The sequence below is a fragment of the Streptomyces sp. NPDC085460 genome (genome assembly GCF_044541975.1).
Lineage (GTDB): Bacteria > Actinomycetota > Actinomycetes > Streptomycetales > Streptomycetaceae > Streptomyces.
Genome location: NZ_JBITTO010000010.1, coordinates 114,658 through 169,495 on the forward strand (window position 1 = coordinate 114,658; position 54,838 = coordinate 169,495).

The 54,838-nt window shown below is 73.6% G+C and carries 50 protein-coding genes, 3 tRNA genes and 1 riboswitch (2 of these 54 running past the window's edge); of the genes, 17 read left to right on the top strand and 36 right to left on the bottom strand.

Annotated elements, in window-relative coordinates; translation table 11 throughout:
• Positions 1-973 carry the 5' portion of an LLM class flavin-dependent oxidoreductase gene (locus ACIGHB_RS26055; protein ID WP_399916266.1) on the bottom strand. It extends 143 nt beyond the left edge of the window, so 973 of the gene's 1,116 nt are visible here — the first part of the coding sequence; it begins with the start codon at positions 971-973; the stop codon falls past the left edge of the window.
• Between the two features lie 375 nt (positions 974-1,348).
• Between ACIGHB_RS26055 and ACIGHB_RS26060 the strand changes: the two genes are divergently transcribed.
• A complete protein-coding gene (locus tag ACIGHB_RS26060) occupies positions 1,349-2,107 on the top strand; it encodes an IclR family transcriptional regulator C-terminal domain-containing protein (RefSeq protein ID WP_360319734.1) in 759 nt (252 codons plus the stop codon).
• 75 nt (positions 2,108-2,182) lie between these two features.
• Positions 2,183-2,256, top strand: a tRNA-Lys gene (locus ACIGHB_RS26065).
• Between the two features lie 75 nt (positions 2,257-2,331).
• On the opposite strand, the gene ACIGHB_RS26070 is transcribed toward ACIGHB_RS26065, so the two are convergent.
• The 6 genes from ACIGHB_RS26070 to ACIGHB_RS26095 form a co-directional block, all read right to left on the bottom strand.
• On the bottom strand, positions 2,332-2,985 hold the full coding sequence (locus tag ACIGHB_RS26070) for a response regulator (RefSeq protein WP_399916269.1): 654 nt from the start codon (positions 2,983-2,985) through the stop codon (positions 2,332-2,334).
• Complete coding sequence (locus ACIGHB_RS26075) at positions 2,925-4,220, bottom strand: sensor domain-containing protein (protein WP_360319730.1); 1,296 nt, start codon at positions 4,218-4,220, stop codon at positions 2,925-2,927. Before ACIGHB_RS26075 ends, ACIGHB_RS26070 begins: the two co-directional genes overlap by 61 nt.
• Before the next feature lie 86 nt (positions 4,221-4,306).
• Complete coding sequence (locus ACIGHB_RS26080; RefSeq protein ID WP_399916272.1) at positions 4,307-5,986, bottom strand: AMP-binding protein; 1,680 nt, start codon at positions 5,984-5,986, stop codon at positions 4,307-4,309.
• A gap of 26 nt (positions 5,987-6,012) precedes the next feature.
• Positions 6,013-6,603, bottom strand: coding sequence for a lytic polysaccharide monooxygenase (locus tag ACIGHB_RS26085; protein ID WP_399916274.1), 591 nt, complete (start codon positions 6,601-6,603; stop codon positions 6,013-6,015).
• Positions 6,604-6,802: 199 nt separating this feature from the next.
• Positions 6,803-9,187: an SPFH domain-containing protein gene (locus tag ACIGHB_RS26090; RefSeq protein WP_399916276.1), complete on the bottom strand. Its 2,385-nt coding sequence runs from the start codon at positions 9,185-9,187 to the stop codon at positions 6,803-6,805.
• Between the two features lie 25 nt (positions 9,188-9,212).
• Complete coding sequence (locus ACIGHB_RS26095) at positions 9,213-10,643, bottom strand: peptidoglycan-binding protein (protein ID WP_399916278.1); 1,431 nt, start codon at positions 10,641-10,643, stop codon at positions 9,213-9,215.
• 181 nt (positions 10,644-10,824) lie between these two features.
• On the opposite strand from ACIGHB_RS26095, the gene ACIGHB_RS26100 reads away from it, so the two are divergent.
• Positions 10,825-10,898: transfer RNA gene (locus ACIGHB_RS26100), tRNA-Lys, on the top strand.
• 54 nt (positions 10,899-10,952) lie between these two features.
• Here ACIGHB_RS26100 and ACIGHB_RS26105 read toward each other — a convergent pair.
• From ACIGHB_RS26105 to ACIGHB_RS26165, 13 genes are all read right to left on the bottom strand, one after another.
• Positions 10,953-11,948, bottom strand: a complete 996-nt coding sequence (locus tag ACIGHB_RS26105; RefSeq protein WP_399916280.1) for a glycoside hydrolase family 6 protein — start codon at positions 11,946-11,948, stop codon at positions 10,953-10,955.
• Between the two features lie 401 nt (positions 11,949-12,349).
• Complete coding sequence (locus tag ACIGHB_RS26110; RefSeq protein WP_360312150.1) at positions 12,350-13,018, bottom strand: class F sortase; 669 nt, start codon at positions 13,016-13,018, stop codon at positions 12,350-12,352.
• Positions 13,019-13,068: 50 nt separating this feature from the next.
• The gene (locus tag ACIGHB_RS26115; protein ID WP_399916283.1) at positions 13,069-13,632 is read right to left on the bottom strand and encodes a hypothetical protein; all 564 of its coding nucleotides are present in this window, start codon (positions 13,630-13,632) and stop codon (positions 13,069-13,071) included.
• A gap of 74 nt (positions 13,633-13,706) precedes the next feature.
• Entirely contained in the window at positions 13,707-14,486 is a 780-nt protein-coding gene (locus ACIGHB_RS26120) for an HAD-IIA family hydrolase (RefSeq protein WP_360312147.1), read from the bottom strand.
• Between the two features lie 145 nt (positions 14,487-14,631).
• On the bottom strand, positions 14,632-15,690 hold the full coding sequence (locus ACIGHB_RS26125) for a 2-aminoethylphosphonate ABC transporter substrate-binding protein (RefSeq protein ID WP_360312145.1): 1,059 nt from the start codon (positions 15,688-15,690) through the stop codon (positions 14,632-14,634).
• A gap of 28 nt (positions 15,691-15,718) precedes the next feature.
• Positions 15,719-16,516, bottom strand: a complete 798-nt coding sequence (locus ACIGHB_RS26130) for an ABC transporter permease (RefSeq protein WP_399916285.1) — start codon at positions 16,514-16,516, stop codon at positions 15,719-15,721.
• A complete protein-coding gene (locus ACIGHB_RS26135) occupies positions 16,503-17,363 on the bottom strand; it encodes a 2-aminoethylphosphonate ABC transporter permease subunit (protein ID WP_360312141.1) in 861 nt (286 codons plus the stop codon). The genes ACIGHB_RS26130 and ACIGHB_RS26135 overlap by 14 nt, the downstream gene beginning before the upstream one ends.
• The gene (locus tag ACIGHB_RS26140; protein WP_399916287.1) at positions 17,356-18,408 is read right to left on the bottom strand and encodes an ABC transporter ATP-binding protein; all 1,053 of its coding nucleotides are present in this window, start codon (positions 18,406-18,408) and stop codon (positions 17,356-17,358) included. Before ACIGHB_RS26140 ends, ACIGHB_RS26135 begins: the two co-directional genes overlap by 8 nt.
• The gene (locus tag ACIGHB_RS26145; protein WP_399916289.1) at positions 18,405-19,091 is read right to left on the bottom strand and encodes a phosphonatase-like hydrolase; all 687 of its coding nucleotides are present in this window, start codon (positions 19,089-19,091) and stop codon (positions 18,405-18,407) included. Before ACIGHB_RS26145 ends, ACIGHB_RS26140 begins: the two co-directional genes overlap by 4 nt.
• A gap of 5 nt (positions 19,092-19,096) precedes the next feature.
• Positions 19,097-20,218 carry a TIGR03364 family FAD-dependent oxidoreductase gene (locus ACIGHB_RS26150; protein ID WP_399916291.1) on the bottom strand — a complete coding sequence of 374 codons (1,122 nt, stop codon included), beginning with the start codon at positions 20,216-20,218 and terminating at the stop codon, positions 19,097-19,099.
• Between the two features lie 134 nt (positions 20,219-20,352).
• On the bottom strand, positions 20,353-21,150 hold the full coding sequence (locus ACIGHB_RS26155; protein WP_399916293.1) for a GntR family transcriptional regulator: 798 nt from the start codon (positions 21,148-21,150) through the stop codon (positions 20,353-20,355).
• Between the two features lie 106 nt (positions 21,151-21,256).
• The gene (locus ACIGHB_RS26160; RefSeq protein WP_399916295.1) at positions 21,257-22,207 is read right to left on the bottom strand and encodes a hypothetical protein; all 951 of its coding nucleotides are present in this window, start codon (positions 22,205-22,207) and stop codon (positions 21,257-21,259) included.
• 165 nt (positions 22,208-22,372) lie between these two features.
• Positions 22,373-23,725 carry an ROK family transcriptional regulator gene (locus ACIGHB_RS26165; RefSeq protein WP_399916453.1) on the bottom strand — a complete coding sequence of 451 codons (1,353 nt, stop codon included), beginning with the start codon at positions 23,723-23,725 and terminating at the stop codon, positions 22,373-22,375.
• Positions 23,726-23,790: 65 nt separating this feature from the next.
• Between ACIGHB_RS26165 and ACIGHB_RS26170 the strand changes: the two genes are divergently transcribed.
• Positions 23,791-24,906, top strand: coding sequence for a Gfo/Idh/MocA family oxidoreductase (locus ACIGHB_RS26170; protein WP_360312162.1), 1,116 nt, complete (start codon positions 23,791-23,793; stop codon positions 24,904-24,906).
• Here ACIGHB_RS26170 and ACIGHB_RS26175 read toward each other — a convergent pair.
• The 3 genes from ACIGHB_RS26175 to ACIGHB_RS26185 all read right to left on the bottom strand — a co-directional run bounded on the left by ACIGHB_RS26175 (position 24,869) and on the right by ACIGHB_RS26185 (position 28,215).
• Complete coding sequence (locus ACIGHB_RS26175) at positions 24,869-26,479, bottom strand: choice-of-anchor A family protein (protein WP_399916297.1); 1,611 nt, start codon at positions 26,477-26,479, stop codon at positions 24,869-24,871. The genes ACIGHB_RS26170 and ACIGHB_RS26175 overlap by 38 nt on opposite strands.
• A 93-nt stretch (positions 26,480-26,572) precedes the next feature.
• Positions 26,573-27,442: a fumarylacetoacetate hydrolase family protein gene (locus ACIGHB_RS26180; protein WP_360312128.1), complete on the bottom strand. Its 870-nt coding sequence runs from the start codon at positions 27,440-27,442 to the stop codon at positions 26,573-26,575.
• 242 nt (positions 27,443-27,684) lie between these two features.
• Complete coding sequence (locus ACIGHB_RS26185) at positions 27,685-28,215, bottom strand: winged helix-turn-helix transcriptional regulator (protein WP_399916299.1); 531 nt, start codon at positions 28,213-28,215, stop codon at positions 27,685-27,687.
• Between the two features lie 109 nt (positions 28,216-28,324).
• Here ACIGHB_RS26185 and ACIGHB_RS26190 point away from each other — a divergent pair, with 109 nt between their 5' ends.
• Positions 28,325-29,752 carry an MFS transporter gene (locus ACIGHB_RS26190; RefSeq protein WP_399916301.1) on the top strand — a complete coding sequence of 476 codons (1,428 nt, stop codon included), beginning with the start codon at positions 28,325-28,327 and terminating at the stop codon, positions 29,750-29,752.
• Here the strand turns inward: ACIGHB_RS26190 and ACIGHB_RS26195 are convergent.
• Positions 29,724-30,563 carry a class E sortase gene (locus ACIGHB_RS26195; RefSeq protein WP_399916303.1) on the bottom strand — a complete coding sequence of 280 codons (840 nt, stop codon included), beginning with the start codon at positions 30,561-30,563 and terminating at the stop codon, positions 29,724-29,726. The two genes, ACIGHB_RS26190 and ACIGHB_RS26195, sit on opposite strands and share 29 nt — an antisense overlap.
• Before the next feature lie 63 nt (positions 30,564-30,626).
• On the opposite strand from ACIGHB_RS26195, the gene ACIGHB_RS26200 reads away from it, so the two are divergent.
• The 6 genes from ACIGHB_RS26200 (at position 30,627) to ACIGHB_RS26225 (ending at position 39,474) form a co-directional block, all read left to right on the top strand.
• Positions 30,627-31,625, top strand: a complete 999-nt coding sequence (locus ACIGHB_RS26200; protein ID WP_399916305.1) for an SEC-C metal-binding domain-containing protein — start codon at positions 30,627-30,629, stop codon at positions 31,623-31,625.
• 152 nt (positions 31,626-31,777) lie between these two features.
• The gene (locus tag ACIGHB_RS26205; protein ID WP_399916307.1) at positions 31,778-33,325 is read left to right on the top strand and encodes an ATP-binding protein; all 1,548 of its coding nucleotides are present in this window, start codon (positions 31,778-31,780) and stop codon (positions 33,323-33,325) included.
• A complete protein-coding gene (locus tag ACIGHB_RS26210; RefSeq protein WP_399916309.1) occupies positions 33,318-34,301 on the top strand; it encodes a PD-(D/E)XK motif protein in 984 nt (327 codons plus the stop codon). Before ACIGHB_RS26205 ends, ACIGHB_RS26210 begins: the two co-directional genes overlap by 8 nt.
• Positions 34,302-34,351: 50 nt before the next feature.
• Positions 34,352-37,333: a Z1 domain-containing protein gene (locus ACIGHB_RS26215; protein ID WP_399916311.1), complete on the top strand. Its 2,982-nt coding sequence runs from the start codon at positions 34,352-34,354 to the stop codon at positions 37,331-37,333.
• Positions 37,330-38,328, top strand: a complete 999-nt coding sequence (locus tag ACIGHB_RS26220) for a DNA cytosine methyltransferase (protein WP_399916313.1) — start codon at positions 37,330-37,332, stop codon at positions 38,326-38,328. Before ACIGHB_RS26215 ends, ACIGHB_RS26220 begins: the two co-directional genes overlap by 4 nt.
• Positions 38,329-38,496: 168 nt before the next feature.
• The gene (locus ACIGHB_RS26225) at positions 38,497-39,474 is read left to right on the top strand and encodes a DNA cytosine methyltransferase (protein WP_399916315.1); all 978 of its coding nucleotides are present in this window, start codon (positions 38,497-38,499) and stop codon (positions 39,472-39,474) included.
• Between the two features lie 9 nt (positions 39,475-39,483).
• Here ACIGHB_RS26225 and ACIGHB_RS26230 read toward each other — a convergent pair whose 3' ends face one another.
• From ACIGHB_RS26230 to ACIGHB_RS26245, 4 genes are all read right to left on the bottom strand, one after another.
• Positions 39,484-40,452: a DUF6339 family protein gene (locus ACIGHB_RS26230; protein ID WP_399916317.1), complete on the bottom strand. Its 969-nt coding sequence runs from the start codon at positions 40,450-40,452 to the stop codon at positions 39,484-39,486.
• Positions 40,449-41,429: a hypothetical protein gene (locus ACIGHB_RS26235; RefSeq protein WP_399916319.1), complete on the bottom strand. Its 981-nt coding sequence runs from the start codon at positions 41,427-41,429 to the stop codon at positions 40,449-40,451. Before ACIGHB_RS26235 ends, ACIGHB_RS26230 begins: the two co-directional genes overlap by 4 nt.
• Entirely contained in the window at positions 41,426-43,468 is a 2,043-nt protein-coding gene (locus ACIGHB_RS26240) for a helix-turn-helix transcriptional regulator (protein WP_399916455.1), read from the bottom strand. Before ACIGHB_RS26240 ends, ACIGHB_RS26235 begins: the two co-directional genes overlap by 4 nt.
• 199 nt (positions 43,469-43,667) lie before the next feature.
• Positions 43,668-44,153 carry a very short patch repair endonuclease gene (locus ACIGHB_RS26245; protein WP_399916321.1) on the bottom strand — a complete coding sequence of 162 codons (486 nt, stop codon included), beginning with the start codon at positions 44,151-44,153 and terminating at the stop codon, positions 43,668-43,670.
• 68 nt (positions 44,154-44,221) lie between these two features.
• Here ACIGHB_RS26245 and ACIGHB_RS26250 point away from each other — a divergent pair, with 68 nt between their 5' ends.
• Positions 44,222-44,524, top strand: a complete 303-nt coding sequence (locus ACIGHB_RS26250; RefSeq protein WP_360312105.1) for a hypothetical protein — start codon at positions 44,222-44,224, stop codon at positions 44,522-44,524.
• A 172-nt stretch (positions 44,525-44,696) separates the two neighbouring features.
• Here the strand turns inward: ACIGHB_RS26250 and ACIGHB_RS26255 are convergent, their stop codons facing one another.
• Genes ACIGHB_RS26255 through ACIGHB_RS26270 form a run of 4 tightly spaced genes read right to left on the bottom strand, consistent with a single transcriptional unit; the run spans position 44,697 to position 48,745 of the window.
• Positions 44,697-45,965, bottom strand: coding sequence for a DUF445 domain-containing protein (locus tag ACIGHB_RS26255; protein ID WP_360312103.1), 1,269 nt, complete (start codon positions 45,963-45,965; stop codon positions 44,697-44,699).
• Positions 45,966-45,978: 13 nt separating this feature from the next.
• On the bottom strand, positions 45,979-47,025 hold the full coding sequence (locus tag ACIGHB_RS26260) for an ATP-binding cassette domain-containing protein (RefSeq protein ID WP_399916324.1): 1,047 nt from the start codon (positions 47,023-47,025) through the stop codon (positions 45,979-45,981).
• Between the two features lie 6 nt (positions 47,026-47,031).
• On the bottom strand, positions 47,032-47,949 hold the full coding sequence (locus tag ACIGHB_RS26265) for an ABC transporter permease (protein WP_399916326.1): 918 nt from the start codon (positions 47,947-47,949) through the stop codon (positions 47,032-47,034).
• Positions 47,942-48,745: an ABC transporter permease gene (locus tag ACIGHB_RS26270; protein WP_399916457.1), complete on the bottom strand. Its 804-nt coding sequence runs from the start codon at positions 48,743-48,745 to the stop codon at positions 47,942-47,944. Before ACIGHB_RS26270 ends, ACIGHB_RS26265 begins: the two co-directional genes overlap by 8 nt.
• A 282-nt stretch (positions 48,746-49,027) precedes the next feature.
• Here ACIGHB_RS26270 and ACIGHB_RS26275 point away from each other — a divergent pair, with 282 nt between their 5' ends.
• The gene (locus tag ACIGHB_RS26275; RefSeq protein ID WP_399916328.1) at positions 49,028-51,271 is read left to right on the top strand and encodes a transglycosylase domain-containing protein; all 2,244 of its coding nucleotides are present in this window, start codon (positions 49,028-49,030) and stop codon (positions 51,269-51,271) included.
• A 13-nt stretch (positions 51,272-51,284) separates the two neighbouring features.
• On the opposite strand, the gene ACIGHB_RS26280 is transcribed toward ACIGHB_RS26275, so the two are convergent.
• The 3 genes from ACIGHB_RS26280 to ACIGHB_RS26290 all read right to left on the bottom strand — a co-directional run bounded on the left by ACIGHB_RS26280 (position 51,285) and on the right by ACIGHB_RS26290 (position 52,448).
• Entirely contained in the window at positions 51,285-51,605 is a 321-nt protein-coding gene (locus tag ACIGHB_RS26280; protein WP_360312097.1) for a multidrug efflux SMR transporter, read from the bottom strand.
• Positions 51,606-51,637: 32 nt separating this feature from the next.
• Positions 51,638-51,700, bottom strand: a riboswitch (guanidine-III (ykkC-III) riboswitch).
• 69 nt (positions 51,701-51,769) lie between these two features.
• Positions 51,770-52,105, bottom strand: a complete 336-nt coding sequence (locus ACIGHB_RS26285) for a co-chaperone GroES (protein WP_360312095.1) — start codon at positions 52,103-52,105, stop codon at positions 51,770-51,772.
• A gap of 22 nt (positions 52,106-52,127) precedes the next feature.
• Positions 52,128-52,448, bottom strand: coding sequence for a DUF3618 domain-containing protein (locus ACIGHB_RS26290; RefSeq protein ID WP_360312093.1), 321 nt, complete (start codon positions 52,446-52,448; stop codon positions 52,128-52,130).
• A 123-nt stretch (positions 52,449-52,571) separates the two neighbouring features.
• Between ACIGHB_RS26290 and bcp the strand changes: the two genes are divergently transcribed.
• The 4 genes from bcp to ACIGHB_RS26310 all read left to right on the top strand — a co-directional run bounded on the left by bcp (position 52,572) and on the right by ACIGHB_RS26310 (position 54,610).
• The gene (bcp, locus tag ACIGHB_RS26295; RefSeq protein WP_360312091.1) at positions 52,572-53,039 is read left to right on the top strand and encodes a thioredoxin-dependent thiol peroxidase; all 468 of its coding nucleotides are present in this window, start codon (positions 52,572-52,574) and stop codon (positions 53,037-53,039) included.
• A 138-nt stretch (positions 53,040-53,177) separates the two neighbouring features.
• A complete protein-coding gene (locus ACIGHB_RS26300) occupies positions 53,178-53,825 on the top strand; it encodes an HNH endonuclease signature motif containing protein (protein ID WP_360312089.1) in 648 nt (215 codons plus the stop codon).
• 107 nt (positions 53,826-53,932) lie between these two features.
• On the top strand, positions 53,933-54,478 hold the full coding sequence (locus ACIGHB_RS26305; RefSeq protein ID WP_399916331.1) for an HNH endonuclease signature motif containing protein: 546 nt from the start codon (positions 53,933-53,935) through the stop codon (positions 54,476-54,478).
• 49 nt (positions 54,479-54,527) lie between these two features.
• A tRNA-Leu gene (locus ACIGHB_RS26310) sits at positions 54,528-54,610 on the top strand.
• 61 nt (positions 54,611-54,671) lie between these two features.
• Here ACIGHB_RS26310 and rdgB read toward each other — a convergent pair.
• Positions 54,672-54,838, bottom strand: the end of a protein-coding gene (rdgB, locus tag ACIGHB_RS26315; RefSeq protein ID WP_399916333.1) for an RdgB/HAM1 family non-canonical purine NTP pyrophosphatase. It continues 442 nt past the right edge of the window; the window shows 167 of its 609 coding nt (coding positions 443-609); the start codon falls outside the window, past its right edge; it ends in the stop codon at positions 54,672-54,674.

Below are 54,838 nucleotides of genomic sequence, written 5' to 3' on the forward strand. Positions count from 1 at the left end.
CGTCCGGGGTGCCGTACACGACGTTCGCGAGCCAGCCGTCGGCGAACTCCCGCTCCGCCGGGGAGAAGCCGTACGCCTCCGCCTCCTCGGGCGTCGGGATGAGCCCCGGCCGGCCGGTGCGCAGCCGCAGCATCGACAGCGCGCCGGTGAGCACCTGCCGGTACGCCTCCTTCTCGTCCTCGGCGGCGAGCGCGCCGACGCCGATCAGGGCGTAGGGGGCGTCGAGCACCGCGGAGGGTCGGAAGGACTCCCGGTAGAGGTCGAGCGCGGGGAGGGTGTTGCGGGCCGAGAAGTGGTGGGCGAAGGCGAAGGGCAGCCCGAGCAGTCCGGCGAGCCGGGCGCTGAAGCCGGAGGAACCGAGCAGCCAGACCGGCGGCCGGCCCTTCGGGCCCTGCACCGGGCCCGGCACGGCGTGGATCCGGGAGTAGGGGTGGGCGTCCGGGAAGTCGTCGTCCAGGAAGCGGGTCAGCTCGGAGAGCTGCTCGGGAAAGTCGTCGGCCCCCTCGTTCAGCGTGTCCGTGCGCCGCAGGGCGGCGGCGGTCGCGCCGTCGGTGCCGGGGGCCCGGCCGAGGCCGAGGTCGATCCGGCCCGGGGCGAGGGCCTCCAGGGTCCCGAACTGCTCGGCGATCACCAGCGGGGCGTGGTTGGGGAGCATCACGCCGCCGGAGCCGAGCCGGATGCGGCGGGTGTGGGCGGCGAGGTGGGCGAGGATCACGGCCGGGGAGGAGGAGGCGACGCCGGGCATGGAGTGGTGCTCGGCCACCCAGTGGCGGTGGTAGCCGCGCCGCTCGGCGAGCCGGCTGAGCTCCACGCTGGTGGCGAGCGCCCGGCTCGCGGTGGAGCCGCTGCCGACGGTCACCAGGTCGAGCACGGAGAGCGGCACGGGGGCGCTGCCCCGGGCCGCTCCTCGTACGGCGTCGGTGCCGGCGCCGTCCGCCGTGCCTGCGTCTGCCTGGGTGCCGGTCTCGCTCACCGTCCGGTCCTCTCTCCGCGCGGGTATGTCCACCGGAGCGGCAACAGGGGTGCGGTGGCGCTTATTCCGGGGCGAACGGGGCGGGTCGGGTGACCGGAGTCACATTCCGGCCACCGGAACGGCGGGATCCGCGCCCGCCGGGCGCCGGTGAATCCGTGATTCCCCGGGAGCCGAACGCGCGCGCGAGAACGGGCCCGCACCTCTCTGACCTGAGACTCTTCCGGCCATTCATGCCCATGTCATATGCCAGAGTGGCGCACCGCAGGACAGGGCCGGGATCCTCCGTATGTTTCTCGCCAACAGCCGCCCCGTAAACGGCCCTTGGCGGCTATCGTGGTACGGAAGCTTGCGGTCACAACCTGGTAGGGGGAAACCGTGGCGCTGAAGCCCGAGCCCACCGCGCCGTTCCACTCGGTGCAATACGCGCTGCGCGTCCTGGAGACCGTCTCGCGCCACGGCGGCGGGGTGTCGGACGTCCAGATCGCGCGGGAGGCCGGACTGCCCGTCGCCCATCTGTCGCCGCTCCTCCTCATGCTCCGCCGCGAGGGGTACGTCGAGCAGGTCTCCGACGGCGCGTACGTCATCGGGGACTCGCTGGTCCTCCTCGGCTCCGGCTCCACCCGCCGGGAGGCGCTGGAGGCGAAGCTCCAGGAGACCCTCACCGAACTGCGCGACTCCGTCGGCGCGGCGGTCTACATCAGCCGGTACATCGACGGCGAGGTGAAGATCACCCAGTTCGCGGACGGCCCGCGCACCCCCAAGGTCCACGAGTGGGTCGACTTCCGCTCCGCGGCCCACGCCAGCGCGGTCGGCAAGTGCCTGCTCACCCAGCTCGACCTCAACGGGCGGCGCGACCACCTCTCCCGGCACAAGATCGCCCGGCTCACCTCCCGGACCATCACCAACGAGAAGGTGCTCTTCTCCAAGCTGGACAGCCAGCCGCCGACCGTCCCGGTCCTCGACCTCCAGGAGTACGCCGTCGGCACGGTCTGCGCGGCGGTCCCGCTGACGGCCGGCTCCGCCGTGGGCTGCCTGGCACTCTCGCTCCCCATCGAGCACGCGCACCGGCTGCGCTCGGCCGCCGACACGCTGAACCGGCGGGCGGCGCCGGTCGTGCTGTCCCTGGCCATCTGAGGCGTCCCGCGCGGGGCGGCGGCGGGGTGGTCACGAGCACCCGCGGGGACCAGGTAGTATTTTCTCTGTCAGCAGGCGCCGCTAGCTCAGTTGGTTAGAGCAGCTGACTCTTAATCAGCGGGTCCGGGGTTCGAGTCCCTGGCGGCGCACAGACGGGAAGAGGCCCCTCGCGGAAGCGAGGGGCCTCTTTCGTCGTGCCGGAACGCGCCTCCGGCCGCCCGGGCTCACGCCTGGAGGTAGGCGAGGACCGCGAGGACCCGGCGGTGGGTGTCCTCGGCCGGCGGCAGGTCCAGCTTGGCCAGGATGTTGCCGATGTGCTTGCCGACGGCGGCCTCGGTGACGACGAGCCGGCGGGCCACCTCCCCGTTGGAGTGCCCCTCCGCGACCAGCGCCAGGACCTCCCGCTCGCGCGGGGTCAGCGCGGCGAGCGGGTCGCGGCGGCGGCGCAGCAGCTGTCGTACGACCTCCGGGTCGACGACCGTGCCGCCCGCGGCGACCCGGTCCAGGGCGTCCGCGAACTCCTCCACCTGCCCGACCCGGTCCTTGAGGAGGTAGCCCACGCCGGTGCCGTCGCCCGAGTCGAGGAGGTCCGCGGCGTAGTCCCGCTGCACGTACTGGCTGAGGACGAGGACCGGCAGGCCGGGGCGCTCGGCGCGCAGGGCGACGGCGGCCCGCAGCCCCTCGTCCTGGAACCCGGGCGGCATCCGTACGTCGGTGAGGACCACGTCGGGGTCGTGGGCGGCGACCGCCGCGCGCAGCGCCTCGGCGTCGCCGACGGCGGCCACCACCTCGTGGCCGAACCGGGCCAGCAGCCCGATCAGTCCCTCCCGGAGGAGGACGCCGTCCTCGGCGAGGACGACGCGGAGCTGACGCGGCACGGGATCTCCACTCGTAGGACCGTCGGCCCGCCCGGCGGGCTGGTGATCGTCAGTGTGCCATCGAGGACGGCGAGCCGGTCGGCGAGTCCGGTGAGCCCGGAGCCCAGGCCCGGGTCGGCGCCGCCCCGGCCGTCGTCCTCGACGGTCAGGACCAGGACGCGGCCGTCGTGCCGGCCGGTCAGGCGGGCGCGGCCGGCGCCGCTGTGCCGGTCGACGTTGGCGAGCGCCTCGCGGCCGGTGAAGTACGCGGCGCTCTCCACGGCGGCGGGCAGCCGGGGCAGCCCGTCGAGGTCGGTGTCGACGGGGACGGCGGTCCGGTCGGCGGCGTCGGCGAGCGCGGAACCGAGCCCGTAGTCGGCGAGGACCTGCGGATGGATGCCGTGGATCAGCTCCCGCAGCTCGGCGAGCACCCGCCCCGCCTCGTCCTGCGCCTGCGCGAGCCGCGCGGCCAGCGGCCCGTCCGGCGGGGCGTCGAGCCGCGCGAGGCCCAGGGTCATGGTGAGCGCGACGAGCCGGTGCTGGGCCCCGTCGTGCAGGTCGCGTTCGATGCGGCGGCGCTCGGCCTCGAAGGCGTCCACGAGCCGGGCCCGGGAGGCGATGACCTCCCCGAGACCGTCCCGGTCCCCGGGCGTGAGCAGCGCCCGCGCCAGCGCGCCGCGCCCGGCCGCGTACAGCCCGAGTGGGTAGCCGAGCGCGAGGAGGGCGAGCGCGCCGACGGCGACGGCGGCGAAGGCGGCCGGGTACGAGGTCACCAGGACGGTCTTCAGGAGCTTGGTCTCCTCCCCGTCGACGGCGAGCAGCACCGGCGCGGCGAGCAGCGTGGCGGGCGCGCCGACGGCGACGGCGAGCACGAGCGCGTCGAGGATCCACAGGACGGTGGCGAGGAGGAGCGCGTACGCCAGCTCCCGCCAGGTCGCCCGCTCCCCCGCCCGCGTCCGCGCCCACGCCCCGAGCCCCGGCGCGGCCGGCACCCGGTGCGGGTCCGGGGCGGGCGCCCGGTCGACGAGCCGCAGCCGCAGCCGCTCGACGCCGCCGAGCGCGACCCCGCCGGACAGCAGCAGCGGGATCCCGACGAGGAGCAGGGAGGCGAGCAGCAGCACGAGGAGGGCGGCGCAGGCGAGCAGCCCGCCGACGACGCCGGTCGCCAGATAGGCGGCGCTCCGCCACGGCCAGACGCCGAAGGGGTACCGGGCGGGCCGCCGGACGAGCGCCCGCAGGACGTCACGATCTTCCATGACCGCCCACCGTAGGCGGCGCCGGGGCGACCGGGCCATGGGGCGGGAGGGTGTGGCCGGGGTGGGGCCGGCCCTACCCCCGGGGGTCAGGCGGGTGCGCGGCCGTGGCGGCCGTAGAGCTCGCGGAGGGCGGCGAGCGCGGGGGCGGTGAGGGGTTCGTACGGGGCCGTGGGGGTGGGGCGCCACCAGACGGGGTCGTCGCAGAGGAAGGAGGCGCGGCGGAGGGCGACGCGGTGGATCTTGTTGGTGGCGGTGAGGGGGAGGGCGGGGGTGACGCGGACGAAGCGCGGGGGCATCTTCGTGCCGAGGTCGGGCTGGGCGTCGAGGAAGGCGGCGAAGGCGTCCGGGTCGAAGGCCGTGCCGGGGCGGAGGGCCAGGGCGGCCATGACCTGGTCGCCGGCGACCGGATCGGGGACCGCGTAGACGGCGACGCCGGCGGCGCGGTCCCAGCGGGACAGGATGGCCTCGATCATCGCGGCGGCGAGGTTCTCGCTGTCGACGCGGAGCCGGTCGTCGGTGCGGCCGGCGAAGTAGAGGTAGCCGGCCTCGTCCCGGTAGAAGAGGTCGCCGGTCCAGTACCAGCCGCCGCGCCGGCGGGCCGCCTCGGCGTCCGGGTTGCGCCAGTAGCCCTCGAAGGTGCCGGTGCCGGCGCGGTTGACGAGCTCGCCGATGGCGTCGTCGGCGTTGAGGAGCCGGCCGGAGGGCGAGAAGCGGGCCGGGGGGCACTCGGCCAGCGATTCGGGGTCGACGACCGCGAGGTCGTCGGTGGGGGCGGCGCGGCCGACGGCGCCCGGCGGGGTGCCGGGGGTGCGCTGGATCGACGCGCCGCCCTCGGAGGAGCCGTAGCCCTCGACCAGCGGCACGCCGAAGCGGTCGCGGAAGCGGGCCGCGTCGACGGCGCCGGCCTCGGTGCCGAAGCCGAGGCGGAGGCGGTGGTCGCGGTCATGCGGTCCCGGCGGGGTCGCGAGGAGGTACTGGACGGCGCGGCCGACGTAGGTGAAGTAGGTGGCGTCGAAGCGGCGGACGTCGGAGAGGAAGCGGGAGGCGGAGAAGCGGGCCCGCAGGGCGATCCCGGCGCCCGCGGCGAGGGCCGGAGCCCAGTCGGCGATGACGGCGTTGCCGTGGAACATCGGCATGCAGACGTAGTGGGTGTCGTCCGGGCCGACGGAGAAGGCGCGGGCCAGGGAGGCGCCGGCCGCCGCGACCGCGCCCTGGCTGCGGAGCGCGGCCTTGGGCGCGCCGGTGGAGCCCGACGTGAAGGTGAGCAGGTAGCGGGTGCCGGGGGTGACGGGGCCGAGGACGGCGTCGCCGGGGCGGGCGTCCGCGTAGGGCGCGAGGAGTTCCTCGTACGCCTCGGTGTCGGTGACCAGGAGGCGGACGCCGGGCAGCGGCAGGCCGTCGAGGAGCGGCAGGTGGGCGCGCTGGGTGACGAGGACCCGGCAGGCGGTGTGGGTGATGTCCCGGGCGAGTTCGGCGCCGCGCCGGGTGGGGTTGACGCCGGCGACGGCGGCCCCCGCGAGGGCCGCCGCGCCGAGCCAGAGCGGGTACTCCGGCGTGTTGTCGAGCAGCAGGCCGAGGTGCGGCTCGCTCCCCGGCCTGGGGGGCATCAGGTCCACGAGCAGGGCGGCCCGTGCGGCGGCGCCCGCGGCGGCCCGGTGGTGGCTGAGGGCGTGGTGCTCGTCCCTCAGCCCGGTCCGGTGGTCGCCCCAGCGGCGCCGTATCAGCTCCGCGACGGTGTCCGCGCCTGCCCGTGTCGTGGCCGTCATGGCCACGGACCTTAACTGACGATGCGTCAGAACTGAACGTCCGAGCAGGCGTAGAAGGCGTTCGCGGTGTCCGCGACCGTCCACACCGCCAGGATCAGGTGCTTGCCGGTCTTGCCCGCCGGGATGGTCCCGGAGTGCGAGAGCGTGGCCGGCGGCTGCTGGCTGTTGTACGGGACGGTGAGGAACGGCTGGGGGTCGAGCTGGGCCCGGGTGAGCTTGCTGCCCGGGTTCCAGCCGTTCTTGGTGATGTAGTAGCGGAAGTCGGTGGTGCGGTGGCGGGCCGTGAACTGCCAGCGGAAGGTGTAGCTCTGGCCCGCCGTGACCTTCGTCGCCGGCCAGGCGCCGCCGCGCGGGTCGTCCAGCTGGGCGAACTGGGAGTTGCCGCCGGCGCAGATCTTGCCGTCGGCGGGCCCGGCGCCCGGGAAGCCCTTGAGTCCTTCGACGGACTGCGGCTCCCACTGGATGTTGCCGCAGTTCGTCACGGTGCCGTTGGCACAGAGCTTCTGGCGGCTGATCGGTGAGTCGGTGTAGCCGTGGCTGTTCGCGCTGCCGGCGGCGAAGAGGGAGGCGGCCGTGACGCCGAGGGCCACGGCGGCCAGCCCTGTCTTTTTGCGCATGCTGTCGCTCCAGGGAGAACGTGGGGGAGTTCCGTGATGTCCGTGGGCCGTGCTGCACGCGTGCGGGGTGGTGCGGAAGGATCCGTTCTAGGTCTAGACCAAGTACCAAGGTAGGGACGGAAGTTGAACATGTCCATACCAACGGCGAGGGCGGCCGGGAAGACCCGACCGCCCTCGCGACCTCGGACCAGGACCGGCCTCAGGCCCCCTCGCCCTGGACCCCGCGGCCCGTGTAGAACGCCACCGTCAGGTCCTTCACCAGCGCCTTGCGCTCGTAGTCGTCCAGCTCCACGAGACCACGACTGGTCAGCCGGTGGACCACGTCGTCCACCGCGTCCACCACCGACGTCAGCACACTGTCCCGGTGCTTCGCGTCGATCGCCGCGATCCGGCGGCGGCGCATCGCCTCCGCGACCTCAGGGGCATACTCGATCCGCGTCGGCTGCGCCGAGAACACGTCGAGACCGACCGGCGCGCACTCCGCCGACAGCAGCCGCGTCAGGGCCTCGCCGACCGCCTCCGCGTCCCGCAGCGTCGGCGCGTCCTCGTGGAACGCGTCCGCCGGCAGCTGCGACAGGACCCGGGCCATCGCCGCCTCCACCTGCTCCCGCAGGTAGTCCTCGTGGCCGTCGACCCCGAGCGCCGCCCGGACGGTGTCCCGGACCCGCCACACCACGAGGACCGTCACGTCCAGCGCGGTCCCCTTCGCGTCCACCGCCGGCAGCGGCTCGCTGCGCCAGTGCCGCAGCCGGACGTCCACCCGGCGGCGCAGCAGCAGCGGACTCGCCCAGACCAGACCGGTACGGCGCACGGTGCCGCGGTACTCGCCGAACAGGGTCAGCACCCAGGCGTACCCGACCCGGCCGCGGCCCAGACCGCCCACCGCGAACAGCAGCGCCAGCACGCCGAGCGCCAGCAGCCCCCACTGCGCGAGGTGGATCCCGTGGTACGGGCGCGGGGGCAGCCGCAGCATCCGCGCGAGCTCGGCGGGCACGGCGCCCGCCCACCACACGACCGCCGCGCACCCCGCGAGCGCCAGGAGCCCGCCGACCACGCCGACCCAGCCCGGCAGCACCGCGGCGGCGCGCTCCACGAGCGCGGGGTCCGCCGTCGGCGCGGGCCGCGCGGACGCCGGCCGGACCGGCACCTGCTTGGTGACGGGCCTCGGGATGACGGCCTTCGCGCCCCGCGCCGGCGCCGGCGCCGGCATGGCGACGGTGTCGGGACCGCCGTCGTCGTCGTCGGCGCCGGCGCCCGGTGCGGGTGCGGGTGCCGGTGCGGTGGCCGAGGTCGGGGTGTCGGCCGCGCCGCCGTCCCGGAAGAGCAGGTGTACGGGGATGGAGCCGGTGGTCTCCGCCCCGATCACGTTCTTGCGGCGCGGCAGCCTCCCCACCGCGGCGACCGGCACCGCGACGGACGCGACCCGTGCCCCCGTGATCCGCCCGAAGTCGAGCACGTCCCGCTCCTCCTTGAACACGCCGCCGCGGGTGGTGGGGGCGGGGGCGGATGCGGCCGTGGGCGCGGTCCCGCGACCGGCGGCCCGCGCGCCCGGGTGCGGCGCCTCCGCCTCCGCCGCGCGGGCGGGCCCGCCAGGCGCCGGGCGCGACTCGGGGGCGGTCGCCGGGGCCGCCGCCCTCGTACCGGCCGCCGCCGGAGCCGGGCGGGCCTCGCCCCGCAGCACCCGGGCGGCCGGCGCGGGGCCCGCGCCGGCGGGGGCGGTCGCGGCGGTCATCGCCACCGGCGGGTGGGGCTCCCCCGGCGGCCCGGCGGAGACGGAGGTGGCGGCCACGGACTGCGCCGGGCGGGCTTCGTGCGGCGGGCGGCCCGTCGGCGCCGGGGCGGGGGCGGAGCCCGGCCCGGCGGGGGCCGGGGAGGGACCGGCGGGTGCGGAGCCCGCCCCGGCAGGGGTCGGGGGCGGGCCGGCGAGCGCCGAGGACGGGCCGGCGGGGGCCGGGGACGGACCGGCGAGCACCGAGGACGAACTGGCGGGGGCCGGGGACGGACCGGCGACCGCCGAGGACGAACTGGCGGGGGTCGGGGACGAACCGGCGGCCGCCGAGGACGGGCCGGCGGCGGCCGACGGGTGCGGCCGGCCCGTCGCTTCGTGGGGGTTCGGGGTAGGAGGGCCGGTCACGGTGGGTGCCGGGGCGGGCGCGGGGCCTGCGCCGGCGGGGGGCGGGTCGGTCGCGGGCGTCGACGGGCGCGGCTCCGTCGGTGGCCCGGCGGGGGCCGGGGCGCCGGGCGCCGTCCGGGCCGGGCCGGCCTCGGCCGGGGGGCGGGCGGAGGGGGCGCCCGCCTCGCGCGGGGCCTGGAGCGGGTCGGTCGGCGCGGCGGCGGCCGCGGGCTCGGCGGGGAGCGGGGGCGCGGCGGCGGTCGGGACCGGGTGGGTGCCCGGGCGGACGGAGACGGCCGTCGCCGCGACCGGGGCGGGTGGGGGCGCGACGCCCTCGGCCGGCGTCGGGCCGGGGCCCGGGCCCGGCGGTGCCACGCGGCGCGGGAGGGTGCCGTCGGTGAGACGGCGGGCGGTTCTGGCCGCGTCGCGCGAGGCCGCCGCGCCGGAGTCGTTCGGGGTCGCTGCCGTCATTCGGGGTCCACCTCTTGTCTCGGGGTCATCGGAACAATCGCCGCCAGGTCTCCGGGCCCGGGTAGCCGTCGGCCGCCGCGCCACGCCAGCCCTGTGCCCGCTGGAACGCCTCGACGTTGCGGCGGTCCGCCTCCGTCCAGCGCGGACCGGGTCCCGACAGGTAGTGCTTGCCGAAGCCCCGCTTCACCAGTTGTTTGCCCAGCTTCTCCACATATGCGTTGGATTGGCCCGGACGGAAGGAGCCACGCCCGGGGAACCCGTTCGCATCTGTGCTCGGACCGCTCGAACCACTCGAACCGCCGATGTCCCGGCCCCCGCCCGACACGAGGAGCCTCCAGGTGTGCGCGCCCGGCAGACCGTCGGCCTCCTTGCCCTTCCAGCCCTGCGCGCGCTGGAACGCCTGGGTGGCCCTGCGGTCGGCCTCGCCCCACTTCGGGCCGGGTCCCCGCGTGTAGTAGCGCCCGGCGCCGCGCTCGACCAGCATCCGCCCGAGCGCGGTGACGTGCGCGTTGTTCGCGCCGGGGCCGAACTTCGCCGCGCCCGGGTACGCGGAGCCACCGGGCGCCGTCGTGCCGCCGCCCGCGCCGGTGCCCGTGCCACCACCCGTGCCCGTGCCACCACCCGTGCCGGTGCCACCACCGGTCCCGGTGCCGGCCAGGCCCTTGTAGCGGTAGGCCACGTAGCGGTCGGAGTTCTCCCAGTACGCCAGGGGCGTGGCCTGCCTGCGCGTGCGCGGCTTGGTCTGCTCGTACGCGAGGTACGAGGTGTGGGTGTGGTCCGTCCAGCCGCCGAAGATCGTCACGTGCGAGCCCCGGGTCGGGTTGGCCGGGTTGTGGAAGAGCAGGATGTCGCCGGGCTGGAGGTCGGTCCGGTCGATGCGGACGGCGAAGCGGTCGAGGCTGCCCGTCCACTCGTTGCTGCGCAGGTTCCAGGCCATCGAGATGAAGCCCGAGCAGTCCTGGCGGTACCCGTCCGACCAGTACTTCTCCATCGAGTACGGCACCTGGGCCGAGACCCACTTCCTGGCCCGGTTGATGATCTCCGTGCGGGTGGTGCTCCGCAGCGTCCCGGCCGAGATCTGACTGGTCGCCGGAACGGCGCCCGGGGTGGGCCCGCCGTCGCCCCGCCCGGCCGCCGGGCCGTGCAGCGGGGCGGGGCCGCCCTGCGGGGTGTCGGCGTCCCTGGCCGCGTCGGCGGTGCCCGCGCGGTCCGCCGGCAGCCCCGGCCGGACCGGGAGCTCGGGCGCCTGCGCGGCGGCGACGCCGCCCGCCCCTCCCCCGCCGATCACCGCACCCGCCGCCGTCACCAGGACCAGGGCCCGGCGGGCACCGTGCGCCGCCGGGTGTCCGCCCGCGCGGACCGGCAGGCCCCGCGCGAGGTCGCGGCGGCGCCGGGCGCAGCCCGGGCAGCCACAGTCGGGCTCGGGTTCGAATTCCTCGAAGACCGGCACGCTCATGCGATTCCCCTCCACACTCGTCAAGATCTTTTGGCCTCGTTCGGGCGCCAGTTTCTCAACTGTCTGGACAAGTCGCATTTTGACGGATCAACGGCCTGATACGACCATCCGACAGGCCGGAGACGGGCCCTGTTGGTCGGGAGCACCCCCGGACGTCGGGTAGAGTTCTCTCTGTCAGCAGGCGCCGCTAGCTCAGTTGGTTAGAGCAGCTGACTCTTAATCAGCGGGTCCGGGGTTCGAGTCCCTGGCGGCGCACCGACACAAGAAGCCCCTCGCGCGAGCGAGGGGCTTCTTGCTGTCACCGGTCAACTACTGTGCGTTGCGGGCCAGTTCCAGGGCGTACGCGTCGAACCACTCGCCCGCCTTCGGGCCGCCCCGGCACTCCCCGTCCGACTCGCCGGGGCGCTTGATCCACAGGTAGGCGCTGACCAGCGGGTCTCCGGTGCCCGTGGTCGGCGGTTCGCCGAGCGCGCGGCCCGGCGGGTTGCACCAGTCCTCCGCCAGGTCGCCCGCCGTGTAGGGGCCGTTCCCGTTGCGGCCGGTGTCGACGACGAAGGGCTTGCCGCCGACGAGGGCGGAGAGCCGCCGCCCGTACGCGACGCTCTCCTCCGTCGTGCGGAAGTTCGAGACGTTCACCGCGAAACCGTCGGCGGCGTCGGCACCGGCCTCCCGCAGCGGTGCGGCCACCGTCTCCGGGGCGGCCCAGCCGGGATTGCCCGCGTCCAGGTGGACGGTGACGCCCGGCTGCCGCTTCAGACGCTCGACGGCCGACCGGAGCAGGGCGTACCGCTCGGCGCGGTGCTCCTCGGCGGTGCAGCCGTCGACGATCTGCATCACCGCGTCCGGTTCCAGGACCACCGTGGCCCGCCGGTCGCCGATGCCCCGGGCGACGGCGTCCACCCATGCGCGGTACGCGTCCCCGTCGGTCGCGCCGCCGGCCGAGTACTGCCCGCAGTCCCGGTGCGGGATGCCGTAGAGGACGAGGAGGGCGGCCCGGCCCGCCGCCGTCGCCGCCTCGGTGAGCGCCCGCGTCTCCGCCTCCGCCTCCGGCCGGTCGGGGCCGAGCCACTCCGCGACCGGGCGGGTCGAGATCCGGCTCAGCAGCTCGGCCTCCGCGGTCCGGCCCGCCGCGCGGTGGGCGGCGACGGCGCGGGCGGCCTTCCCGTCCGGATTCACCCAGTAGGGTGCCCCGGCCGGCGGGGACGGGTCGGGCCCGGGAGCGCCCCGCCCGCCCGCCGCGCCGGGCGCCGCGCAGGCCGTGGCGGCCAGGAGCGCGAGGGCCGCGGCGAGGAGCCGCGCTCCCACGCGGGCAGCGGCGCCGGGACCGTACGCGGAGGGCAGCAGACCCGGACGCGGCGGCGGACCCGGGCTCGGAGCAGGACGCGGAAACGGCACCGGAAACGGACTCGGACGCGGGGCCGCGGGGGGCGCGGGCGGGCGTGCGGACATACGGGCCCCTCGGGCGCGTGCGGGGGTGGCGGAGTCGTGACCATCGTGACACGGCAGCCCCCTGGGCCGTGCGAGGCGGGGCCCTCTACAGTGTGCGGAACTCCCGCCTCCCGCGGCGGCGCCGGGCTCCTCCCGCGGCCCGTGAGCCCGCGGTCGAGGACCGGCCCGGCCGGCGGCCCGTGGGACGCGGCCCGCCGGCCGGGGCCAGGTCCACCCGTACGCCCGCACACCCGTACACCCGCACACCCGCCAGAAGCTCACGTACCGCCCGCCGTCGGCTGTTCCGCCGCCGTCAGGTACGCCGAGACGACGACGTTCGCCGTGTAGGTGCCGGTGGCGCGGTCGAAGGTGCCGCCGCAGGTGATGAGGCGGAGCTCGGCGCGGGCAGGGTCGCGGGGGCCGTAGACCGCCCGGGGGTCGAAGTCGTCGCGCGCGACGACGCGGACGTCGTCGACGGTGAAGACGGCGACGGATCCGTCCGTCCGGGTGACGCGGACGGTCTCGCCGGGGCGGGCGGCGCTGAGGGCGTAGAAGACGGCGGGGCGGGTCTCGGTGTCGACGTGGCCGACGAGGAGGGCGGGGCCCGCGGCGCCGGGCGGGGTGCCGGGGGCGTACCAGCCGACGGCGTGCGGCAGCTCGTACGGCGGCGGGTCCACCGCCCCGGTGGAGTCGAGGCCCCGGGGGACGACGGGGGCGTCGATGCCGAGGGCGGGGATCCGGACGCGGCGGGGTTCCGCCGCGCCGGGTATCGGCTCCCGGGACGGCGGCAGGTCCACGCCCGGCGGGCGCCCGACCGCCGCGATGTCGCCGTGCGTCGGGGCCGAGCTGCCGCCCGGGCCCCAGGCGGCGTCGCGGCCCCAGAGCCAGAGCCCGAGGAGCAGGACCGCCCAGGCCACGCCGACGGCCGGGCGGCTCGGCGCGGCCACGGCTAGGCCGCGCCTTCGGGGCCGGCCCCGCGCGCTCCGGAGGGCATCGCCTACTCCGGGCGGCGGCGGGAGCTTCGGAAGGCCACCGCCACGGCGGCCACGGCGGCCATGCCGAGGCCCAGCAGGGTGTAGGGGGTGCCGAGGCCGTCGGGGCTCGCCGTCTGGGCGACGCCGGGGGCGGCCGGGGCGGCGAACACGGCGGTGCCGCCGCCGCCCGCGCGGACCGGGGCGACCGGGCTCGGCTGGTGCGTCGGCTCCTGGCGGTGCCCGACGGTGAGGGTGCCGGCGTCGGGGTGGTCGTGGCCGCCGCAGCTGACCGAGACCTGGTACGTGCCGTCCCGCAGGCCCGTACGGAGGGTGGCGCCGCCGAGGAGGGCCTGGCCGCCGTCGCGGGCCGTGAGCTCGGCGTCCGCGACGAACGCCGGGGACTTCGCGGCGCCGGTGGTGCCCTCGCAGCCCTTGACGCGGACGTCGATGTCGGCGCCGGGGGCGGCGGTGGCCGGGGTGACGCCGGCCTCGACGCCGTCGTGGGCGAGGGCGGTGCCCGCCGTGGGCGCGAGCACAAGGGCCAGCGCCGCCCCCGCGGCACGGAGAGCGATGGGACCTGAACGCATGGTGACCTCCTGGTACTGGCAGGGTCACCCGGTTCGCCGCTTTCCGCATCCGCAGGGGAGGCGGGCTCCGGGGCTCAGACGCGGTCGACGAGGTCCGCGATCGACTTCACGATCTTGGAGGGGCGGAACGGGAAGCGGTCGATCTCCGCCTCCGTCGTCAGACCGGTCAGCACGAGGAAGGTCTGCATGCCCGCTTCGAGACCGGCGAGGATGTCGGTGTCCATCCGGTCGCCGATCATCGCGCTGGACTCGGAGTGGGCGCCGATCGCGTTGAGCCCGGTGCGCATCATCAGCGGGTTGGGCTTGCCCGCGAAGTACGGCTCCTTGCCGGTGGCCTTGGTGATGAGGGCGGCGACGGAGCCGGTCGCGGGGAGCGGTCCCTCCAGGGAGGGGCCGGTCTCGTCGGGGTTGGTGCAGATGAAGCGGGCGCCGTTGTTGATGAGGCGGACCGCCTTCGTCATGGCCTCGAAGGAGTACGTCCGGGTCTCGCCCAGGACCACGTAGTCGGGGTCGTGGTCGGTGAGGACGTAGCCGATGTCGTGGAGGGCGGTGGTGAGGCCGGCCTCGCCGATGACGTACGCGGTGCCGCCGGGGCGCTGGTCGTCGAGGAACTTGGCGGTGGCGAGCGCCGAGGTCCAGATGTTCTCGACGGGGACCTCCAGGCCCATGCGCTTGAGGCGGGCGTGCAGGTCGCGGGCGGTGTAGATCGAGTTGTTGGTGAGGACCAGGAACGGCTTCCCGGTCTCCCGCAGCTTCGTGATGAACGCGTCGGCGCCGGGGATCGGGACGCCCTCGTGGATGAGGACGCCGTCCATGTCGGTGAGCCAGGATTCGATCGGCTTGCGCTCTGCCATGGGTGCGGGACTCCTGCCGTACGGACGTGAGACGTGCGGTGTGCTGGGGGCGACGCGACAGCGCTGTGGCGACGCCCCCAGCCTAGGTCAGGAACCCGTGGCGGTGACCCTGTCGAACGTCCCGTACCCGTGGCCGGATCCGTTCTCAGCTGCCGGTCGCGGACTTCCAGGCGTCGACGTGGGCGGCGAGGTTCTTGTCGATGTCGGCCCAGTCCGGCTCGAAGATCTCGACGCCGTCGATCAGCTTCGCCAGTTCGATGGCGTTGGCGTCGGTGGCCTTGATGTCCTTGCGGGCGGGGAAGCCGCCGCCGACGGAGCTGACCTCGCGCTGGGCGCCCTCGCTCAGCATGAAGTCGAGGAGCTTCTTGCCGTTCTCGGTGTGCGGGGCCTTGTCGACCAGGCCCGCCGCGTAGGGCAGGGCGAAGGTGGTGGGCTTGCCGCCCTCCTTGGCCGGGAACCAGATGGCGAGGTTCGGCATGGACTTGGCCTGGGCGAAGTTCATCTGCACGTCGCCGTTGGCGACGAGGAGTTCGCCCTTGTCGACCTTGGGGGCGAGCTTGGACGTGGAGGAGGACGGGCCGACGTTGTTGGCCTGGAGCTTCTTCAGGTACTCCATGGCGGGCGCCTGGCCGCCGAAGTCGTGCATGGCCTTGATGAGGACGGCGGTGCCGTCGCCGGCGACGCCGGGCGTGGAGTACTGGAGCCGGTTCTCGAACTTCCCGTCGAGCAGCGCCTCCCAGGTGCCGGGGGCCTCGGGAAGCTCCTTCTTGTTGTGGATGAAGCCGAAGTAGTTGTTGACGACGGAGGTCCAGGAGCCGTCGGCGGCCTTGTCGGCGCCGTCGACCTGGTCGGCGCCCTTCGGGGTGTACTTCTGGAGGAGGCCCTTGGAGCCGGCCTGCTGGATGAAGGGCGGGAGGGTGACGATGACGTCGGCCTGCGTGTTGGACTTCTCGCGGAGGGCCCGCTGGACCATCTCCCCGGAACCGCCCTCCACGTACTTCACCTTGATGCCGGTCTCCTTCTCGAAGTCGGCGAAGACCTTGTCGTACCAGCCGTCGCCCTTCTCGCCCTTGAGGCCGTCGGCGCTGTAGACGGTGACGACCTTCTCGTCGGAGGCGGCGGAGGAGCCGCCGCAGGCGGTGAGGGAGGCGGCGAGGGCGAGGACACCGGTGACGGCGGCGACCGGCTTGGCGTACGTAAGCATGACGTCGTTCTCTCCTGGCTGTGAGGGCTTAGCGGTAGGAAGCCTTGGTGCGGATGCGGGAGACGGCGAGCAGGACCAGCAGGGTGGTGGCCATGAGGACCACGGCCAGCGCCGATCCGGTGAAGAGGGACCCGCGGTCGGTGGCGGTGAAGACCAGCACCGGCAGCGGCATCCAGTCCGGCGGGTAGAGCATCATCGTGGCGCTCAGCTCCCCCATGGACAGGGCGAAGCAGAGCCCGGCGGCGGCGCTCAGCGAGGGCAGCAGCAGGGGCAGCTTGACCCGGAACAGGACGTACGAGGGGCGGGCGCCGAGTCCGGCCGCCGCCTGCTCGTACATCGGGTCGAGGCGGCGGATCGCCGCCGAGACCGACTGGTGGGCGAAGGCCGTGACCAGCACGGTGTGGGCCAGGATCACGATCCAGCGGGTGCCGTTGAGGAGCAGCGGCGGCCGGGAGAAGGCCACCAGGACGGCGAGGCCGACCACCACCGACGGCACGGCGAGCGGCAGCACGAAGAGGGCGTCCAGGAACCGGCGGCCCTTGCCGCGCAGCGAGGCGGCGGCGAGCGCGGCCCAGGTGCCGAGGGTGAGCGCGAGGAGGCTCGCGGCGGTGGCGGTGACGAGGCTGGTCGTCAGGGCCTGGAGCGAGGCGCCGCGGACGGCGGCCGTGTAGTGCTCGGCGGTCGGTCCCGAGGGGAAGGCGCCGGACCAGTTCGTGGAGAAGGACGCGGCGACGATGACGAGGAGGGGGACCGCGAAGAGCGGGACGAAGAGGACGGCGAAGACGAGCCAGGAGGCGGCCCGGCCCTTGCGGCTATGCACCAGCACGGCGGCTCACCACCCGGTAGACGGCGTAGAGGCCCACGGAGATCGCGACGTTGACGACGGCGACGACACAGGCGGCGGCGTAGTCGGATTCGAGGATGGCCTTGGAGTAGACGAGCATCGGGAGCGTGGTGACGCCCTTGGCGCCGGTGAAGAGGACGATCCCGAACTCGTTGAGGCACATGACGAGGACGAGGCTGCCGCCGGCCGCGAGCGCGGGCAGCGCCTCCGGCAGGATCACCTTCCGCACGATCCGCGCGGGCCGGGCGCCGAGCGAGGACGCCACCTCCAGCTGGGCGGTGTCCAGTTGCGAGAAGGCGGCGAGCAGCGGCCGCATCACGAAGGGCGTGAAGTACGTGATCTCGGCGAGGAGCACGCCCCACGGGGTGGTGAGGAACTGGAACGGCCCCTCGGCGGCCCCCGTGGCGCCCGTCCACAGCCCGTTGGCCATGCCGACCGTGCCGTAGACGAAGAGCAGGGCGAGGGTGATGAGGAAGGAGGGGAAGGAGAGGAAGACGTCGATGAAGCGGGAGACCGCCTTCGCCCCGGGGAAGGGCACGAAGGCGACGATCAGCGCGAGGACGAAGCCGAGGACGAGGCAGCCGACGGTGGCGCCGACCGCGAGCCACACGGTGGTGACCAGCGCGTCCCGGAAGGAGGCGGAGGAGAACACCTCGGCGTACGCGCCGGGCGCCAGCGACTCCTGGACGACGAGCCCGAGCGGGTAGAGGAAGACGAGCCCGAGGACCGCGACGGGGGGCAGGGCCCAGACCCAGGCGGGGACGGTACGGCTCCGGGGCGGGCGGGCCGCCGTGACGACCGGGGGCGCGGTGGCCTGGGCGCTAGCCATCGTTCACCCCCGCCGCCAGCAGCACCGCGTCCTCGGGCGCGAAGTGCAGCACCACCTCGGAGCCCAGCGGGGGCGTGTCCCGCAGTTCCCGCACGTCCGCCTTCACGCGGTGCCCGTCGACGTCGACGTACAGGCGGTGGGTGGCGCCCCGCCACTGGACCTCGGTGATCCGGCCGCGCAGGGCGTTGGGGCCCTCGCCGAGGCCGATGAGGTGGGGGCGGACGCAGAGGGTGGCGGCGGCTCCGGCGGCGGCGTCGCCGACCGGGACCTTCAGGCCGGTGCCGGCGAAGTCGACGCCGTCGGCGCCGACCCGGACCGGCAGCAGGTTGGCGTTGCCGACGAAGGAGGCGGTGAACTCGGTGCGGGGGCGCCGGTACAGCTCCTGCGGGGTGCCGCAGTCCTGGAGCCGCGCCTTGTCCATGACGGCGATCCGGTCCGCGAGGGTGAGCGCCTCGACCTGGTCGTGGGTGACGTACAGGACGGAGACGTCGGGGAGTTCGCGGTGCAGCCGGGCCAGCTCGGCGAGCATGCCGGAGCGGAGCTGGGCGTCGAGCGCGGAGAGCGGTTCGTCGAGGAGGAGGACGTCGGGGCGGATGGCGAGGGCGCGGGCGATGGCGACGCGCTGCTGCTGTCCGCCGGAGAGTTCGCGGGGGTGGCGCTTGGCGTACGCGGCCATCCCGGTCATCTCCAGGGCCTCGGCGACCCGGCCGGGGATCTCGGCCTTGGGGTGCTTCTGGGCCCTGAGCCCGAAGGCGACGTTCTCGTCGACCCGCAGGTGCGGGAAGAGGGCGTACTGCTGGACGACCATGCCGATGCCCCGCTTGTACGGCGGGAGGTCGGTGACGTCGCGGTCGCCGATGTACACGCGGCCGGCGGAGGGGCGGACGAAGCCGGCGACGGTGCGCAGGGCGGTGGTCTTGCCGGAGCCGGAGGGTCCGAGGAGGGCCATCACCTCGCCGGGTTCGACGGTGAGGGTGAGCGCGTCGAGGACGGTGGTGTCCCCGTACGCGACGGAGACGCCGTCGAAGCGGATGCCGCTGGTCACGACTCGTACTCCCGTATCGCTGCCGGGAGTTCGGCGATCGAGCCGAGGACGTGGGTGGCGCCGTGCTCGGTGAGGGCGGGCTCGGCGTGGGCGCCGGTGAGGACGCCGGCGACGAGCCCGGCGCCGGCGCGGGCGCCGCTGAGCATGTCGTACGAGGTGTCGCCGGCGACGACGGCCCGGCGCACTTGGTCGACGGCCCCGGTGCGGAGGAAGGCGGTGAGGACCATGTCCGGGTACGGGCGGCCGCGCCCGCCGGCGTCCGCCGGGCAGAGGGTCAGGTCGGCGAGGTCCCGCCAGCCGAGCGCGTCGAGGATGGCGTCCTGGGTGACGCGGGCGAAGCCGGTGGTGAGGACGACGGTACGGCCCTGCCCGCGGAGTTCCGCGACGGTCTCGGCGGCGCCGGGGACCGGGGCGATCAGGCCCTCGGAGACCAGCTCCCCGTACGCCTCCTCGAAGGCGGCGTTGGCCTGCCGGGCGCGGGTCTCGTCGCCGCCGAGGAGGTGGCGGAAGACGGAGATCTTGGACTCGCCCATGGTGGCGCGGACGTGGCCGATCATCGCGGCCGGGTCCTCGCCGAGGCGTTCGGCGGCGGCGGTGAAGGCGCGCTCCACGAGGCCGTCGTCGGCGACGGTGGTGCCGGCCATGTCGAGGACGATGAGGTCGAGGGTGTTCTGCGTGGTCATGTGTGTCACCAGCCCAGTTCGTTCGCGGTCTTCTCGGCGATGGCGGGCGAGCAGGTCATGCCGCGCCCGCCGGGTCCGGTCACGAGCCAGACCCCGTCCCGTACCCGCTGGCGGTGGACCACCCGGGTGGTGTCCACGCACTGCGCGTACACCCCGGCCCAGCGGCGGCGGATCGCCGGCAGGGGGCGGCCGAGCAGGGACTCGACGACCCGGACCAGGTGCTCGTAGGGGTCCTCGACGGTGTCGAAGGCGAAGGGGTGCTCGTACTCGTGGGTGTCGCCGATGGTCAGTCCGCCGTCGAGGCGCTGCACCATGAGCAGCTGCATCTTGTGGGCGGCGGCGGTGGGGTCCTGCGCCTGGCCGGCGTTCAGGGCGTCGAGCGCCCCGGAGGCGTAGGCCGGGTAGTAGCGGAAGGAGTCGGCGTCGGCGACGGAGGTCGTCAGCGGCTCGCCGAGGGGGGCGGTCTGCATCATCTGGAGGCGGACGCGGCGGACGGGGACCGGGCCCGCGACCTCGCGGACCAGGCCGGAGAGCCAGGCGCCGGTGCACAGGACGACGGCGTCGCCGCTGTGCAGGTCGCCGTGGTCGTCACGGACGGCGTGCTCGCCGACGACCTCGCGGACCTCGCGGTTCGGGAGGAAGGTGTAGTGGCCGGTGGCGAGGAGGGCCTCGCGGAGGGCGAGCTGCGCGGTGCGCGGCTCGACGGCGGCGTCCCGCTCGCACCACAGGGCGGCGTCGAAGGCGCCGCGCAGCGCCGGGTTGAGCGCCCGCGCCTCCTCGGGGGTGAGCAGCTTGTAGCCGCGGGCGGGGGCGTCCGCGCGGGCGACGGCCGCCTCGGCGACGGCCAGCTCCAGGTCGCCCCGGACGGGGGTGAGGGAGCCGATGGCCCGGAAGCCGAGGCCGGGGACGCGGGCGCCGACGGCCTCCCAGAGCTCGCGGGCGCGCAGGGCGGTGTCGAGTTCCTCGCCGCCCGCGCGACCGCTGACCCAGATCTGGCCGAAGTTCCTCAGGGAGGCTCCGCGCGCCTCGGCCTCGCGCTCGATGTGTACGACCTCGTGGCCGCGTTCCACTGCCTGCCAGGCGTGCATGGTGCCCACCACGCCGGCTCCTACGACGATCACCTTCATGCCGTCCACGGTCGGGGCGGTGGGTGACCCGGGCGGGTCGCGCGGGCGTCGGGACGGTGAACGGACCGACAAGCTTGGCCTAGACCCGTTACCTTTTCGTGATGTTGGGGGGTCTGTGGCCGGGCGCCCGCGCGCTACTCCTGGCGGCCCAGGTGCGCGGTGAAGCTGAAGCGGTCGCCCCGGTAGAGGGTGCGGACGCGCTCCAGGGGCCGCCCCCGCTCGTCGCGGGAGACGCGGTGCAGCAGGAGCATCGGCAGGGCCGGCGGGGTGCCGATGAGCAGCGCCTCGCGCGGGGTGGCGAGCACGGTCTCGATCCGCTCGTCGGCGTCGCCGAAGGAGATGCCCAGCCGGTCGCGGAGGTAGGCGTAGAAGGAGGAGTCCGGGTCGAACTCGCTGTCCAGACGCGGGGCGCGGGCCTCGGAGACGTACGTGCTCTCCAGGCCGACCCGCTCGTCGTCGGCGAGCAGCACCCGCTCCATGTGCCAGACGGACGCGCCGGGCTCGACGCCGACCTCGGGGGCGAGCGCGTCGGGGCAGGGGAAGCGGTCCAGGGAGACGATGCTGCGGCCCGGGCGGCGGCCCTGCCGGCGCACGCCCTCGGTGTAACTGGCGAGGGAGAGCGGCTGTTCGAGCTTGGGACCGGCGACGACCGTGCCCCGGCCCTGGCGGCGCAGCCTGCCCTCCAGGAGGAGTTCGCGCAGGGCCTGCCGGACGGTCTCGCGGGAGACCTCGTACCGGACGGCGAGGTCGCGCTCGGTGGGCAGCGCGCCGCCCTCCCCCAACTCGTCGACGAGGACGGCGAGTCGCGCCTTCACCGCGTAGTACTTGGGCACCCGGCCGTGCTCCGGGACGCCGGAGCGGACGGGGGCGCCGGGAGTGCTCGGGACGGCGGCGGCGGTCGGGGCGCTCGGCGTGCGGTGCTGCTGGTTCATCCGGGGATCGTCGCAGACGGGGGTGAACGGGAGGGTGTACGGAGGGTGTCCCGGCGGCTTCGGCTCGCCGGGTTCGTCTCGGTCGCCGGCGGCTGCTTCCCGGCCTTCAGGGGCGGGGCCGCGCCCTCAGGCGGCGGCCCGCGCGGGTGAGGACGGCGCCGGCGAGGGCGAGGGACGCCGCCCAGGGGGCCAGGCGGGTGACCGTCTCCTCCGTTCCCGTGTGGGCGAGTTCGGGGCGCGGGTGGCCTCCGGTGCCGGGGGGCAGGCCCGTGGGGGGCGGCGGCGTCGCGGGCGCGGATCCGTCGGGAGCGGGGGTGGGGGTGCGGCCGGGCGCGGGGGCCGTGGGATCGGCCGGGGGGTCGGCCGGGGCGGGGGGCGGCGCGGATTCGGAGGGGTCGGGGGGTCCGACGCTGAGGCGGTAGTCGCCGGAGCGGCCGACCCAGTCGCCGTCGCCGCCCCGGCGCTGGACGAGCGCGGCGTTCACGACGACCTCCTCGGGGGCGGCGTCGGCCCGGAAGGCCAGCCGGACCGGCACGGTGACGGTCCGCCGGGCGGGCACGGAGAAGCCGCCGAACCCGGTGAACGCGCCGATGCTCTCGGCCTCCTCGGTCGCCTCGAACGCGACCGGCCGCCAGCGCTCGGCCTCCCCGTCGTAGAACTCCAGCCGGATCTGCTCCGGCCGCAGCACCCGCCCCTCGTCGGCGAGCACCAGGACCGGATGCACCGCGGCGCAGTCCGCGCCGGTGGTGTTCCGCACCTCCAGCTCCCAGGCCCGGAACGCCCCTCCCGCGGGGTAGTCGGCGGGCCCGTCCTCGATCCGGGTCTCCAGCGGGAACCCGGCGTCGGCGTCGGTTCCGCATCGGGGGGCGGGGGCGGGTGCGGGGGCCGCGGGGGCGGGGGCGGCGGAGGAGGCGGCGGGAGCTGAGGCAGGGGCGGCGGAGGCGGAGGCAGGGGTGGCGGAGGCGGGGGCTGCCGGCAGGGCGAGACCGAGCGCCAGGGGCAGGGGCAGGGCGACGGCCGCGACGGCGCTGCGCAGGGGCCGGGGGGCGGGTGCCATGGGCGGATGCCTTTGCTGCTCGCGGACGTGCGGGACGCCCGCGACGCTGCCACACCCGCCGCCGCGGAACGGGCCACGACACCGCGGGGCCCCCCGACCGCCCGCCGGATCCGCCCGATCAGCGTATGGTCCGACCTTCCGATGAACGGGGCGCGGACGGGTACGTCAGCCGGCGGACTGGCTCGGTGCCAGGCCGAAGACGGGGGCCAGGACGAGGTGGGCCGCGCCGACGGGCAGGGCGTGCGGGACCGCCGGGACCTCGACCGGGGTCGGGAGGCGGAGGGCGGCGAGCACGGCGGCCACCCCGTCCGCGAAGACCCCGGGCGCGGAGCGGACCACCCGGCCGCCGAGCAGGACCCGGTCGATGTCGAGGAGCCGGACCAGGTTGGCGGCGCCGGTGCCGAGGATCCGCACGGCCTCGGGCAGGTCCCCTCGGGCGACCGCCGCGAGGCAGAGCACCTCGAGGCAGCCGCGCGCGCCGCAGGCGCACGGGGGCCCGTCGAGCTGGACGGTCTGGTGGCCGAGTTCGCCCGCCCCGGTCCGCTCGCCGCGCAGCGGGGCGCCGCCGACGACGAGGCCGGCGCCGAGCCCCGTACCGAGGTGGACGTAGGCGAAGGAGCGGGGCGCGCCGGGCCGGACGGCGAGGCCGAGGGCGGCGGCGTTGGTGTCCTTGTCGAGCGTGACCGGCAGCCCGAGGCGCGCGGCCAGCACGTCCCGTACCGGATACCCGTCCCACACCGCGGCCCCCGTCACCCGCCCCGGCACCCCGCCCCGGCGGTCCAACGGCCCCGGCATCGCGACGCCGACGCCCAGCACGCCGACACCGGGGGATCCGACCGGCCCGAGCACGCGGGCCCGGGGCGCCCCACCGGGCCCGGGCACTCCGGCGGGCCCGGGCGCTCCGCCGGGCTCAGGTACTCCGGCGGGCACGGGCGCTCCGCCAGGCCCGGGCACTCCGCCAAGCTCAGGCACTCCACCGGGCCCGGGCACTCCGCCCGGCCCAGGCACCCCGCCAGGCTCGGGCGCCCCGACCCCCGGCCCGGGTGCCCCGACCCCCGGCTCGGGTCCCGCCGCCCTCGGGAGGGGGAGGTCCGCCTCCGCGAGGAGGGCGCGGACCTCCTCCTCCAGGGCGGCGAGGACCGGCGGCGGGCCGGCGGTGAGGGCCAGGGGGCGGCGGCGGAGCGCCACGACCGTGCCGGTGAGGTCGGTCAGGGCGACGGTGAGTCCGTCGCGGTCGAGGTGCGCGCCGACGGCGTACCCGGCGGTGGGGACAAGCCGCAGGACGGTACGGGGCTTGCCGCCGGTCGAGGCGCGGCGGCCGGCCTCCGCGGCCAGGCCCTCGGCGCGCAGCCGGGCGGTGATCTTGCTGACGGCCTGCGGGGTGAGGCCGGTGCGCTCGGCCAGTTCGAGCCGGCTGATGCCTTCCTCCCTCGCCGTACGCAGCAGGTTCAGCACGAGCGCCGCGTTGTGGCCCCGCAGCGCCGACAGGTTCGCGCCGCCGCCGGGGTCCCTCGTCATCACCGTCACCGGCTCATTCTGCCTCCTGCTTGCACTTCGGCAACAGCGTTGCTTAAGTGCTGTTCATGACGCCCCTCACCACCCCCCGCCCCCTCCGCGTCGGCCTCGTCGGCTACGGCCTCGCGGGCTCCGTCTTCCACGCCCCGCTGATCGCCGCCTCCCCCGACCTGACGCTCGCCGCCGTCACCACCGGCGACCCCGGGCGCGCCGCCGAGGCGCGGGAGGCCCATCCGGGCGTCCGGGTGCTCGCCCGCCCGGAGGAGCTGTGGGCGGAGGGCGGCCCGGAGCTCGACCTCGTCGTGGTCGCCTCCCCCAACAAGACCCACGTCCCGATCGCCGAGGCCGCCCTGAAGGCCGGGCTTCCCGTCGTCGTCGACAAGCCGCTCGCGGCGACCGCCGCCGAGGCCCGCGCCCTGGCCGGGCTCGCGGAGGAGCGCGGGCTGCTGCTGTCCGTCTTCCAGAACCGGCGCTGGGACAGCGACTTCCTCACCCTCCGCCGCCTCCTGGACGAGGGCGAGCTCGGCGAGGTGCAGCGCTTCGAGTCCCGCTTCGAGCGGTGGCGGCCGCGCCCGAAGGGCGGCTGGCGCGAGTCCGGGGCCCCGGAGGAGATCGGCGGTCTGCTGTACGACCTCGGCAGCCACGTCGTCGACCAGGCCCTGGTCCTCTTCGGCCCGGCCGTCTCCGTCTACGCCGAGTCGGACGTGCGCCGCCCGGGCGCGGAGGCCGACGACGACACCTTCGTCGCGATCACGCACGCCGGCGGCGTCCGCTCCCATCTGTACGTGAGCGCCACCACCGCCCAGCTGGGGCCCCGCTTCCGGGTGCTCGGGCAGCGCGCCGGCTTCGTGACGTACGGCCTCGATCCGCAGGAGGCGGCGCTGCGGGAGGGGCTGCGGCCGGGACCGGGCACGGCGTGGGGCGTGGAGCCCGAGGGGCTGTGGGGCCGGATCGGCTCCGGGGAGTCCCCGCTGACGGGTGGCGGGACGCCGGTCGAGTCGGTGCCGGGGGACTACCCGGCGTACTACGCGGCCGTCGCCGCCGCCGTGCGCGGCACCGGCCCGAACCCGGTCACCGCGCACGAGGCCGCCGCCGCCCTGGACGTCCTGGAGGCGGCGAGGCGGTCGGCCCGCGAGGGCGTCACGGTCAGGCTGACCAGCGCGACCGACGGCGCCGGCGGCTGACGGCGACGAGGACGGCGCCGCCGAGGGCGAGGCCGGCGGCCGTCGCGCCCATGACGATCTTCCCGGTGCCGGCACCCGTCTCGGGCAGCTCGCCGCCGCCGTCCGGTCCGTGGTGGCCGCCGGTGGCATCGCCGTGGCCGCCGGTGCCGGATCCGCCGGTGTCGGATCCGCCTCCGCTGGTCCAGCCGCCGTCGGAGCCACCGTTGGACCCGCCGCCGTTCGTCCCGCCGCCGTTCGAGACCCCGCCGTTCGTGACCCCGCCGTCGGCGGAGTCGGTCGGGCTGGGGGTGGGCTCGGTCGGCGTGGGCGTGGTCTCGGTGGGGGTCGGGTCCGTGGGGGTCGGCTCGGTGGGGGTCGGCTCGGTGGGCGTCGGGGTGGTCTCCGTCGGGGTCGGCTCCGTGGGCGTCGGGGTCGGCTCGGTCGGCGTCGGCTCGGTCGGTGTCGGAGTGGTGTCCGTCGGCGTCGGGGTCGGGTCCTCGTCGCAGGACGGCAGGTCGCCGTCGAACGGGTAGTTGTGGATCTCCTGGCCGCCGCCCCCGCCCGGCTCGGAGGCGTGGGTCAGGTTTCCGGTGGTGAAGAACCGGCCGTTCATGCCCGGCAGGGTGATCGTCGTGGTGCTGGCCTGGTTGCCGACGAGGACGCTGCCCGCGAACTGCGCGGTGCCCTCGAACGTGACGCGGGTCGCGTCGGGGAAGTTCCACAGCAGCCGGTCGCGGAGCCCCGGCAGGCCGGCGATGAAGGTGTCGATGGTCCGCTCTCCGCCGAGGAGGTTCACGAGGACGGTCGCGTTCGCGGGGATCTTCTCGAAGCGGATGCCCTGCTGCCCGCCGGACCCGGACTCCAGGTCGAAGTCGACGTCGAAGACCTGGAGCGCGGAGGTGCCGTCGCCGGTGAACACCGTCTCGGTGCCCTGGTTGACGGCCGTTCCGGTGGCGGGGCGCGGGGCCCCGTCGACGTACGCGTAACACCGGCTCGCGGCGGTCAGTTCGTCGCGCAGCGCGGTGTACGGGGCGACGGCGGCGGCGTCCTTGACGGGCGCCGGGGTCACGGTGCCGGTGACGGTGCCCGCGTACAGCGTCTTGCCGGTGACCGTGCCCTCCTCGGTGAGGAGGCTCTGTCCGGGGGCGACGGTGAGGTTCCCGCCGACACTGAGGAAGGCGGTGCCGTTGTCGGGGACGACGCGCGAACCGACGCCCGCGACACCGACGTTGTAGACCTGGGAGACGCCCGTGCGCTTGGCCTGGTCGAAGCCGCCGAGGACGACGACCTTGCCCTCGGCCTCCGCGGCGGCCTCGCGCACGAGGAAGTCGCCGCCGACGAAGACGTTGATGGCGTTGTCGCGCCACCTGACCTCGCCGTTGTTGATGTCGGGGTACGTGGGCGGGCACTTGCCCGGCTTGCACGGGCCGAGCCCGCCGGGGAGCGGATCGGCGGCGCCGGTGGCGGCGAGTCCCCCGACGAGGGCGCCGGAGACGAGCACCGCCGTCGCGGCGGAGAGGGCGAGACGGGTTCCGCGGCGGGGGACGCGCCGGGGTGCGTGCCGGGGGACGCGCCGGGTCTTCACAGGTTCCATATGCCGCAATATGCATAAAAAGTGACGAAAATGGCGGCACCCCACGCGGGGCGCCGCCAGATCCGGACGTGACCGTCACCACCGCACGGCCGGTCAGGCGCTCTTCAGCTCCTGGCGCTGGCGGCCGAGGCCCTCGATCTCCAGCTCGACGACGTCGCCGGGCCGGAGGTACGGCTTGGGGTCGGGCTGCCCCATGGCGACACCGGCGGGCGTGCCGGTGTTGATGATGTCGCCGGGGTAGAGCGTCATGAACCGGCTCACGTACCGCACGACCTCGGCGACCGGGAAGATCTGGTCCGAGGTGTGGCCGTCCTGCTTCAGCTCGCCGTTCACCCAGAGGCGCAGGGCGAGGTCCTGCGGGTCGGGCACCTCGTCGGCGGTCACCAGCCAGGGCCCGAGCGGGTTGAAGGTCTCGCAGTTCTTGCCCTTGTCCCAGGTGCCGCCGCGCTCGATCTGGAACTCGCGCTCGGAGACGTCGTGCGCGAGCGCGTACCCGGCGACGTGCGCCAGGGCCTCCTCGTCCGTCTCCAGGTAGCGGGCGGTCCGGCCGATGACGATCGCCAGCTCGACCTCCCAGTCGGTCTTCACCGAGCCGCGCGGTACGAGCACGGTGTCGTCCGGGCCGACGACGGTGTCGGCGGCCTTGAGGAAGACGACCGGCTCCGCCGGGGTGGCCTGCCCGGTCTCGGCCGCGTGCCCGTGGTAGTTCAGCCCGATGCACACGACCTTGCCGATCCGGCCGACCGGCGGGCCGACGCGCAGCCCGGTGGCGTCGCCGGAGCCGCCGTACGCGGGGAGCACCCCGGCCTCGGCGGCGGCGCGGATCCGGTCGAGCGTGGCGGTGTCCGCGAGCAGCCGGCCGTCGACGTCGTCGGTGAAGGAGGACAGGTCACGGAGGGTTCCGTCCCCGTCGAGGAGGGCGGGACGCTCGGCGCCCGGCGGGCCGACTCGCAGCAGCTTCATGGTCTTCTCCCTGTGGTCGAGGTGGGCCCGGGGGGAGGCCCTTCGGTGCCCCGGCCGATGGAGTGCGGCCATCGGAGGATCGTTCGATCCTCCAAGACTCGGGTTCAGCCCGCAAGACCCCGTTCAGCCTGCGGACCCTTACGCGCGAGTAGGGCCTGTCCAGGCGAGGTCCCTTCAGCGCGAGTAGGGACTGCCCGGCCGGGCACCTTCAGCGCGAGTAGGCCCCGTCCGCGCGGACCCCTTCAGGAGGAGGCCGGCTCCAGCGGGACCAGCAGCCGGCGGGGGGTGAGGAGGGCGCGGCCGACGGGGTCGGCGGGGTCGGGGTCGAGCCCGGCACCGGGCCGCATCTCGACCTCGGCGGGGGCCACGGGGACGCGGCAGGCCGGGCACTCGCCGGACGGGCCGAGCTCGGCGCCGCAGCCGGCGTGGTGGAAGTGGCGCATGGGCAGGGTGCCGGGGACCTCGGCCCTGCCCCAGGCCCCGAGGGCCCACAGGACGGGCCAGAGGGCGAGGCCGCGCTCGGTGAGGACGTACTCGTCGCGGGGCGGGGAGTCCTGGTACCGGCGCCGGTCGAGGACGCCGGCGTCGACGAGGGCCTGGAGGCGGGCGGCCAGGACGGCGCGGGGGGCGCCGAGGTGGGCCAGGAAGTCGCTGTACCGGCGGACGCCGTAGAAGGCGTCGCGCACCACGAGCAGCGTCCAGCGCTCGCCGACGACCTCCAGGGCGCGCGCGATGGAGCACTGCTGCTGCGTGTAGTCCTTACCGAGGGCCATGGTGGCCATCGTACCGAAAAGATGGTTCATTGACCGAACCCAGCGGGTAGAGTGCGGGTTCATTGAATGAATCGACCCGCAGGATGGACCGACCGGGCGGAGGCCCCGCATGCGCACAGCCCACTCGCAGCCGCACACACCGGACCGCGCGGGCCGCGACGGCCCCTCCACCCGACCCCCGGGCGGCCCGGCGACCCTCGCCGTCACCGCCTTCGCCACCGCCGTCGCGCTGATGAACTACACGGCGCCGATGCTCACCCTCCCCGCGATGGCGGAGGCGTTCGGGACGCCGTCCTCGGCACAGGCGTGGCTGCTCAACGGCACCCCGCTCGGCCTCGCCGCGCTGCTCCTGGTCGCGGGCGCGCTGGCCGACGCGCACGGCAGGCGCCGGGTCTTCCTGCTCGGCACGCTCGCGCTGGGCGTGACGACCGCGCTCGGGGCCTTCGCCGGTTCGACGGCGCTGTTCACGGCGGCGCGGATCGCGCAGGGCGCGGCGAGCGCGGCGGTCCTCGCCGGCAGCCTGGGCCTCCTGGCCGACGCGTACCCCACGGGCCGCGACCGGATCCGCGCCACCGGGATCTGGGGCGCGGCGGTGAGCGGCGGGATCGCGCTGGGCCCGCTGCTCGCGGGGGCGCTCGGCCTGGTGGACTGGCGGCTGGCGTACGTGGCCCTGGGCGCGGCGGCCCTGCTGACGGCCGCGGTGGGGGCCCTGCTGACGGCTTCCGTGGGGACCCGTACCCCCGCCCACCCGGCGGACCGCACCCCCGGCGACGGCCGGCGGGGGCGCCCCGACCTGGCGGGCGCGACGACGCTCGCGCTGGCGCTCGGCGCGCTGCTGACGGCGCTGACCCTGGGCCGGGACGGCTGGCTGCGCCCGGTGATCGGCGTGCTGGTCCTGGCGTCGGCGGCGCTCACCGCGCTGTTCCTGCTGGTGGAACGCCGGGCGGCCCAGCCGATGATCGACCTCGCGCTGCTGCGGAGGCGGGAGTTCCGGGTGTCGGCGGTGGGGGCGCTCTTCACGGGCCTGGCGGTGATCGGCCTGTTCAGCGTGGTCCCGGCGCTGATCCAGCGGGGCGCGGGCATGGCGCCCCTGGCGGCGGCGTGGCTCTTCGTGCTCTGGTCGGGCACGGCGTTCGCGGTGGCGCTCCAGGCGCGCCGGCTCGCGGGCCGGCTCTCGGCCGCGCACCAGCTGGCCCTCGGCTTCGTCCTGTCGGCGGCGGGCGTCCTCGCCCTCCTCGGCGCGCTCGACTCCCCCGCGCTGCCCTGGCCGCGTCTGGTCGCGGGCCTGGTGGTGGCGGGCGCGGGCAGCGGCCTGCTGAACGCGGCCCTGCCCCGGCTCGCGGTCGACTCGGTGCCCCCGGAGCGGGCGGCGATGGGCTCGGGCGCGAACAACACGGCCCGGTACATCGGTTCGGCGGCGGGCGTGGCGCTGATGCTGGCGCTTTCGGGGTCGGGCCCCGACGCGGCCGTGGTGGCCTCGGCGGTCCTCGCCCTGGCGGGCGCGGCCCTCACCGTCGCAGGGTCGCCCAGACGATGAGCCGGTAGCGGGAGGTGAACTCGGGCGTGCAGGTGGTGAGGGTGAGGTAGGACCCGGCCTCGGAGTAGCCGTACGAGGGCTTGACGATCGACCGGGGCACGGGCTGGATGACGCCGGTGTCGCGCGGCGAGGTGACCGGGAGGATCCGGTCGACGCGGTAGGTGTACGTGCCCTCCCGGGTCCGCAGGGTGATCTCGTCGCCCTTCCGCAGCCGGTTGACGTACCGGAACGGTTCGCCGTGCGTGTTCCGGTGCCCGGCGAGCGCCACGTTCCCGGCGGCGCCGGGGGCGGCGGTGCCGGGGTAGTGCCCCACGTACCCCCTGTCGAGCACCTTGCTCTTGGAGATCCCGCGCGCGACCGGCACCGTCAGCCCGATCCGCGGGATGCGCAGCACGGCGAAGGTCTGCCCGGAGGGCGGCGGAGGGACGGCGGAGGGGGCCGGGGGCCGAGCGGGGGGCCGCGTACGCCGGGGGGACGGGCTGCCGGACCCGGGCACGGCGGACGGGCTACCGACGGCGGCGGACGGCCGGGCCGAGGGCCCGGCGGACACCGCCCCCTCCCCCTCCCTCTCCCCCTCCGGGAGAGAGATGTCCCACTCCCGCTCCAGCGCGCGGACCTCGGCCCCGGCCTCGGCGCGGGCCTGCTGATTGGTCCACCACAGCTGGTGGACGACGAGCAGAAGGATGAGAACACCGCAGGTGACGACGGTCTCGGCGGCGATCCAGAGCACGCGGGCGAGTCCACGGCGCCCCGAGCGCGCCTGGACGACGACCGGCACCCGCTCCCGTCCTCCGCGTCCCCTGTCCCGCACGCCGGGCACGATAGGCGCTGCGGCGCCAACTCTCCAGGGGCGTACAGCAGTACGGTGGACGACATGCGCCCCGACACGCCTGCCGCCCACACCACCGAAGCCGAGCGCCTGCTGCGCACCGCCGAGCGGTACCCCGGCGACCGGGAGCCGCTGCTCCTCCGCGCGGCGGCCCACCTGGAGCTGGCGGACGACCGCCCGGGCGCGACGGCCCTCTACGACGACCTCCTGTCCGGCGACCCGGCCGACCCGCATTTGATCCGCGCGCTCAAGGCGTCGAACCTGTGGGAGTACGGGCACGAGGCCGAGGCGCGGGCCATCATCGACGGCCTCCGCCGCGAGCGCCCGGCGGACGCGGCCCCGTGGGAGATCGCGGCGGAGACGCTGGAGAGCCACGACGAGCTGGAGGCGGCGGAGGCCACGCTGACCGAGGCGGCGGCCCACCTCCTGGTCCCCGGCGCGGAACTCCCCCACGCCATGGTCTCCCTCCTGGCCACCCGCCACCGCGTCCGCCGCATGCTGGCCCTGGACCACGACGACCGGGACACCCTGGCGGACCGCCTCCACGCCGGCACGATCCCCCTGGACGAACTCCACGACCCGAAGCGCCTCTGGTCCCTCGGCTCCTCCGACCCCACCGAACTCCAGGCCGAGATCGCCCGCCTCCGCGCCGAACTGGGCAGCTACCGCACGGCTCTCTCCCGCCCCTTCCCGGTGGCCGTCCTCCACTGGCCGGAAGCCGAGCTGACGGAACTCCTCACGGCCTACCCGGAGCTGGAGACGGAGTACCCCACCCACCGCGCCCACCTGACGGACATCGAGGCGTCCCTCCGCGAACTCGCGGCGGCCGGCGCCCACAACCTCGGCATCGTCCGCGCCACCGTCCCCTCCTACGAAGCCTTCGCCGCCTCGGAGTCCTCCTCCCCCGCGAACGCCGACCTCCTCCCCCAATACGCCACCACCCTCGCCGCCCGAGCCCGAGCCCTCCCGTGGCCCCCACTCCGCACCACCCCTTGCTGGTGCGACTCGGGCCGGCCTTACGGGGAGTGCCACGGGGCGGAGTAGGACCTCTCCATCGGGTCGAGCCCTGGGGCGGCACCTGCCGCGGCACGCGCGTGTCAGTCGATTCCCGACATCCGGAATCCCCGGATCATTGTCGGTGGCGTCCGTTAAGGTCGCATCGACCTGATGTAGCCCGTGCAGAACCCAAGGCCGACATGACGACTGAGTGGCAGTTCGAGGTACCCACGACCGGCAGCAAGCACTTGCCACCGGACGCGCGCTACATGGAGGCACTCAGCAGCCAGGGGTACGGATTCGAGGCTGCCGTCGCGGACCTGGTGGACAACTCGATCGATGCCGGCGCCAAGGACGTCGTCATCCATTTCCTTCGCGACGGGGACAGGCTCGTCAGCCTCCTCATCGTCGACGACGGAAAGGGCATGGACGAGGAGCAGCTGGACGTCGCGATGACCGTCGGCGGTCGCCGTGACTACGACGCCCAGGCGCTCGGCATGTTCGGCACCGGTCTGAAGTCCGCCTCCCTCAGCCACGCGGGGGCCGTCACGGTCGTCAGCAAGGTGCGCCGCACCCGGGCCGCGGCTCCCGTCGGTCGGCGTTGGACCATGGAACGGGCGGTGACCGGCCACCAGTGCGACATCGTCGCCCCGGACTACGCCCAGCAGCTCATCGACCGCTACTACGACTGCCCGATCGTCTGGCAGGGCACGATCGTCCGCTGGGACGCGGTCAAGGACTTCCCACACACCGGCGGCGGCGGTCAGACCGATCGGTACCTGCATCGCACCATCAACAAGCTGGGGCTCCACCTCGGTCTGCACCTGCACCGGTTCCTGGCCCGCGACGACTTCAACATCACCATCGCGGTGGAGGACGTCTCCACTGGCGTCGAGTACATGAACTTCGGTGTGCAGCCCCTCGATCCCTTCGCCTATCCGATCAGCGGACATCCGGACTACGCGCGCGACTTCGTCGCGGACATCCCCTCGATCGGGCCCGTCACGCTGACCGCCCACATATGGCCGCCGAAGTCCAACGTCGACGAGTTCAAGGCGGTGGGCACCGGCCTCGACCGCCAGGGCTTCTACTTCTACCGACACAACCGCCTCGTCCAGGCGGGCGGCTGGAACAACTTCAGGCAGCCCGAGCAGCACCTCGCCCTGGCCCGGGTCGCCGTCGACCTTCCGGACGACACGGCCGCCGCGAGGGTGTTCCGCCTGACGGTGAAGAAGGACGGTGTCGACACCTCTCCCGCGTTCGTCAGTGCCCTGGAATCCGCGACCGACGCCGACGGCCGGACCTTCACCCAGTACGTGGCGGATGCCGACACGACCTATAGGGATGCCCGCAAGCGCACCGGCACGACACGCAAGCCCGTGATCGCCGCGGGCAAGGGGTTCGAATCCTCCGTCCGCGAGGCCATCGAGGACGAACTTCCGATCATCCCGTTCGAGGAACCGATCTCCGTCCGGTGGCAGAAGATCGACAACAGCACCTTCTTCGAGATCGACCGCGAGAACCGGACCATCATCCTCAACCACCACTACCGAGGCGCCATCCTGGGCGGCCGACGCGGCGGCCTCAACGACGCCCCGACCCTCAAGTCGCTCATGTATCTGCTGCTCCACGGAGTCTTCGAGAAGGAGTACAGCGGCAGCAGGGAGAAGGACAACCTCCAGTTGTGGCAGTCCGTACTCGTGGCGGCCGCCCGCGCGGAGCTGAACCGGGTGGCCGAGGATGACTGACGCGGAGCCCGGCCCCGTCCTCGCCTGGTCGACGGTCGAGCACTACCTGGGAGAGGGGCTGGGTGCGAGCTACCGCCTCTCGCCCGCCGACGGCCATCCCGTCGTCTCGTACGAGGTAGGGCACGGCGGTGCGGACATCGCCCTCTTCGTCGAGCTGGAGAGGCACCAGCGGCCGCCTCGCTCCCCCCTCCCGGCCGTCGACATCGACCAGGTGGCCGTCGGCGGGGGACTGCGCATGGCCCGCATCCGGACCACGCAGACCGAGCTGATGCGCGACTTCCACGACCTGGCGCTCGCCGTCGCGGATCGGATCGTCACACAGAACCGTTCACTGGACCGCGCCTTTCACGAGACCGTCGACAACTGGAGCTCTCTCCTCGACCGCCCCGGGGCCATGAGCGTCGAACGGCGGATCGGGCTGCTGGGCGAGCTGGCGATACTGGCTCGACTCGCCGAGTCGTACGGCTGGGAATCCGCCGTCGACGCGTGGACCGGGCCGTACGGCGAGGAGCACGACTTCGCACTCGCGGACTTCGACATCGAGGTGAAGACGACCGCGACGGAACGTCGACGCCACGTCATCCACGGGCTGGGGCAGCTCCAACCCGCCCCCGGCCGGCCTCTTTGGTTCGCGTCACTGCGCTTCACCCGGGGCGGGGCGGGCGGCCGCACGCTCACCGAGTCGGTCGACGCGGTCCGCGAGATCGTCGCCGACCGGGCTCCAGGAACCCTGAGTCGACTGAACTCCGCTCTGGAGCGCTGCGGCTGGTCCCCGATGCGGGAGGACGACGAGCGGTGGACCCCCCGCGACGAGGCCCTCCTCCTCTCCGCCCATTCCGTCCCTCGCCTCACGCCCGGGATCCTGGCGGCCGCCTCCCTCGAACGGATCTCGGCCGTCCGCTACGAGACGGACGTGACAGGTCTCGCCCCCACTCCCGGAGCCCCCGTGGACTTCTCCGGCCTACGCCTTCCCTGACCATCGCGCCCCCACCACTCATCGTCCCGACCTCCGAGGAACAACCACCGATGCCCTTCTCCGACTCGGCCGCCGCCCTCCGACTCGACCTCCACGCCCAGGTCCTCGGAGACATGAGTTCCGGGAAGCCGAAGCGACTCGTACGAGCCCTCGAATACCAGGCCGAGGATCTCTCGGCGGAGGCCATGGACCTCGCCGCCGAAGCCGACTTCCTGTCCGTGCTGCGCGAGGCTCGGGCCACGGACCGGTTGGTGGAGATGTGGCGCAAGCAGCTCACCCGCTGGGACTACAACGAGAACGTCTCCTGGTCCGACCACGCCCCCCGCACGGATGCCCGCCGGGCCGACGTCTATGCCCTGCTCGGCATCGGAGCGGAGACCGGCAAGCTGCTCGACTCCCTCGTTCCCGTCTCCAAGGCTGCGGGCGCGGTCGTCATCAGCACCGAGCACAAGGCCTGGTACACGCCGCAGTCCCTCCAGGGCCGCCCGTGGTACTGGCCCGCGTACCGCAAGCTGCTGGCGGAGAAGGGATGGCCCGAGGACGTCGTTGCGGGACTCGACGAGGCGACCGACCGCGTCGTGGAACGGCTGGCCGACCCGACCGCGCCCGAGGCTTACCAGTCGAAGGGTCTCGTCGTCGGCTACGTGCAGTCCGGCAAGACCGCCAACTTCGCAGGTGTCATCGCCAAGGCGATCGACGCCGGCTACCGGCTGGTCATCGTCCTGGGTGGCACGCTGAACATGCTGCGGGCGCAAACCCAGCGGCGCCTGGACATGGAACTCGTGGGCCGCGAGAACATCATGCGCGGCGCGAGCGAATACGAGTCCGACTACGCCGACGACCCGGCCTGGAGCCAGGGCAGATTCGCCACCTTCGGCGCGATGCCCTCCGCTCTCGGCGCCTTCGACATCCACCGGATGACGACGCGCGACGTCGACTACCAGAGCCTCCACATGGGAATCGCTGCCCTGGAATCCGACAAGCAGGAGCCGGGCCTCCCGCTGTACGACCCGCGCAACCTCCACCGCGCAGCGGCCCGCCTGATGGTCGTGAAGAAGAACAAGCTGGTCCTGGGCAAGCTGGTCAAGGACCTCCAGAAGATCCAGACCCCGCTCTCCGAGATCCCGGTGCTCATCATCGACGACGAGTCCGACGAGGCATCGGTGAACACGTCGGACCTGGCCAAACCGAACACCGAGCGGACCGCGATCAACAAGAAGATCTCGGAACTGCTGCGGATGCTCCCGCGGGCGCAGTACGTCGGCTACACGGCGACACCCTTCGCCAACGTCTTCATCGACCCCAGCGACACCGAGGACATCTTCCCGAAGGACTTCATCATCTCTCTGCCCCGCCCGGACGGGTACATGGGAGCCCGTGACTTCCACGACCTCGACACCGATCCGACCGACGAGGAACGCACGTACGCGAACTCGAACGAGATGGCACACGTCCGCTCGATCGTCGTCGAGGACGACGAGGACGACACGTGCCTCGAACGCGCCATGGACATGTTCGTCCTCACGGCAGCGATGAAGCTCTACCGCGAGGACAAGGGCGGCCTGGGAGACCGCTACTTCCAGCACCACACGATGCTGATCCACGAGTCCGTCCGGCAGGACGACCACCGTCAGCTGCTCGGCCGCGTGACCGGGCTGTGGTGGAACGCCGGCTACCTTGGTGCCACGGGCCGCGAGCGGCTGCGCACGCTCTTCGAGAATGACGTCGCCCTGGTCTCCGCCGTACGCGCCGACGGCCAGGCCGTACCCGCCTCGTTCGAGGAGCTCGCCCCCTACATCGGTCCCGCCGCCATCCGGATCGGCGGCGACGACAAGCCGATCATCGTGGTCAACGGCGACAAGGACATCGAGACCGGCGAGGCCGACTTCGACAAGCGGTCCATCTGGAAGATCCTCATCGGCGGCCAGAAGCTGGCCCGTGGCTTCACCGTGGAGGGATTGACCGTCTCGTACTTCCGGCGCCGCGCCGGAAACGCGTCGACTCTCATGCAGATGGGTCGGTGGTTCGGATTCCGCAAGGGATACCGGGACCTCGTCCGCCTCTACCTGGGCCGCCAGGAGGCCATGGGGAAGAAGGAGATCGACCTTTACGAGGGCTTCGAGGCGATCTGCCGGGACGAGGAGGCATTCCGGGCCGAGCTGGCCCAGTACAGCGTGACCGTCGACGGCCGCCCCCAGGTCACTCCGGACAGGGTCCCGCCGCTCGTCTGGCAGCACATCCCGTGGCTCAAGCCCACCAGCCCGAGCAAGATGTACAACTCCCGGCTGGTCACGGTGCGCTCTCCCGGCGAGTGGCAGGAGCCCACCGCCTATCCGACGAAGGCGGCGGACCTGCGCCACAACACGAACCTGTGGACACCGATCCTGACCTCTCTGTCGGCCGAGCCGACGTCCCTCGCGTACCACTTCACGGAATCGGGGGTCACGCACCGCTTCGCCGCGCTCACCGGCAGTCTGGAACCGAGCAGGCTCCTGAGTCTCGTATCGGACGTGCGGTGGGGAGCTCCTTCCCAGTTCGCCCCGCACCTGGACTACCTGCGGGAGATCACGACGAGCGGTCCCGCCCAGGTGGACGACTGGCTCGTCCTCGCCCCGCAGCACGCCCAGCCGGCCCGGCGGATCCGGATCGGGGGCGAAGGACGCACCTACTCCTACTTCGCACGTGACCGACGGCGCGACCCGCTCTTCGGCGCCATCAGCGACCTCAAGCACCGTGGCGCGGCGCTTCGGATCGCGGGCGCCCTCGCCGATTCCGGCGATGCGGCCGTGGAGGAGTTCGTCTCGCCTCGGCGAGGTGTGATCGTCCTGTACCCGATCATCGAGTCGGCGCACCGGGCCGGCCTGACGGACGGCGACGCCGTCGATCCGAGCCGCATCGTGATGGCCTTCGGCTTCGTCGCCCCTGCGTCGGCACGCAGCGACGACGGACGGGTCCTGCGCTTCACGACCGTCGACTCGTCCAAGGAGGGCATCGCCATCATCGACACGGACTCCGGACCGGGCACCGCGTGAGGAACGGGCCGTCCACGAGCACCGAGCCCCGCCTGCGAAGCGTCGGCATCTGCGCCGGCGCCGGAGGGCTCGCACTGGGGTTGGAGCAGGCGGGCTTCGACCCCGTACTGCTCCTCGACAACAGAGCCGTCGCCTGTGAGACGCTCCGCGCGAACAGGCCGGCCTGGCACGTCCTCGATCTCGACCTGCGCGACTTCGACCCCGTCGAACACCAGCAGACCTACGACGTGGATCTGGTCGCGGCCGGGCTGCCCCGGGTCAAGGCCACCGCGTCCGTGCACCGCGGCGAGCGGGAGGACGAGCTGGAAGTACTCCAGGCCGCGATCATGCTCATGCACGGCATCCGCCCGCGCGCCCTGTTGATCGAGAACGTTCCCGACCTCGTCACCAAGCCCACGTACGGGCCCATCCGCGCATACATCACCGAGGAGCTCGTCCACCTCGGGTACGACATCCGATGGTTCGTGCTGAACGCGTCCGATTTCGGAGTGGCACAGGATCGGAAACAGGGGGTCGTCGTCGCCTTCAGGGACGGTCGACTCGACGCTTTCACCCCTCCTGCCCCCTCCGTCTCCCGTCCTCGCACGGTGGGCGAGGCCCTGGGCCCGTCGATGGGAGCCCGGGGCTGGCCCGGCGCGGCGCACTGGGCCGCGCAGGCGGACCGACCGGCCCCCACCCTGGTCGGGGGTTCCTGGAACCGCGGCGGACCCGACCTGGGCCCTACGGGCAGCAAGCGCGCCTGGGCGCGCATGGGGGTGGACGGCGGCACCGTGGCCGACGAGGTGCCGGGTCCTGACTTCGCCTGGGACCCTTCGCGCGGCCGTCCGGGGATGATGCCGCTCACCGTGCGCCAGGCGGCCACGCTCCAGGGCTTCCCGCCCGAGTGGGAATTCGCCGGCGGGAAGACCGTGCGGTACCGACAGGTGGGACACGCCACCCCGCCGCCGGTCGGGCGAGCCCTCGGCAGAGCGATCCGAGCGGCCCTGGAAACCTGACCTCCCCGGACGAAATCCGTCACCTTCGACCCATCGGGAACCACCGTCGAAGGCCTGGCCGCCCACACGGCGGCGCCCGGTAGTCTGGAGCGCTGCCGGGGTCGCCCCGTTCCCCGACAGACACACCACCCTCCTGGAGATCACGTGCCACGCCCCGAGATTGTCGACTTGTTCGCCGGACCGGGCGGACTCGACGTGGCGGCCCGGGATCTCGGCTACGAGGTGACGGGGATCGAGTACGACGACGACGCCTGCGCGACCCGCACCGAGGCCCGGCTCGCCACCTTGCAGGGCGACGTTCGCGACTTCGGCCCCCACAAGTTCCCGAACGCCACGGTGCTCGCCGGCGGCCCCCCGTGCCAGACCTTCACCGTGGCGGGCGGCGGCGCGGGCAGGCGCGCGCTGGACGAGGTCATCGGCTTCGTCAAGCGCATGGCACAGGGCGAGGACGTCCGCTCCAAGCTCGCCGTCCTCGACGACGAGCGCACCGGTCTCGTCCTGGAGCCGCTGCGCTGGGCCCTCGAAGCGCTCAAGGACGGCCGGCCGTACGAGGCCATCGTCCTCGAGCAGGTACCCGCCGTGCTCCCGGTCTGGAAGGAGTACCGGGAGGTCCTCCTCGCGAAGGGCTACTCGGTGCCCATGCCCCAGGTGCTGCACACGGAGCAGTACGGCGTCCCTCAGACCCGACGCCGCGCCATTCTCGTGGCTCGGCTCAACGCCGAAGCCAAGCTGCCGGACCCCACGCATCGCCTGTACCGCAAGGGCGTCCCCCGCGACCAGGGCAATCCGGCGCAGGAGCCGTGGGTGCCGATGTCCGCGGTGCTCGACCGATCCGACGCGTTCGAGGTGATCTCGAACTACGGGACCGGCGGCGATCCCAAGAGTCGCGGCCGACGTACCTCCGAGGAACCCGCCTTCACCGTCACCGGCAAGGTCTCCCGCAATCGGGTGGTCGGCGCGGACGGAACCGAGCTCCCCCGCTTCACCGAATCCGAGGCCGGGCTCCTGCAGACCTTCCCCGGCGGATACCCGTGGGCGGGACGGGCCGTGGCCCAGCAGATCGGCAACGCCATTCCCCCGCTGCTGGGCAAGGCGGTCCTGAACGCCGTCCTCGGCCCGGCGGACCGGTACGCGGCCGACAGCTGACGCCCCGGGTCAGACGGGGTCCGACGGCTTCGCGAGGCTGACACCCGGAACCCTGGGCGAGGGCACCGTGGCGTCGGCCTCGTGGTCGCCCTCGGTCGGCTTCCGCTTGCGCACGGGCGCCTCGGCCCGCAGCTTCTCGAAGAGGGGCAGCAGGGCGTCGACGGCGCCCGCCCGAACGTGCCCGTCGTGGGGCCCCTCGGGAAGCCGATCGAACTCCACGCCCTGGCGGACGCCGGCCTCGATCCAGTCGTGCAGTTCGTCGAGGTCCGGTTCGTCGTCCTCGGCCAGGACGTCGTACATCAGGGTGCTCCCGGCCGCGTTCACGGCCGCCGAGAAGGCGTTGACCCGGTCGCCGACTCGGGGAACACCGGAATCGAGCAGACCCTCGACGATCCGGATCACGGCCTGTGCGGTGGGTCGGTGGTCGATGACGTCCAGGCGCATCGTGGTGTTGAGAACGTCCTGGACACGACAGGCCGTGGCGACGGGACGGTAGTCGGGACCGTCGCGGAAGAGTTCGGCCGCCCACCAGAGGCGGGAGAACGCCTGGGTGTAGTGGATTCCGCTGAACCGAGCAGCCTGGGCGACGCCCCGCCCGTCCGCCGTGTCGGCGCCCCGGTGACGCCAGACGACGTAGTCGGGGGCGACGATCATGGCCAAATGGTTCCAGAGGCGCCTGTCGGCGGCCTCCGCCCGCGTCATGCGCAGGGTGGCGTGCAGGCGCGGAGCCAACCAGCCGTCGGCGGCGTACCTGTCGGCCGCGAACCGTCTCATGGCCTCGTCGAGGAGTTCCCGTACAGGTGCGGTGCGCCGGCGCTCGGCCGTCCTCGCGTCGAAGGCGACGCAGGCACGGGTCAGGGCGACCTGCGGTGGCGACTCGAGGCCCGACTGGATGCCTCGGCCGAGGTACTTGGTGACCGCCGCATCGGGCAGCAGGGCGAGCACGGAAGGCAGCTGCGCGGGGGCGAACGGGCTCATCGGGCATTGCTCCTGTCCGCGTCGACGGCGCGCACCGCGTCGGTCAGCTTCTTCGCGATCCGGCTGCGCTTGCCGGCCGCGTACTGGATGGTGGTCTGCAGCTCGGCCCAGCCGAACCCCTTCGTCCGCCGTTCCTGAATGTCGTAGAGGACGTCGGTGAGTTGTCGCCCGGGCATCACGTCGGGAAGCATGGCCCGGAGAACGGATTCCCGCCAGCCCGTCGGCATGACGGGGGTACCGTCCTCGTCCGTGTCGAGGTCGCTGACGGCCGTGTGGAACATGGCGGTCCAGGCGTCCTGGGCGATCTGCCCGGCGAGGACATCACGCAACAGCCGCTCGGCCGGACCGCCCCCGCTGCCGTGGAGCAGGTCGACGAACCCGTCGACCGCCCCGGTGTTGAGGTAGACGGTGGGGACCTCGCCCGTCGTCTCCACGATCCACGGGGAGTCCTTGTACGGGCGGAGCCAATCCTGTGGCCCGTCGCCGAAGTCCTCTTGGACGATCTCGATCTCACGCTGGCGTACGGGTGTGGCCCCCTTGAGGTCCACGTACCAGTCCTGCTCCGTCGTGCCGATCATCCGGCCCGGGACTCCGTCCACGGTGGCGACGACGGTCAGGCCGAGTGCGGCCCGCTCGAGATGGCGACTCCGGTGGAGGTCGATGGTGCCGTTCCACGTGCCGTCGGCCGCGCGCACGAGGCACGTGGTCGAGCGGGCGTTCGTGGTCTTCTCGGTCAGGGCGGCCAGGCAGACGGCGTCGGTCCAGGCCCCCTCGGAGAGCTCCGTCTCGGGGAGGGTGGCACGCAAGTGGAGCGTGCAGTACTCCCAGTTCTCCCGGCCTGCCCTGTGGAGTGCCACCGTCTTCTGGGGCTTGGAGACGTGTGAGTACGGGAGGGGCGACGTTCCGTCGACGGTGATCGACAGGACGTCGAGGTCGATGTCGCCGAAGAGGGTCGGGTACGGGTAGACGGACTTCATGCCGCTCCTCCGCGGGCCTTCTGGATGTCGACGACGAGCCGGGCAAGTGCGCTCTGGACCGGGTGCGTGGCGGGGTCGGTGACCCCGGTGAAGACGGCGGTGCGCGCACCGGGGGCGACGACGAGGAGACCGTTCTCCACCCGACAGTTGTCGGATGCGGTCAGCGTCGACCAGCCCACGGCGGGGCGACCGCCGGAGCGCACGTCGAACTTCGCCACGGGCGCCAGGATCCACGGGTCCTCGGCGTCGGGAAGCTTCAGTCCGACGGTGACGTTCCACGCGCCGTCCGGCTCGACCCGCGCCCGCACGCTGCGGACGACCGGGAAGCCCTGCGCCCGCCGTCCACCGCCCGCGCCGGTGGTGCCGACGTCGAACCTGAGCAGCTCACGGAGGGCGGCGGGGCCTTCCGAGCGCGTGCTCTCGCGTCGTCCGACCAGGCTTCGGACCGCCTTGTCGGTCTCGGCCCTGAACTCCTTGAGTCGGGTGAGGGCGCCGCGCTCGTAGAGGGAGGTGAGCTCCTCTGTGCGGTCCCATCGGTCGTGCTCGGGCGGCTCGGAGGCCCGGAGGAAGGCTTCTGCGAGTTCGACGTCCTCTCCTTCGCGACCGGTCGCGAAGCCGGCGAGCAGGACTGCCTGGAACGGCGCCGTGCCCAGGGGGAGCTCGCGTGGTCGCTGCTCGGTGATGGTCATTCGGTTGCCGCGCATGCAGACGACCCGGTTGTGCCGCTCGTCCTGGTCGGCCGCGCTGGTCAGCAGGAGGACGGCACGGTGTTCACGCCCCTTGTCCCGGGCACGACCGCGTCCCTTGAGCGGTGAAACGACGAGCGGGACCTCCGCGAGCGCGACCTGGTCGCCGGAGGTGAGCTCGGTGACCGTCGCGCCGTCGAGGTAGGACTGCAGGGCGCGCCCGAGTGCGGGGTGGAAGGCGTGGGGGTCGACGCGCTCCTCCGGGATGTCCACGTGCCCGTTGCGCAGGGTCGTGACGCTCGCCTCCATGAGCGCTCCGGCCATTCTGCCGCCGATCATGGTCGCCCAGAAGCCGTCGGCGAGTGCGCGGACGAGTTTGTCGTGCATCTCCTGGAGTGTCTCGGCGTCGCCCGAGGCGTCGTGGGCCCCGACGATGAGAAAGGACGTGCCGGGGTCGGGGTTCGAGCGCTCGAGGTGAAGTGCGCGGACCTCCTCGTCTCCGGCCCACCAGGACCGGGACACGCCTCGGTGAAGGGCTCCGGGCTCCGGTTCTCCGAGCCAGGCGGGGCCCGCGTACGCCTCGCCGTCCAGTTCGTGCCACGGCAGGTCGAGGCGTCCCACGACCCGGCGCTCGACACGTCCTTCGTGGGGTTCCGAGAGGGTGGAGTTGACGAGGACGAGGCCCAGGCGACTCGTGGCCCACAGGGTGGCCTTGCCCAGTCCGTACGAGCCGCCGGCCCGTCCGCCCGCCTGCTTGTGGCTGTCGAGCTGACGACGCACGACGGCGGCGTAGCGCCCGTCCCTGTACTCCGGACCGGTGAGGCCCGCCGCGTTGTAGTCCTCGACACGGAGAAGCAGCAGCGAACGGTGGCCGTCGAGGTCGTCGAGGGCGGCACGGAGACTGCGGGAGACCTTCTGGCCGCCCACCGCCGCCGCCTCGTAGTGGGGCCGCAGTTCGTCCCACCGCATGGCGGTGAGGAAGGCGTCGAGGTGCTCACCGGTGAGCTCGTGCAGGACGTAGCGGACGCGGACGGGCGCCGCGGGATCGTGGCGCTCGTCGAGCGAGTTCTGAGTGGCTTCCCGGGCGAGGACGGAGAGGTCTGCGTCGAAGGCGAAGGCCGCGGCGTTGCCGTACTCCCGCCCGCCGTCCGCGTGGGCGGGCCTGTGGTGCCACTGGCGAGGCAGCGCGGAGGCGATGTCGGTCGTGCGGTTCTGGACCGACGCGAGGTCTATGTCGAAGACCGCGGCGATGGCTCGCTTGGTCTCCTCGCGGGGCTCCGCCCGCCCCGTGATCCACGCGGAAACGGCGGCCCTCGTGAGCCCCAGTCGTGTCGCGAGGTCGACCTGTCGCATGTCCGCCCTGGCGAGCTGACGCTCCAGCCAGGTTCCGAACTCCTCGCCTTGCGTGTCCGTCACTCGCGTCCCCCCAGGGCTCACTCGGTGGTGATGCGGTACCCGGACCAAGGCGTCCTCGGCGACCGCACGGCGAACAAACTACCACCACGGATTTGACGCCATGCGATCTGTCAAATTTCTTTGGGCGAACCGCGGTTCAGGGGCTCCGGACCACGCGGGCGCGCCCGGGGTGGCGCGCCTCGACGATCGCCGCCACCCGCACGGCGGCCTCGATCGCGCTCTCGTGCTCCCATACCCGCACGGAGGCCCAGCCCGCCTCCTTCAGACGGGCATCGGTGTCGCGGTCCCGAGCCCGGTTCTTCTCGATCTTCTCCCGCCAGAAGGCCGAATTGCGCTTCGGCCACGTGGCGTGCTCAGGGCAGCCGTGCCAGAAGCAGCCGTCGACGAAGATAGCGACCTTGGCAGGACCGAACACGATGTCCGCTTCTCGTCGCACGCCCTTCAGCGGGCGGCGGTGGACCCGATAACGGAAGCCGGACGCGTGCAGGGCTCGGCGGAGTGCCATCTCCACGCCTGTGTCCCGGCTGCGCTGCCTGCTCATCCGGGATCTCGTGGACTCGGTCGTCTCGAGCACCCTCATATCCGCCATTGTGACGTGTACGCGAGGGTGGGGAGTCCCCATCTACCTGAGGAGGACCGTGGCCTAGGCTCGAGGAGACGACACCCCTTACATCGGAAGAAGGCCCCGTCATGCCCCCCATCCCCTCCCCCGCCATAGCCGCCGCCGGACTCGTCGGCGGATACGCCGTCGCGCGGTGGAGCGGGAAGCGGCCGCTCGGTGGGGTGGTGCTGGCGGTGGCCGGCGGGGTGGCCGCCCGGGAGTGGCAGCGGGTCGGTGGGGGGAAGGTGGCCGCGGGGCTGGCCGGGGCGTATGTGGCGGCGTTCGCCGGGTCGCATCCGCTGGCCAAGAAGGTCGGGGCCTGGCCCGCGGTGTTCTCCGTGGCCGGCGGGATGGCGGCCACCGCGTGGGCCGTCACCCGCGACAAGGGCTGAGCCCCACCCGCCCAAGAGCCAAGGGCTGAGCCCCACCCGCCTCCGGAGGCTGAGCCCCACCCGCCCAAGAGCTGAGCCCTACCCGCCTCCGGAGGCTGAGCCCCACCCGCCTCCGAAGGCTGAGCCCCACCCGCCCAAGGGCTGAGTCCTGCCCGCCCCCGAGGTGCCCCCGTCAGCCGCCCAGCGCGTGGCTGATCGTGTGAATCGCCAGGCCCGCGAGGGCGCCGACCACCGTGCCGTTGATGCGGATGAACTGGAGGTCGCGGCCGATGTTGGCCTCGATCTTCTTCGAGGTCTGGTCGGCGTCCCAGCCGGCGACCGTGTCCGTGATCAGGGAGGTGATCTCGGCGCGGTAGGTGGTGACCACGTACGTCACGGCCGACTCCAGCCAGCCGTCGACCTTCGCCTGGAGGCGGGGGTCGGAGGCGAGGCGCTTGCCGAGGGAGATCAGGGAGGCGCGGGCGCGGAGGCGGAGCTGGCTCTGGTCGTCCTCGGCCGCCGCGAGGATCAGGGCGCGGACCGAGGCCCAGGCGGAGGCGATGATGTCCTGGATCTCGGGGCGGGCCAGGAGGTCCGACTTGAGGCGTTCCACCCGGGCGCGGGTGTCCGTGTCGGACTGGAGGTCGGCCGCGTAGTCCGTGAGGAAGCGGTCGATGGCGCCCCGGGCCGGGTGGGTGGGCATGTCGCGCATCTCCGTGACGAACCGGAGCAGCTCCTTGTAGACGCGCTCGCCGACCTTGCGGTCCACGAAGCGGGGGGTCCAGCCGGGGGCGCCGCCCTGGACCGCGTCCATCACCGAGTCGCCGTGGGTGACGAGCCAGTCGTGGGCGCGGACGCAGACCAGGTCGACCGCCCGGTGGTGGGCGCCCTCCGTGACCATGCGGTCCAGGGTCTTGCCCAGGCCGGGGGCGATCTCGGCCTGGTCGGCGCGGCGGGTGATCGCCTCGCCGACCACGGCCTGGACGTCCGCGTCCCGCAGGACCGTCAGGGCGCCCCGCAGCGCGGTCGCCGCCTCGGCCGTCACCCGGTCCGCGTGCGCGGGCTCCGCCAGCCAGGCGCCGAGGCGCCGGGCCACGCCGAGGGCGCGCAGCCTGCCCCGTACGACGTCCGCGGAGAGGAAGTTCTCCCCGACGAAGGAGCCCAGCGAGGCGCCGAGCTGGTCCTTCTTCGTCGGGATGATCGCCGTGTGCGGGATCGGGAGCCCCAGCGGGTGCCGGAAGAGGGCCGTCACCGCGAACCAGTCCGCCAGCGCGCCGACCATGCCGGCCTCGGCCGCCGCGGCCACGTACCCCGCCCAGGCGCCCGCGCCCGCGTTCTCCGCCCAGGTCGCGAGGGCGTAGACCACCGCGACCAGTGCCAGCAGCCCCGTCGCCAGGGCCTTCATCCTGCGGACGCCTCTGCTCTTCTCCTCGTCCGCTGCCGTGTACGTGAAACTCACCATCCGCCAGACCTCCTCACATCAGGGACTCCCGGCGCTCCTCACGAGTTCCCCCGTACCGCCCTCCGTACATCTTCGCGATCACGGACTCGATGTCCGGCTCCCGCACCGACAGGTCCACGAGCGGGTACGCCTCCGCCACCGCGGCGACGAGCGGCGCGGCGGAGGCGGAGGCCGGAAAGGCGAGGTACTGGCGCGGCCCGTCGGCCCGTACGAAGCGGGCGCCGGGGACGTCGTCGATGGGCGGGAGTTCCCGCGCCAGGTCCACCACGAGCAGCCGTTCGCCGTCGCCGGCCTCGTGCAGGCCGGCGAGGTCGCCGTCGTACATCAGCCGCCCGTGGTCGATGACCATGACCCGGGAGCAGAGCTGTTCGATGTCGGTGAGGTCGTGGGTGGTGAGGAGGACGGTGGTGCCGCGCGTCGTGTTCAGTTCGCGGAGGAAGGCCCGGACCCGGGACTTCGAGACGACGTCGAGGCCGATCGTCGGCTCGTCCAGGTAGAGCACCTCCGGGTCGTGGAGGAGGGCGGCGGCGATGTCGCCGCGCATCCGCTGGCCGAGGGAGAGCTGGCGTACGGGCACGTCGAGGAGGTCGCCGAGGTCGAGGAGGTCCACGCAGCGGGCGAGGTTCTCCCGGTAGCGGTCGTCGGGGATCCGGTACATGCGGTGGACCAGCCGGTACGAGTCGCGCAGCGGCAGGTCCCACCAGAGGGTGGTGCGCTGGCCGAAGACGACGCCGATGCGGCGGGCCAGGCGGGTCCGCTCCCGCGCGGGGTCGATGCCGGCGACGCGGAGGCGGCCTCCGCTGGGGGTGAGGATGCCGGTGAGCATCTTGATGGTGGTGGACTTCCCGGCGCCGTTCGGGCCGATGTAGCCGACCATCTCGCCCCGGTCCACGGTGAAGGAGATGCCGTCGACGGCGCGGACCTCCCGCCGCTCCCGGCGCAGCAGGCCCGCGCGGCGGCGGACGGTGAAGGTCTTCTCCAGGCCGTCCAGTTCGATGAGGGGCACGGCCTCGGCGAGAGGCGTGGGCGTGGGTGTGGGTGTGGGTGACGTGGTGGACATGCGGGGTCAGCTTCCTGTCGATCGGTAGGAACGGATGCCCGCCCGCCACGCCAGGCCCGCGACGCCGCAGCAGGCGAGGGCGACGAGCGGGGCGGCGAAGGCCGTCCAGGACGGCACTCCCGCGGGGGCGGGGCGGCCGAGGACGTACAGGGCGGGCAGCCAGTTCACGAAGGCCAGCGGGATCACGAACACCACGCCCTTCACCAGGTCCTGGGCGAACACCGTCGGCGGGTACTGGAGCAGCGTGTTGCCGCCGTAGGTGAACGAGTTGGTGACCTCGGCCCCGTCCTGGAGCCAGAAGACCGCCGACGCGCCCAGCACCATCACCGCCATGAAGATCACCGCCCCGCAGGCCACCATCCCGGGCACCATCAGGACCTTCGGCCAGGACCACGCCACCTCGTCGCGGAGCAGCACCAGGCTCCACACCAGCACCATCAGCCCCTGGAGCACCCGGCCGAGCCGGCGCAGGGCGAACTGGTCCGCCGCGACCTGCGCGAGCAGCGGAGCCGGGCGCAGCAGGAACACGTCGAGCGAGCCGTCCCGGATCCGGCGCCCCAGCCGCTGGAGCGAGCCCAGCGTCAGGTCGGCGATCCCGAAGGCGGTGCCCGTGGTGCCGTACAGGAAGGCGACCTCGGCGAAGGAGAAGCCGCCGAGGCCCCGGACCTGTCCGAACATCAGGAGGATGACGACGAAGTCGAAGAAGGTGACGCAGAAGGAGGTCACGAGGGTCAGCGCGAAGGAGGCGCGGTAGGTCATGGTGGAGCGGATCCACATGGCGGCGACCATCCGGTACGTCCGCAGGGCGTCGCCCGCGCGGCGGCGGGGCGTCCGGTACGCGTCCTCCCGCCGGGCGTCGCCCGCGCGGCCGGGAGGCGCAACCCCCGGGGCGACGCGCGTGTCGGTCGGCAGTGACTCAGCCACCCTGCACCACCACCTTCCGGGTCGCCGCCGCCTGGGCCGCGCGGCCCGCCGCCAGCAGCAGGGCGAGCCAGCCGAGCTGGAAGCCGTACGCGCGGGCGAGGCCGGCTCCGTCGCTGTAGCGGCCGAGGTAGACGTCGGCCGGGACCTGGAGCAGCGCGGCCCAGGGCAGGGCCCGGGCGATCTCGCCGAGCGCGCCGGGGAAGACGTTCAGCGGGAGGAGCATCCCCGAGAAGAAGAGGCCGGACAGCCAGGCGACCTGGACCACGCCTTGGCCGTCGAGGAGCCAGAACGCGCTCATCGCGACCAGGTACCAGAGCGCGAAGGCGACGAGCGAGCCGAGGGCCACCGCGAGCAGGAAGGCGGCCCAGCCGGCCGGACCGTCCGGAAGGGTGAACCCGAAGGCGAGCGCGCCGATGACGAGGGGGCCGGCGCCGCGGCCGAGCAACTGGTAGGCGCAGCGGCCCGCGTTGGCCGCGCACCACCAACTCTGGAGGTCGGCGGGGCGGTAGAGGTCGACGGCGATGTCGCCGGTCCTGATGCGTTCGATGAGCTCCTCCTCGAAGCCGCCGCCCATGAGGCCGCAGACGGTGAGGAGGGCCTGCCCGATCCAGACGTAGGCGAGGGCGTCGGACATGGAGTAGCCACCGAGCTGGGGGCGTTCGGCCCACAGCGCGATGTAGGTGTACGAGAAGACGAAACCGAAGACCGTGTTGGTGAAGAGGCCCGCCAGCGTGGCCACCCGGTAGGTGGCGTACCGCCGGAAGCCGCCCGCGGCCACGGTCGCGTACAGCCGCAGCATGGTGCTTCCCTTCGAAGGGCATGCGGAAAACGGACGAAGCGCACGACCTTAGTGGTGTGGGACACACCAGGGCGACCGGATTTCCCGGCGTCCTTCCCGGCCACCGCCCCACCTGCCCCGGCCTCTTCCCTCGCCCCTCCCCGGCCTCTTCCCCCTGCCGTCCCCCGCCCCTCCCCGGCCTCTCCCCCCGCCCCTCCCCCGGCATCATCCCGGCTTTTTCTCGGCGGTCACCCACCACCTTCGGGAGTTTTGCCCGCTTTGTGTGCACTATGTGATGCCATGTCCCCTTCCGTGCGCTCCTCCTCCGCCGCACCACCTCCGGACCCGGGCTGGGAACCCAGGGACCCCACCCTCCCCACGCCCCCGCCCGCCGCCGGCGCCCGCCCCGGCGCCCGCCCCCGCGCCCGGACCAGGGCCTCGCTCCCCCGGCGGCTGCTGCGCGCCGCCGTCGGGACGCTCCTGCTCGGCGGAGCGCTGCTCGCCGGAGCCTTCGTCACCGGATACCTGCTGGTGTCCATCCCGGCCGCCAACGCCGCCGCGCTCGCCCAGTCCAACCTGTACCTCTACCGCGACGGCACCGTCCTCGCCCGGGACGGCGAGGTCAACCGCCAGAACGTCCGCCTCGACCGGATCCCGCTGCACGTCCGGCAGGCCGTCCTCGCCGCCGAGGACCGCGACTTCCACACCTCGCGCGCCGTCGACCCCAAGGCCATGGTCCGCGCCGGCTGGAACACCGTCACCGGCAAGGGCCGGCAGTCCGGCTCCACCATCACCCAGCAGTACGTCAAGAACTACTACCTGGGCCAGGAGCAGACCCTCACCCGCAAGGCCAAGGAGTTCTTCATCGCGATCAAGCTGGAGCGCGAGAAGACCAAGGACGAGATCCTCCAGGGCTACCTCAACACCAGCTACTTCGGCCGCAACGCCTACGGCGTCCAGGCCGCCGCGCACGCCTACTACGGCAAGGACGTCGAACGCCTCACCCCGGCCGAGGGCGCCTACCTCGCCGCCCTCCTCAAGGCCCCGAGCGCCTACGACGTCACCACCCACCCCGAGCACCGCCCCGCCGTCCTCGCCCGCTGGGCCTACGTCCTCGACGGCATGGTCGGCGAAGGCTGGCTCACCCCCGGCGAACGCGCCGCCCTCCGCTTCCCCGACCCCCAGACCGCCCGCCCCGCCACCGGCCTCTCCGGCCAGCGCGGCTACGTCGTCCAGGCCGTCGAGGAGTACCTGACCGGCCGCGGGATCGTCGACGAGAAGACCCTCGCGGGCGGCGGCTTCCGGATCGTCACGACCCTCGACCCCGACCGCCAGGCCGCGCTCGTCCGGGCCGTCGAGGACCGCGTCACCCACCGCCTCGACCCCGCCACGCACCCCACCGACCGGTACGTGCGCGCCGGCGCCGCCGCCGTCGAGCCGGCCACCGGCAGCGTCGTCGCCCTCTACGGCGGCGTCGACTACACCGAGCAGTACGTCAGCAACGCCACCCGCCGCGACTACCAGGTCGGCTCGACCTTCAAGCCCTTCGTCTTCACCGCCGCGGTCCAGAGCGGCGCCAGGACCCAGCACGGCGAGCCGATCACCCCGTACACGCTCTACGACGGCACCGACCGGCGCCCCGTCGAGGGCTGGCCCGGCGCCCCGTACGACCCCGCCAACGAGGACGGCGAGAGCTACGGCGAGATCGCCGTCGGCACCGCCACCGACCTCTCCGTCAACGCCGTCTACGCCCAGATGGCCGTCGACGTCGGCCCCTCGCACGTGCGCCGCACCGCCGTCGCCCTCGGCCTGCCCCCGACCACCCCCGACCTCACCGCCTCCCCCTCCATCGCCCTCGGCCCGGCCACCGCGAGCGTCCTCGACATGGCGCAGGCGTACGCGACGCTCGCCGCGCACGGCCGGCGCGGCGACCACACCCTGGTCGCCGCGCTCAGCCGCGACGGGGAGCCGCTGCCGCTGCCCTCGTCGGAGCCCCGGCAGGCGGTCGGGCGGGAGGCCGCCGACACCACCACCGCCGTGCTGCGGAGCGTCGTCGAGACCGGTACGGGCACGGCCGCGCTCGCCGCAGGCCGCCCGGCGGCCGGCAAGACCGGCACGGCCGAGGACGACAAGGCGGCCTGGTTCGCCGGCTACACCCCCGAACTCGCCACCGTCGTCGCCCTGATGGGCCAGGACCCGGAGACCGGCGCCCAGAAACCCCTCTACGGCGCCCTGGGCCTCCCCCGCGTCAACGGCGGCGGCCCGCCGGCCGAGATCTGGGCCCGCTTCACCCGCGAGGCCCTCGCGGACGCCCCCGTACGCGACTTCGACCTGCACCTGATGCCGGGCGCCGAACTCCCCGAGGTCCCCCCGCTCCCGGACGGACCGGAGGACGGCGGAGAGGACGGCAGGGACGGCAGGGACGGCCCCAGGGAGGACGACAGGGAAGGCGACAGGGAAGGCCCGGAGGACTGGTACGAGACGGGCGAGGCGGGCCCGGGCCCCGCGAAGCGCCCGGGTCCGGCGGCCCCCAAACGGCCCTAGCCCCCGAACGGACCTAGTGGCCCGAGGTGGCCTTCAGCCCCACCACCGCCACCAGCAGCAGCACGACGAAGAAGATCCGGGCGGCGGTCGCCGGCTCACCCAGCACCACCATGCCGACCACCGCCGCGCCGGCCGCGCCGATGCCGACCCAGACGCCGTAGGCGGTACCGATGGGGAGGGTCTTGGCGGCCTGCGAGAGCAGCAGCATCGAGGCGACGATCCCGGCACCGGTGAAGACGCTGGGCCACAGACGGGTGAAGCCCTCGGTGAACTTCATCCCGATCGACCAGCCGACTTCGAGCAGACCCGCGATGATCAGAAGAACCCAGGCCATGACGACACACCTCCGCGAGACGGAACAACAGGAGTGCGTCGTCTTTTCGCGTAACCCGGTACGGCGCGTCTCGTCGGGGCGGTTCCAGCCTAGCAAAGTACGGGCAAAGGCCCTGGTGACACCGGTCACCAGGGCCTTTCCACAGATCCAGACGGATACCGCCGCTACAGATACAGACCCGTCGAGTCCGTGCTCTGGAAGCGGTCCGCCGCCACCGCGTGCAGATCCCGCTCGCGCATCAGCACATAGGCGACGCCCCGCACCTCCACCTCGGCCCGGTCCTCGGGGTCGTAGAGCACCCGGTCCCCGATCTCGACGGTCCGGACGTTCTGCCCGACCGCGACGACCTCGGCCCAGGCCAGGCGCCGGCCGACCGCGGCGGTCGCCGGGATCAGGATCCCGCCGCCGGAGCGCCGCTCCCCCTCCGGGGTGTCGGTGCGGACCAGGACCCGGTCGTGGAGCATCCGGATGGGCAGCTTGTCGTGCGTGTTCTCGCTCACGGGACGAACCTACCGGCCGGGCTCAGCCCTTGTGCCGCCGGGAGGACGTCAGCAGCAGCCCGACGACCGCGACGGCCACCACGGCCACCGGGACCACGCGCTCCAGGCGCGGGGCGCCGTCCTCGTCGGTGAAACGCGCCTTCACGTCGGAGACGACCCGGTTGACGGCGACGAACGCCCGTCCGGCGGTCTCGTCGACGGTCGAGGCGACCCTGGCCTTGGCGTCTCCGATGATCGTCTTCGGATGCACCCGAATGCCGATCTCGTCGAGCGTGAGGGCGAGCTGGTCGCGCCGGCGGACGATGTCCGCCTCGATCTGCGCAGGGGTCCTGGCGTCCGACACCGCGCTGCCTCCGTAGTCGTATTCCGGTCGTTGGTGGACAGTCTGTCAGTTCCGCCGCCGGGAGGCGGCCCCCGACCCCCATTAGGCTCATCGCGTACGCGCATACCCCGAGGAGAGCGAGCCATGAGCGAGCGACTGCAGCCGGGCGACACCGCCCCCGCCTTCACCCTGCCCGACGCGGACGGCAACGAGGTCTCCCTCGCGGACCACAAGGGCCGCAAGGTCATCGTCTACTTCTACCCGGCCGCCCTCACCCCGGGCTGCACCAAGCAGGCGTGCGACTTCACCGACAACCTCGACGTGCTGGCCGCCGCCGGCTACGACGTCATCGGCGTCTCCCCCGACAAGCCGGAGAAGCTCGCGAAGTTCCGCGAGAAGGAGAACCTCAAGGTCACCCTGGTCGGCGACCCCGACAAGTCGGTCCTGGAGTCCTACGGCGCCTTCGGCGAGAAGAAGCTCTACGGCAAGGTCGTCACGGGCGTCATCCGCTCCACGGTCGTCGTCGACGAGGACGGCAAGGTCGAGCACGCCTTCTACAACGTCAAGGCCACCGGCCACGTGGCCAAGATCATCCGCGATCTGGGCATCTGACCCACCCGGTCCCCGCGACGGGCCCGCACCCTCCCTCGACGGGGGTGCGGGCCCGTCCGCTTTCCGCACACGATCGGCGTAACCGTCCGATATTCGGCTCGTTAGTCCGTACGAGATCCGTACTGGGGAGGGGATCACATGGGCACGAGCCCGTACACGAAGGACCGGCTGGAATCGGCGGCGCGAGGGGCACGGACGCTGACGGAGGCGCTGGAGCGGTTGGGGGTGGACCCGAAGAGCTCGACGCGGTCGTACCTGTCCGCGCGGATGCGGAAGCTGGGCGTGGACACCTCGCACTTCGAGCGGGAGGGGGTGCGGTGGACGCGGGAAGTGCTGGCGGAGGCCGTCGCGGCGTCCAGCAGCGTGTGGGACGTTCTCCGCAGGCTCGGGGTAGACCTGGTCGGCGGCCAGCACGCGCACATCAGTCGTCGGATCAAGGCGTACGGAATCGACACCACACACTTCACGCCGCCGACGACCGCGCGCATGAGGCGCAGCCCGCGCCGTCGGACCCCGGAGGAGGTTCTCGTGTTGAACACCTCACCGCATCCCCTGCGCGTCCGGGGCAGCCGCCTGAGGAGCGCGCTTCTGGAGACCGGCGTCAAGCAAGAGTGCGCATTGTGCGACGTCGGTGCGACCTGGCGTGGCCATCCCCTGCCGCTCGAGGTCGACCACATGGACGGCGACTGGCGGAACAACCTACCCGGGAACCTGCGGCTGCTCTGCCCGAACTGTCACTCCACCACGGACAACTATCGCGGGCGCGGGAAGGGACGTGCCAGGTGACGGCGGATGGCAGGCGGTACACGCGTGAGCGACTGGCCGCGGCTGCTGCCTGCTGCGGAGACATCGAAGCAGCGGTGGCATTCCTCGGAGCAGAGCCGAACGGCCACTTGACCCGGTATCTGATGCGGCGCTTCGCCCACTTCGACATCGACGTCTCGCACTTCCCGCCCTTCGGCCGAGACCATCGGCCGAGCACGGCCGAACTGCGGGATGCGATCGCCTCGTCTTGTTCGTTCCGGGAAGTCCTGCGCCGCCTGGGCCGGAAGGACAACGAATCCCAGCACGCCAATCTGAAGAAGTGGGTCGCCGACGACGACCTGTCGACCGCGCACTTCCTGGGACAGTCGCACCAGCGCGGGAAGCGGAGCCCGAGCGCCAAGCGGCCGGACGAGATCCTGGTACGGCGAGACACCGGGGGCCGCACCAGCACCCGGACGCTGCGCCGCGCCCTGCGGGAGGCCGGCGCGCCGGACCAATGCGCCGGCTGCGGTGTCGGCTCCCAGTGGCACGGCAAGCCGATGACGCTGGAGATCGACCACGTCAACGGAGACCGGAGCGATGACCGGCGCGAGAACCTGCGCCTGCTGTGCCCCAACTGTCATGCGGTCACCAGCACCTGGTGCCGAGGAGGCGAGCGCCACCAGCCGATCTAGACGCCTCTGCCCCCAACTCACCGTCTGCCGCTACGATGGCAGGCGACCGGCGGCCTTGGCGGAACGGCAGACGCCTCGCATTTAGGGTGCGATGGGAGTAATCCCGTGAGGGTTCGAATCCCTCAGGCCGCACAGAGCTTCACATCGAAGGCCCCGCTCAGATTCCTCCGAGCGGGGCCTTCGCCGTCCCCGCTCAGCCCAGCAGCTCCCGCACCACCGGGACCAGCTCCCTGAACGCCTTGCCGCGGTGGCTGATGGCGTTCTTCTCCGCCGGGGTCAGTTCCGCGCAGGTCACGGTGGAGCCGGCGGGCTGGAGGATCGGGTCGTAGCCGAAGCCGTTGGTGCCGGCCGGCTCGTGGC

Bases quoted from the DNA above. Each gene is read 5' to 3' on its own strand.
- ACIGHB_RS26200 (WP_399916305.1), top strand. From the start codon at position 30,627: ATGCGCCCCGACACGCCTGCCGCCCACACCACCGAAGCCGAGCGCCTG.
- ACIGHB_RS26115 (WP_399916283.1), bottom strand. From the start codon at position 13,632: ATGCGTTCAGGTCCCATCGCTCTCCGTGCCGCGGGGGCGGCGCTGGCC.
- ACIGHB_RS26120 (WP_360312147.1), bottom strand. From the start codon at position 14,486: ATGGCAGAGCGCAAGCCGATCGAATCCTGGCTCACCGACATGGACGGC.
- ACIGHB_RS26250 (WP_360312105.1), top strand. From the start codon at position 44,222: ATGCCCCCCATCCCCTCCCCCGCCATAGCCGCCGCCGGACTCGTCGGC.
- ACIGHB_RS26150 (WP_399916291.1), bottom strand. From the start codon at position 20,218: ATGAAGGTGATCGTCGTAGGAGCCGGCGTGGTGGGCACCATGCACGCC.
- ACIGHB_RS26255 (WP_360312103.1), bottom strand. From the start codon at position 45,965: ATGGTGAGTTTCACGTACACGGCAGCGGACGAGGAGAAGAGCAGAGGC.
- ACIGHB_RS26090 (WP_399916276.1), bottom strand. From the start codon at position 9,187: ATGACGGCAGCGACCCCGAACGACTCCGGCGCGGCGGCCTCGCGCGAC.
- ACIGHB_RS26080 (WP_399916272.1), bottom strand. From the start codon at position 5,986: ATGACGGCCACGACACGGGCAGGCGCGGACACCGTCGCGGAGCTGATA.
- ACIGHB_RS26155 (WP_399916293.1), bottom strand. From the start codon at position 21,150: ATGAACCAGCAGCACCGCACGCCGAGCGCCCCGACCGCCGCCGCCGTC.
- ACIGHB_RS26280 (WP_360312097.1), bottom strand. From the start codon at position 51,605: ATGGCCTGGGTTCTTCTGATCATCGCGGGTCTGCTCGAAGTCGGCTGG.
- ACIGHB_RS26165 (WP_399916453.1), bottom strand. From the start codon at position 23,725: ATGACGAGGGACCCCGGCGGCGGCGCGAACCTGTCGGCGCTGCGGGGC.
- ACIGHB_RS26260 (WP_399916324.1), bottom strand. From the start codon at position 47,025: ATGTCCACCACGTCACCCACACCCACACCCACGCCCACGCCTCTCGCC.
- ACIGHB_RS26180 (WP_360312128.1), bottom strand. From the start codon at position 27,442: ATGAAGCTGCTGCGAGTCGGCCCGCCGGGCGCCGAGCGTCCCGCCCTC.
- ACIGHB_RS26275 (WP_399916328.1), top strand. From the start codon at position 49,028: ATGTCCCCTTCCGTGCGCTCCTCCTCCGCCGCACCACCTCCGGACCCG.
- ACIGHB_RS26210 (WP_399916309.1), top strand. From the start codon at position 33,318: ATGACTGACGCGGAGCCCGGCCCCGTCCTCGCCTGGTCGACGGTCGAG.
- ACIGHB_RS26075 (WP_360319730.1), bottom strand. From the start codon at position 4,220: ATGGAAGATCGTGACGTCCTGCGGGCGCTCGTCCGGCGGCCCGCCCGG.
- ACIGHB_RS26145 (WP_399916289.1), bottom strand. From the start codon at position 19,091: ATGACCACGCAGAACACCCTCGACCTCATCGTCCTCGACATGGCCGGC.
- ACIGHB_RS26205 (WP_399916307.1), top strand. From the start codon at position 31,778: ATGACGACTGAGTGGCAGTTCGAGGTACCCACGACCGGCAGCAAGCAC.
- ACIGHB_RS26245 (WP_399916321.1), bottom strand. From the start codon at position 44,153: ATGGGGACTCCCCACCCTCGCGTACACGTCACAATGGCGGATATGAGG.
- ACIGHB_RS26175 (WP_399916297.1), bottom strand. From the start codon at position 26,479: ATGGAACCTGTGAAGACCCGGCGCGTCCCCCGGCACGCACCCCGGCGC.
- ACIGHB_RS26170 (WP_360312162.1), top strand. From the start codon at position 23,791: ATGACGCCCCTCACCACCCCCCGCCCCCTCCGCGTCGGCCTCGTCGGC.
- ACIGHB_RS26300 (WP_360312089.1), top strand. From the start codon at position 53,178: ATGGGCACGAGCCCGTACACGAAGGACCGGCTGGAATCGGCGGCGCGA.
- ACIGHB_RS26235 (WP_399916319.1), bottom strand. From the start codon at position 41,429: ATGAAGTCCGTCTACCCGTACCCGACCCTCTTCGGCGACATCGACCTC.
- ACIGHB_RS26160 (WP_399916295.1), bottom strand. From the start codon at position 22,207: ATGGCACCCGCCCCCCGGCCCCTGCGCAGCGCCGTCGCGGCCGTCGCC.
- ACIGHB_RS26190 (WP_399916301.1), top strand. From the start codon at position 28,325: ATGCGCACAGCCCACTCGCAGCCGCACACACCGGACCGCGCGGGCCGC.
- bcp (WP_360312091.1), top strand. From the start codon at position 52,572: ATGAGCGAGCGACTGCAGCCGGGCGACACCGCCCCCGCCTTCACCCTG.
- ACIGHB_RS26135 (WP_360312141.1), bottom strand. From the start codon at position 17,363: ATGGCTAGCGCCCAGGCCACCGCGCCCCCGGTCGTCACGGCGGCCCGC.
- ACIGHB_RS26185 (WP_399916299.1), bottom strand. From the start codon at position 28,215: ATGGCCCTCGGTAAGGACTACACGCAGCAGCAGTGCTCCATCGCGCGC.
- ACIGHB_RS26215 (WP_399916311.1), top strand. From the start codon at position 34,352: ATGCCCTTCTCCGACTCGGCCGCCGCCCTCCGACTCGACCTCCACGCC.
- ACIGHB_RS26230 (WP_399916317.1), bottom strand. From the start codon at position 40,452: ATGAGCCCGTTCGCCCCCGCGCAGCTGCCTTCCGTGCTCGCCCTGCTG.
- ACIGHB_RS26240 (WP_399916455.1), bottom strand. From the start codon at position 43,468: ATGCGACAGGTCGACCTCGCGACACGACTGGGGCTCACGAGGGCCGCC.
- ACIGHB_RS26085 (WP_399916274.1), bottom strand. From the start codon at position 6,603: ATGCGCAAAAAGACAGGGCTGGCCGCCGTGGCCCTCGGCGTCACGGCC.
- ACIGHB_RS26125 (WP_360312145.1), bottom strand. From the start codon at position 15,690: ATGCTTACGTACGCCAAGCCGGTCGCCGCCGTCACCGGTGTCCTCGCC.
- ACIGHB_RS26095 (WP_399916278.1), bottom strand. From the start codon at position 10,643: ATGAGCGTGCCGGTCTTCGAGGAATTCGAACCCGAGCCCGACTGTGGC.